Annotated in this window: 53 protein-coding genes, 1 tRNA gene and 1 pseudogene (1 of these 55 cut by a window edge); 17 read left to right on the top strand and 38 right to left on the bottom strand. The window is 65.4% G+C overall.

What is annotated here, in order from left to right; genetic code table 11:
• The 5 genes from V9L21_RS16550 to V9L21_RS16530 all read right to left on the bottom strand — a co-directional run.
• Positions 1-40, bottom strand: partial view of a DUF899 domain-containing protein gene (locus V9L21_RS16550; RefSeq protein ID WP_337313639.1) — the beginning only. 755 nt of this gene lie to the left of the window's left edge; the window shows 40 of its 795 coding nt (coding positions 1-40); the start codon lies at positions 38-40; its stop codon lies beyond the left edge, outside the window.
• Positions 41-132: 92 nt separating this feature from the next.
• Positions 133-1,209 carry an RNA methyltransferase gene (locus tag V9L21_RS16545; protein ID WP_337313637.1) on the bottom strand — a complete coding sequence of 359 codons (1,077 nt, stop codon included), beginning with the start codon at positions 1,207-1,209 and terminating at the stop codon, positions 133-135.
• A 42-nt stretch (positions 1,210-1,251) separates the two neighbouring features.
• On the bottom strand, positions 1,252-2,682 hold the full coding sequence (locus tag V9L21_RS16540; RefSeq protein ID WP_337313635.1) for an MFS transporter: 1,431 nt from the start codon (positions 2,680-2,682) through the stop codon (positions 1,252-1,254).
• A 3-nt stretch (positions 2,683-2,685) separates the two neighbouring features.
• Positions 2,686-3,654: a Bug family tripartite tricarboxylate transporter substrate binding protein gene (locus V9L21_RS16535; protein WP_337313633.1), complete on the bottom strand. Its 969-nt coding sequence runs from the start codon at positions 3,652-3,654 to the stop codon at positions 2,686-2,688.
• A gap of 51 nt (positions 3,655-3,705) precedes the next feature.
• Positions 3,706-5,115 (bottom strand): amidase, encoded by a 1,410-nt coding sequence (locus V9L21_RS16530; RefSeq protein WP_337313631.1) that lies wholly within the window; start codon positions 5,113-5,115, stop codon positions 3,706-3,708.
• 111 nt (positions 5,116-5,226) lie between these two features.
• Here V9L21_RS16530 and V9L21_RS16525 point away from each other — a divergent pair, with 111 nt between their 5' ends.
• The 4 genes from V9L21_RS16525 (at position 5,227) to V9L21_RS16510 (ending at position 8,650) form a co-directional block, all read left to right on the top strand.
• On the top strand, positions 5,227-6,126 hold the full coding sequence (locus V9L21_RS16525; protein ID WP_337313629.1) for a LysR family transcriptional regulator: 900 nt from the start codon (positions 5,227-5,229) through the stop codon (positions 6,124-6,126).
• A gap of 56 nt (positions 6,127-6,182) precedes the next feature.
• Complete coding sequence (locus V9L21_RS16520; protein WP_337313627.1) at positions 6,183-6,782, top strand: TetR/AcrR family transcriptional regulator; 600 nt, start codon at positions 6,183-6,185, stop codon at positions 6,780-6,782.
• A 125-nt stretch (positions 6,783-6,907) separates the two neighbouring features.
• Complete coding sequence (locus V9L21_RS16515; RefSeq protein WP_337313625.1) at positions 6,908-7,909, top strand: NADP-dependent oxidoreductase; 1,002 nt, start codon at positions 6,908-6,910, stop codon at positions 7,907-7,909.
• Positions 7,910-7,945: 36 nt separating this feature from the next.
• Positions 7,946-8,650 carry an SDR family oxidoreductase gene (locus V9L21_RS16510; RefSeq protein ID WP_337313623.1) on the top strand — a complete coding sequence of 235 codons (705 nt, stop codon included), beginning with the start codon at positions 7,946-7,948 and terminating at the stop codon, positions 8,648-8,650.
• A 12-nt stretch (positions 8,651-8,662) separates the two neighbouring features.
• Here V9L21_RS16510 and V9L21_RS16505 read toward each other — a convergent pair whose 3' ends face one another.
• On the bottom strand, positions 8,663-9,802 hold the full coding sequence (locus V9L21_RS16505; protein WP_337313621.1) for a hypothetical protein: 1,140 nt from the start codon (positions 9,800-9,802) through the stop codon (positions 8,663-8,665).
• 214 nt (positions 9,803-10,016) lie between these two features.
• Between V9L21_RS16505 and V9L21_RS16500 the strand changes: the two genes are divergently transcribed.
• Positions 10,017-10,292 carry a hypothetical protein gene (locus tag V9L21_RS16500; protein ID WP_337313619.1) on the top strand — a complete coding sequence of 92 codons (276 nt, stop codon included), beginning with the start codon at positions 10,017-10,019 and terminating at the stop codon, positions 10,290-10,292.
• 13 nt (positions 10,293-10,305) lie between these two features.
• Here V9L21_RS16500 and V9L21_RS16495 read toward each other — a convergent pair whose 3' ends face one another.
• The 15 genes from V9L21_RS16495 to V9L21_RS16425 form a co-directional block, all read right to left on the bottom strand.
• Positions 10,306-11,094: a Crp/Fnr family transcriptional regulator gene (locus V9L21_RS16495; protein WP_337313617.1), complete on the bottom strand. Its 789-nt coding sequence runs from the start codon at positions 11,092-11,094 to the stop codon at positions 10,306-10,308.
• Positions 11,095-11,221: 127 nt separating this feature from the next.
• Positions 11,222-11,644, bottom strand: a complete 423-nt coding sequence (locus tag V9L21_RS16490) for a universal stress protein (protein ID WP_337313615.1) — start codon at positions 11,642-11,644, stop codon at positions 11,222-11,224.
• A gap of 51 nt (positions 11,645-11,695) precedes the next feature.
• Entirely contained in the window at positions 11,696-12,280 is a 585-nt protein-coding gene (locus V9L21_RS16485) for a hemerythrin domain-containing protein (protein WP_337313613.1), read from the bottom strand.
• Between the two features lie 25 nt (positions 12,281-12,305).
• On the bottom strand, positions 12,306-13,490 hold the full coding sequence (locus V9L21_RS16480; RefSeq protein ID WP_337313610.1) for a DesA family fatty acid desaturase: 1,185 nt from the start codon (positions 13,488-13,490) through the stop codon (positions 12,306-12,308).
• 92 nt (positions 13,491-13,582) lie between these two features.
• Complete coding sequence (locus V9L21_RS16475) at positions 13,583-14,290, bottom strand: sulfite exporter TauE/SafE family protein (protein ID WP_337313608.1); 708 nt, start codon at positions 14,288-14,290, stop codon at positions 13,583-13,585.
• A 2-nt stretch (positions 14,291-14,292) separates the two neighbouring features.
• Complete coding sequence (gene hemN / locus V9L21_RS16470; RefSeq protein WP_337313606.1) at positions 14,293-15,705, bottom strand: oxygen-independent coproporphyrinogen III oxidase; 1,413 nt, start codon at positions 15,703-15,705, stop codon at positions 14,293-14,295.
• Positions 15,702-15,953 carry a hypothetical protein gene (locus V9L21_RS16465; RefSeq protein WP_337313604.1) on the bottom strand — a complete coding sequence of 84 codons (252 nt, stop codon included), beginning with the start codon at positions 15,951-15,953 and terminating at the stop codon, positions 15,702-15,704. Before V9L21_RS16465 ends, hemN begins: the two co-directional genes overlap by 4 nt.
• Complete coding sequence (locus tag V9L21_RS16460; RefSeq protein ID WP_337313603.1) at positions 15,950-16,237, bottom strand: FixH family protein; 288 nt, start codon at positions 16,235-16,237, stop codon at positions 15,950-15,952. The genes V9L21_RS16465 and V9L21_RS16460 overlap by 4 nt, the downstream gene beginning before the upstream one ends.
• A gap of 10 nt (positions 16,238-16,247) precedes the next feature.
• Positions 16,248-17,690, bottom strand: a complete 1,443-nt coding sequence (gene ccoG / locus V9L21_RS16455; RefSeq protein ID WP_337313601.1) for a cytochrome c oxidase accessory protein CcoG — start codon at positions 17,688-17,690, stop codon at positions 16,248-16,250.
• A 12-nt stretch (positions 17,691-17,702) separates the two neighbouring features.
• A complete protein-coding gene (gene ccoP, locus V9L21_RS16450; RefSeq protein ID WP_337313598.1) occupies positions 17,703-18,617 on the bottom strand; it encodes a cytochrome-c oxidase, cbb3-type subunit III in 915 nt (304 codons plus the stop codon).
• Positions 18,618-18,636: 19 nt separating this feature from the next.
• Positions 18,637-18,777 carry a cbb3-type cytochrome oxidase subunit 3 gene (locus tag V9L21_RS16445; RefSeq protein ID WP_337313596.1) on the bottom strand — a complete coding sequence of 47 codons (141 nt, stop codon included), beginning with the start codon at positions 18,775-18,777 and terminating at the stop codon, positions 18,637-18,639.
• A gap of 13 nt (positions 18,778-18,790) precedes the next feature.
• Positions 18,791-19,420 (bottom strand): cytochrome-c oxidase, cbb3-type subunit II, encoded by a 630-nt coding sequence (gene ccoO, locus V9L21_RS16440; protein ID WP_337313594.1) that lies wholly within the window; start codon positions 19,418-19,420, stop codon positions 18,791-18,793.
• Positions 19,421-19,430: 10 nt separating this feature from the next.
• Positions 19,431-20,870, bottom strand: coding sequence for a cytochrome-c oxidase, cbb3-type subunit I (gene ccoN, locus V9L21_RS16435; protein WP_337313593.1), 1,440 nt, complete (start codon positions 20,868-20,870; stop codon positions 19,431-19,433).
• Positions 20,871-20,935: 65 nt separating this feature from the next.
• Entirely contained in the window at positions 20,936-21,073 is a 138-nt protein-coding gene (gene ccoS, locus V9L21_RS16430; protein ID WP_258505513.1) for a cbb3-type cytochrome oxidase assembly protein CcoS, read from the bottom strand.
• Positions 21,073-23,406 (bottom strand): heavy metal translocating P-type ATPase, encoded by a 2,334-nt coding sequence (locus V9L21_RS16425; RefSeq protein ID WP_337313591.1) that lies wholly within the window; start codon positions 23,404-23,406, stop codon positions 21,073-21,075. Before V9L21_RS16425 ends, ccoS begins: the two co-directional genes overlap by 1 nt.
• Before the next feature lie 104 nt (positions 23,407-23,510).
• On the opposite strand from V9L21_RS16425, the gene V9L21_RS16420 reads away from it, so the two are divergent.
• Positions 23,511-23,954, top strand: a complete 444-nt coding sequence (locus V9L21_RS16420; protein WP_337313589.1) for a universal stress protein — start codon at positions 23,511-23,513, stop codon at positions 23,952-23,954.
• A gap of 25 nt (positions 23,955-23,979) precedes the next feature.
• Here the strand turns inward: V9L21_RS16420 and hmpA are convergent, their stop codons facing one another.
• Positions 23,980-25,164 carry an NO-inducible flavohemoprotein gene (hmpA, locus tag V9L21_RS16415; protein WP_337313587.1) on the bottom strand — a complete coding sequence of 395 codons (1,185 nt, stop codon included), beginning with the start codon at positions 25,162-25,164 and terminating at the stop codon, positions 23,980-23,982.
• Between the two features lie 137 nt (positions 25,165-25,301).
• Between hmpA and norR the strand changes: the two genes are divergently transcribed.
• Together norR and V9L21_RS16405 are read left to right on the top strand one after the other, a co-directional pair.
• Positions 25,302-26,888, top strand: a complete 1,587-nt coding sequence (norR, locus tag V9L21_RS16410; protein ID WP_337313585.1) for a nitric oxide reductase transcriptional regulator NorR — start codon at positions 25,302-25,304, stop codon at positions 26,886-26,888.
• A 114-nt stretch (positions 26,889-27,002) separates the two neighbouring features.
• Entirely contained in the window at positions 27,003-28,247 is a 1,245-nt protein-coding gene (locus tag V9L21_RS16405) for an MFS transporter (protein ID WP_337313583.1), read from the top strand.
• Positions 28,248-28,282: 35 nt separating this feature from the next.
• Here the strand turns inward: V9L21_RS16405 and V9L21_RS16400 are convergent, their stop codons facing one another.
• On the bottom strand, positions 28,283-31,303 hold the full coding sequence (locus tag V9L21_RS16400; protein WP_337313581.1) for a PAS domain-containing protein: 3,021 nt from the start codon (positions 31,301-31,303) through the stop codon (positions 28,283-28,285).
• Between the two features lie 237 nt (positions 31,304-31,540).
• Here V9L21_RS16400 and V9L21_RS16395 point away from each other — a divergent pair, with 237 nt between their 5' ends.
• Positions 31,541-32,020, top strand: a complete 480-nt coding sequence (locus tag V9L21_RS16395) for a VOC family protein (RefSeq protein WP_337313579.1) — start codon at positions 31,541-31,543, stop codon at positions 32,018-32,020.
• A 127-nt stretch (positions 32,021-32,147) separates the two neighbouring features.
• Here the strand turns inward: V9L21_RS16395 and V9L21_RS16390 are convergent, their stop codons facing one another.
• Positions 32,148-32,348: a hypothetical protein gene (locus V9L21_RS16390; RefSeq protein ID WP_337313576.1), complete on the bottom strand. Its 201-nt coding sequence runs from the start codon at positions 32,346-32,348 to the stop codon at positions 32,148-32,150.
• A gap of 202 nt (positions 32,349-32,550) precedes the next feature.
• Between V9L21_RS16390 and V9L21_RS16385 the strand changes: the two genes are divergently transcribed.
• Complete coding sequence (locus tag V9L21_RS16385) at positions 32,551-32,880, top strand: hypothetical protein (RefSeq protein WP_337313574.1); 330 nt, start codon at positions 32,551-32,553, stop codon at positions 32,878-32,880.
• Positions 32,881-32,933: 53 nt separating this feature from the next.
• On the opposite strand, the gene V9L21_RS16380 is transcribed toward V9L21_RS16385, so the two are convergent.
• From V9L21_RS16380 to V9L21_RS16320, 13 genes and pseudogenes are all read right to left on the bottom strand, one after another.
• Positions 32,934-34,730 (bottom strand): kelch repeat-containing protein, encoded by a 1,797-nt coding sequence (locus V9L21_RS16380; RefSeq protein WP_337313572.1) that lies wholly within the window; start codon positions 34,728-34,730, stop codon positions 32,934-32,936.
• Positions 34,731-35,252: 522 nt separating this feature from the next.
• Positions 35,253-35,495 (bottom strand): annotated as a pseudogene (locus V9L21_RS16375) (IS21 family transposase); the annotation flags it as partial.
• An 855-nt stretch (positions 35,496-36,350) separates the two neighbouring features.
• Positions 36,351-36,427 (bottom strand) — tRNA-Pro (locus V9L21_RS16370).
• Between the two features lie 26 nt (positions 36,428-36,453).
• Complete coding sequence (locus tag V9L21_RS16365) at positions 36,454-36,915, bottom strand: MerR family transcriptional regulator (RefSeq protein WP_337313570.1); 462 nt, start codon at positions 36,913-36,915, stop codon at positions 36,454-36,456.
• Between the two features lie 64 nt (positions 36,916-36,979).
• Entirely contained in the window at positions 36,980-37,351 is a 372-nt protein-coding gene (locus V9L21_RS16360; RefSeq protein WP_012747012.1) for an integration host factor subunit alpha, read from the bottom strand.
• Positions 37,352-37,356: 5 nt separating this feature from the next.
• Positions 37,357-39,819: a phenylalanine--tRNA ligase subunit beta gene (gene pheT, locus V9L21_RS16355; protein ID WP_337313568.1), complete on the bottom strand. Its 2,463-nt coding sequence runs from the start codon at positions 39,817-39,819 to the stop codon at positions 37,357-37,359.
• A gap of 45 nt (positions 39,820-39,864) precedes the next feature.
• Positions 39,865-40,941 (bottom strand): phenylalanine--tRNA ligase subunit alpha, encoded by a 1,077-nt coding sequence (pheS, locus tag V9L21_RS16350; protein WP_337313566.1) that lies wholly within the window; start codon positions 40,939-40,941, stop codon positions 39,865-39,867.
• 114 nt (positions 40,942-41,055) lie between these two features.
• The gene (gene rplT, locus V9L21_RS16345) at positions 41,056-41,415 is read right to left on the bottom strand and encodes a 50S ribosomal protein L20 (protein WP_012747009.1); all 360 of its coding nucleotides are present in this window, start codon (positions 41,413-41,415) and stop codon (positions 41,056-41,058) included.
• A gap of 24 nt (positions 41,416-41,439) precedes the next feature.
• Positions 41,440-41,643, bottom strand: a complete 204-nt coding sequence (rpmI, locus tag V9L21_RS16340) for a 50S ribosomal protein L35 (protein WP_007832497.1) — start codon at positions 41,641-41,643, stop codon at positions 41,440-41,442.
• Between the two features lie 166 nt (positions 41,644-41,809).
• On the bottom strand, positions 41,810-42,424 hold the full coding sequence (gene infC / locus V9L21_RS16335; protein ID WP_157616638.1) for a translation initiation factor IF-3: 615 nt from the start codon (positions 42,422-42,424) through the stop codon (positions 41,810-41,812).
• Between the two features lie 103 nt (positions 42,425-42,527).
• On the bottom strand, positions 42,528-44,435 hold the full coding sequence (thrS, locus tag V9L21_RS16330) for a threonine--tRNA ligase (protein WP_126748902.1): 1,908 nt from the start codon (positions 44,433-44,435) through the stop codon (positions 42,528-42,530).
• A 325-nt stretch (positions 44,436-44,760) separates the two neighbouring features.
• Entirely contained in the window at positions 44,761-46,080 is a 1,320-nt protein-coding gene (gene aceA / locus V9L21_RS16325) for an isocitrate lyase (protein ID WP_337295184.1), read from the bottom strand.
• Positions 46,081-46,324: 244 nt separating this feature from the next.
• Entirely contained in the window at positions 46,325-46,753 is a 429-nt protein-coding gene (locus V9L21_RS16320) for a gamma-glutamylcyclotransferase family protein (protein WP_337313564.1), read from the bottom strand.
• Positions 46,754-46,789: 36 nt separating this feature from the next.
• Here V9L21_RS16320 and V9L21_RS16315 point away from each other — a divergent pair, with 36 nt between their 5' ends.
• Positions 46,790-47,716, top strand: coding sequence for a DMT family transporter (locus V9L21_RS16315; RefSeq protein WP_337313562.1), 927 nt, complete (start codon positions 46,790-46,792; stop codon positions 47,714-47,716).
• A gap of 155 nt (positions 47,717-47,871) precedes the next feature.
• Positions 47,872-48,312: an SWIB/MDM2 domain-containing protein gene (locus tag V9L21_RS16310; protein ID WP_019653319.1), complete on the top strand. Its 441-nt coding sequence runs from the start codon at positions 47,872-47,874 to the stop codon at positions 48,310-48,312.
• 99 nt (positions 48,313-48,411) lie between these two features.
• Here the strand turns inward: V9L21_RS16310 and V9L21_RS16305 are convergent, their stop codons facing one another.
• A complete protein-coding gene (locus tag V9L21_RS16305; RefSeq protein ID WP_337313560.1) occupies positions 48,412-50,130 on the bottom strand; it encodes a thiamine pyrophosphate-binding protein in 1,719 nt (572 codons plus the stop codon).
• Between the two features lie 93 nt (positions 50,131-50,223).
• Here V9L21_RS16305 and V9L21_RS16300 point away from each other — a divergent pair, with 93 nt between their 5' ends.
• From V9L21_RS16300 to V9L21_RS16280, 5 genes are all read left to right on the top strand, one after another.
• Complete coding sequence (locus V9L21_RS16300; RefSeq protein ID WP_126748897.1) at positions 50,224-50,880, top strand: TetR/AcrR family transcriptional regulator; 657 nt, start codon at positions 50,224-50,226, stop codon at positions 50,878-50,880.
• A gap of 146 nt (positions 50,881-51,026) precedes the next feature.
• Complete coding sequence (locus V9L21_RS16295; protein WP_337313557.1) at positions 51,027-52,010, top strand: tripartite tricarboxylate transporter substrate binding protein; 984 nt, start codon at positions 51,027-51,029, stop codon at positions 52,008-52,010.
• A 51-nt stretch (positions 52,011-52,061) separates the two neighbouring features.
• Positions 52,062-53,225 carry a Gfo/Idh/MocA family protein gene (locus V9L21_RS16290; RefSeq protein ID WP_126748895.1) on the top strand — a complete coding sequence of 388 codons (1,164 nt, stop codon included), beginning with the start codon at positions 52,062-52,064 and terminating at the stop codon, positions 53,223-53,225.
• Positions 53,226-53,235: 10 nt separating this feature from the next.
• Entirely contained in the window at positions 53,236-54,423 is a 1,188-nt protein-coding gene (locus tag V9L21_RS16285; protein WP_337313554.1) for a dihydrodipicolinate synthase family protein, read from the top strand.
• A gap of 8 nt (positions 54,424-54,431) precedes the next feature.
• Positions 54,432-55,310 (top strand): sugar phosphate isomerase/epimerase family protein, encoded by an 879-nt coding sequence (locus V9L21_RS16280; protein WP_337313553.1) that lies wholly within the window; start codon positions 54,432-54,434, stop codon positions 55,308-55,310.
• The last annotated feature ends 107 nt before the right edge of the window (positions 55,311-55,417 follow it).

Here is a 55,417-nt window from a genome sequence, read left to right as displayed (position 1 = left end):
GGCGTGCGTCTTTGGGTCCGTTCTCGGTGGATGCAGTCATTGCTCGAATCTCCTGGGTTGGCGGACTCCCCTGCCCCGTGGCCGAAGCGCGATTTGTCCGCTGTTTGCTCACCGCTCGTCGGCGGCCAGGAGTCAGTTTGGCGCCGCAGGCCGAAGACCGGGAGTAACAAGATTGGCGGGATTGCGGTTCGCCCGCTCCAACCGCACCGGCACCTCTGAGACGCGTGCCCTCAGTTGGCCGCAGCCGCCGTCGATGTCTTGCCCGGCCGAGTTGCGCAGCTTGGTGAGGATGCCGCGCTGGTGCAGCGTGCGGGCCATCTCCTTGCAGCGCTCCCACGACGGGCGGCTGAACGCCACGCCGTCCACTGCGTTGAAGGGAATCATGTTCAGCACGCCGTACTTGCCGGACAGCAGCCTGACGATGCCTTCGATCTCGTCCGGCCCGTCGTTGACGCCTTCGAGCAGCGTCCACTGGTATTGAATGGGGTAGCCGGTGGCTCGTGCATAGCGCTCGCCCGCGTCGACCAGTTCTTCTGGCGTGATGCCCGGCGCGCGCGGCAGGAGCTTCTTGCGCAGTTCGGGCTTGGTGGTGTGCAGCGAAAGCGCCAGCGCGGGGCGCACGCGTTCTTGCGGCAGGCGCTCGAACACGCGCGCGTCGCCCACGGTGGAGAACACCAGGTTCTTGTGGCCGATGTTGCCCACCGTGCCGAGCAGCTCGATGGCTTCCAGCACGTTGTCCAGGTTGTGGGCCGGTTCGCCCATGCCCATGAACACCACCTTGCGCACGGGCCGTCGCATGCGCGCAAGGGCGACCTGGGCAATGATCTCGGCGCTTCCCACCTGGCGCAGCAAGCCGTCCCGGCCGGTCATGCAGAACTGGCACCCCACGGCGCAGCCGACCTGCGACGACACGCACAGGCCATCGCGAGGCAGCAGCACGCTCTCCACGGTCTGGCCGTCCGCCAGGGCAACGAGCAGCCGCTCGGACCCATCGGCGCCGGGATGCACGGTGTGGATGCGCGCCAGCCCCGCAAGCTCGGCTTCAATGGACGGCAGGGCTTCGAGCAGCGAAGACGGAAAGAAGCTCCCAGGCAGGCGCCTGCCGCTGTTGCGCGGCAGCGCGTGCGACCACAGCCGCAAGATGCGCTGCTCGTGGCTGGGGCCCGCGCCGGCTTCCCGCAGCCGTTGCTTGAGTTCGTGTATTCGCATTCACTGAGAGAGGATCGAGATGCGGCCAATTGTGCACGGAGGTCAATCCGGGTGCGGTGTGCGGCTGCATGCGATCAGCACCGCGCCCGCAAGGCAAAGCACCGCCAGCAGGAACAGCGCGCTGCCGGCACCCCGCGTAAAGGCGGCCACGTCTGCAGTCGAAAGCGTTGCGCCGCCGTTGCCAAGAATCGTGCGCTGCGAACCCGGGGAAAGACCCGCCAGCGCCATGCTCAGCGCGAGCGCGGTTCCCACCATGATGCCGGTGTTCTGCAAGGTCGATCGCACACCGTTTGCGATTCCGCGCCGCACCGGAGCCACGCTCTGGAGGATCGACGCATTGTTCGGCGTGACGAAGCTGCCGATACCCAGGCCGAGCGCCCACAGGCCGATGGACAACTGCATGCCCCCCATTTCTGGCCGCAGCAGCGCGCCCAGGAACGCCAATGCGCATCCGGCGAGCAGCATGGCGCCCACGCAAAGAGTTTCCGCCCGAAAGCGCCGCAGCAGAATGCCCGCCACCGGCGCGGCCATCAACATGCCCACGGCCACCGGTGCGATGCGCAGACCCGCCTCCGAGGCCGCCAGGCCTGCGCAAGCCTGCAGATACAGCGCCACCAGCAGCAAGGGCGCGGCTTGCGTCATCGAAAGAAGCAGGATGCCCGCGTAGGCCGTCCGCCGGCCCCGGTCGGTGAACAGCGACGGGTCGACCAGCGGGCTGGCCACGCGCATCTGCACGCCGCAGAAAAGCACGACGGCCACAGCGCCTGCGAGCATGAAGGCCCACACCGGCGTGCTCGTCCATCCGCGGGGTCCCGCCATCGAGAGCGCATAGATCACGCAGCCGATGCCGGCGAAGGAAAGCGCCGCGCCCGCGAGGTCGAAACGCTCCGCCTGAACCATCGGGCTTGCCGGCAGCACCTTGCAGGACCACGCCAGCACGCAAAGCCCCAGAGGCACGTTGAGCATGAAAAGAACGCGCCACCCCCACCACGACACCACGAAGCCCCCGGCCAATGGCCCCACGACCTGCGCCAGGGCCGCAACCATGGCAAGGACGCCAAGCGCCAGGCCCATCTTGCGGCGGCCGAACGCATCGCTCACCAATGCGCTGGCATTGGCCATGACGCCGGCCGCTCCCACGGCCTGTCCGATGCGGCTTGCCAGCATGAATCCGGCGGTAGGTGCCAGGGCGCATGCCGCGCAGGCGGCCACGAAAAGCGCGAGACCGGCAAGAAAGAGCCGGCGGCGCCCCCACAGGTCGGCCAGCCGCCCGAAGCTCAGGATGCAGACCGTGCTGACCAGCATGTAGGACAGCAGGATCCAGCTCGCCTGCGTGGGCGATGCATGAAGGCTGCGTGCCACGGCGGGCAACGCGACATTGAGCGCGCTGAGATTGAGAAAGCACAGCAGCGCGCCCGCACTGGCGGCGGCGAGCACCGGCCAGCCCGCCTTGTCCGCATCGTCGGCCGCCACCCCTCAGTCTTCGCTCTTGAACCCCGACGCCTTGACGATGGGACGCCAGTACACGCGGTCCTCGTCCATGATCCGCTTCGTTTCCGCGCCGGAAAGCCCCGTCGGCTCCAGGCCCATGCGATCGACCTGCGCGCGGACTTGCGGCTTGCGCATGGCGGCGACGAAGGCGGCCTCCAGCTTTGCAACCATCTCCTTGGGCGTGCCGGCCGGCACGAATGCGGCGTAGGAAGCGTTGGCGCGGTCGAACGCGTCGTAGCCCGCTTCCTTGATGGTCGGAACATCGGGCAGCCAGCTCACGCGCTTGGTTCCCGCTACGCCCAGTATCCGCAGCTTGCCCGCGCGGTGGAGCTCGAGCTGGCTGGCCAGCGCATCGGTGCCCACCGGCACGTGGGCGCCGACGATGTCGGTTGCAAGCGGCGCGCCGCCCCTGTAGGTCACCGGTGCGAGCGGCACGCCGATGGCCTTGGACAACTGCAGCACGCTGAAGTGCAGCCCGCCTCCGAGGTTCGTCAACCCCACGCTGCCGCCGGTCGGGTTCTTCTTGAGCCACGCAACGTATTCGGGAACGGTCTTGAACGGCTGGTTCGCGCCCGCGGAAATGACGCTGGGCACATACGCCAGGTGCGCAATGGGGATGAAGTCCTTCTCGGCGTCGTAGTTCAGCCGCGAATAGGTCATCGGAAAAAGCACGAACGGCGGCGTGCTGCCGAGCAGGATGGTGCGGCCATCGGGCCGCGAGGCCTTGACGGCTTCGATGGAAATCCGGCTCGACGCGCCGGGGCGGTTCTCCACCAGCACGGACTCACCCAAGGCCGTGCGCAAGTCCTCGGCCAGCGAGCGCGCCAGGTTGTCGAGCGCGCCGCCCGGCGGAAAGCCGATGACCAGCCGCACGGGCGTGTTGTCGGCATGCGCGCCGGCGCCGGTCAAGGCAATCGACGCACCGAGAAGAAGTGTCTTGAGTAACGAGGCCATGGTGGAGGTACCTGCAGGGTTGAAAGACGAACGGAGGGGCGGACGGAAGACTCAGAAGGCCAGCGTGGGCAGCGCGTTGGCGGGCCGGTGTGTCGCTTCGAAAGACGCCGCGGCTTGCAGCAACTGCAAGTCCTCGCGAAACCGGCCGACGAGCTGCATGCCGATGGGCAGGCCGTCGCGGCCCGCGCCGCACGGCAAGCTGATGGCGGGATGGCCCGTGAGGTTGAAAGGCATCGTCCAGGGAAACCAGTTCGGCCGCACCTCGGCATAGGCCTTGCCGTCGATCTCGATGGGGTCGAACAGGTCCTGGTCGATTGGCAGGGCCGTTCGCGAGAGGGTCGGCGTGAAGATGAAGTCGTTCGCCTCCAGCTGCGCCTGCACCTTGCGAAAGAGCGCGGTCCTGGCAAACATGGCCTGCTGGAACGCCACCCCGTCGACATGCTCCGCGAGCGCGAGCTGCCGCAGCAGCGACGGACTCAGCTCGCCGGCGTGGGCCTCGGCCAGCGGAGCGAAGCGGCCGCGCCAGCTGGTGTGGTTGATCACCCGCCACACCGGCTCCACGTCGTACCCCTCGCCCGGCATCTCCACGAGTTCGGCGCCCATCGAACGCAGTGTTGAAAGAGCCCCCTCGAATGCGGCCGCGACGTCGGCGGAGATCGGCCGCCCCTCGGGCGCCGCGCAGTAGAGAACCCGCTTGCCGCGAAGATCGCCGCCGGACTGCAGCGCATCGAAGTAAGGCTGCGCCGGTACGCCCAGCGACCATGGGTCGGAGCCATGGGGGCCCGTCATGGCCTGCAGCATGAGCGCGGTGTCGGCCACGTTGCGTGTGGTGGGCGTCACGTAGGTGTAGTTGCCGAATGCGTCCTGCACCTGGCTGTGGGGCACCACGCCCAGGCTCTGCTTCAGGCCCACCACGCCGTTGCAGGCCGCGGGAATGCGGGTCGAGCCGCCGCCGTCGGTGGCAATGGCCAGCGGCGCCACACCCGCCGCCATGGATGCGGCCGCGCCCCCGCTGGAGCCGCCGCTCGTGCGCGCGGCATCCCATGCATTGCGGGTGCTTCCGAAAAGAGGCGCATCGGTCAGGCACTTGGCGCCGAACTCCGACGTGGTCGTCTTGCCGATGAGAATGCCGCCCGCCTGGCGCATACGGGCGACAGCCAGCGCGTCCTGCGTGGGAACATGGTCGCGGTGCAGCAGGGAACCGTAGGTCGTCCTCACGCCCGCGGTGTCGACGATGTCCTTCACCGTGAACGGCAAGCCGTGGAGCAGGCCCGATGCCTCGCCCCGCATCAATGCGCTTTCCGCCTCCCTGGCTTGCGCCATCGCCTGCTCATGGCACAGCGTGATGAAGCAGTTCAGGTGCGGCTGCACCGCATCGGCGCGGCGCAACACCTCTTCGACGATCTCCACCGGCGAGAGCTTTCGCTGAGCGACAAGGGTGCGCAATGCCACGGCGGACATTTCGCAGATTTCGGACTTCGGAAGGTGCGGAAACTCTTTCATGCGCAAATGATTGACGCACCGCACATCCCGGTCCAATACTGTTTTCTGCAAAACACATACGATCGGCGTATGGCTGCACCAGACTTCAGAACGCTCCGCTACTTCGTGGCCGTTGCCGAGGAGCGCAGCGTCGGCAAGGCGGCGCGCCGGCTCAACATGGCCCAGCCGCCGCTGTCGGTTCACATCAAGAACCTGGAAGCGGCGGTGGGCACGCCCCTGTTTCGCAGGGCCGCGCGCGGCATGGAAATTACCGACGCCGGCAACGCCCTCTTCCAGCGGGCGAAGGAGGCGCTGCTCCTTGCCAACGAAGGCTTCGACGCGGCACGCGCCATCGGCTCGGGCAGCAGGGGCCGGCTCACGGTGGGGACCATGGTCGTGCTTTCCTACCTGGTGCTTCCCCGGCTCGAAAACATGCTGCGGGCAAAGCTGCCGGACGTGGAAATCCAGTACGTGGAGCTGAACGCGGTCAACAACGTCTCGGCCGTCACCGATTCGGAGGTGTCCGTGGCCATCTGCATTCCGCCCATTGCGCAGCCGGGAATCGCGGTCGAGCGCATCGGCACCCAGCCATTGATGCTGGCCGTGCGCGCCGACTCGCCCCTGGCCCGCATGTCCAGCATTCCACTGGAGCGGCTCTCGGCGCTGCCCCTTATCGGGCTGCCCCTGCCCCCGGGCGGCATCGACAAGTCCGTTGTCGCATCGATGCTCCGGCGGCACGACGTCAGCATGCCGATCGCGCAGCGCGTCGAAACCATGGTGTCGGCGCTGGCGCTCGTGCTGGCGGGCAAGGGAGTGGCAATCCTGCCTGCATGCGCCCGCATCGGCCGGCCTCCCGGCGTGGTGTTCAGGCCTTTGCGCAACGCCGATGCAAAGATGGACATCGCCGCCTGCTGGCGCAGCGATTGGCAGAGCCCGCTGATCGAGCCCTTCCTGGCGTGCGCGCGCGCGTCGCTGCGGCAAGCCGCCTAGCCGATCAATTCCGCGTTGCCGAAAAGGTCGGCGTACGCGTCTTCTTCAAAAAATGTATGATGCGCATCATGCGAAACGCAAAGCACGGAACTCGAACCTCGGCCAAGGAAGCCTCGCACGAGCGCATCGTGTCCGCTGCCGCGCGCGCCATTCGCCGCAGCGGCTACGGCGGAACCGGGGTCGCGGACATCATGAAGGAGGCCGGCCTGACGCACGGCGCCTTCTATGCCCATTTCGAATCGCGCGAAGCGATGCTGGCAGAAGCGGCGAGCCGGGCGTGTGCCGAGTCGGCCGCGGTGGCGGTCAACGTCGCGGCCAGCGCGCCGCCCGAGCAAGCGTTGGCGTTGATGCTTCGCACCTATCTTTCGCCCGAGCATGTGGCGCAGGTCGAACTCGGCTGCCCCCTTGCCGCGCTGGGTTCCGAAACGCCGCGCCAGGCGCCGGAGGTGCGCCGCGCCACCACGCGCCACGTCAAGGAAATGATCGATCTTGTCGCCCGCCAGTCGCCCGACTGGGGGCAGCCCGGCGCGCACGAACGGGCCCTTGTGACGGTCGCCACCATGGTGGGAACGCTGCTGCTGGCTCGCGCGGTCGACGAGCCGGCGCTGTCGGCCAGCCTGCGCGAGGCCGCATTGAAGCACCTCGGCGCTGCTTGAATCCGCCGCCCAACGATGCCTGTTTTTTCGCCTGAAAATATGATGAACATCATGCGAAATGAAGACAAATATTCCGGCATCGATGCCGTTCGCAAACCTGGGTCCGCCAGGAAACAAGGAAGACCATGAAAGCTTTTGTTCTTGACCGCTACGGCAAGAAGCGGCCGCTGCGAGCGGCGGAGATGCCCACGCCGGAGCTGCGCGACGACGAGGTCCTGGTCGAGGTTCATGCCGCCGGCGTGAACCTGCTCGACGCCAAGATCAGGGACGGCGAGTTCAAGCTCATCCTGCCCTACCGCCTGCCGCTGGTGCTTGGCCACGACGTGGCAGGAGTGGTCGTGAAGGCCGGCCCGCGCGTGCGGCAGTTCAAGCCGGGCGACGAGGTGTATGCGCGCCCCGATGATTTCCGCATCGGCACCTTTGCAGAGTTCGTCCCGGTCAAGGAGGCGTCGCTCGCGCTCAAGCCCAGGAACCTGACGATGGAGGAAGCAGCCTCCATTCCCCTGGTGGCGCTGACGGCTTGGCAGGCGCTGGTCGAGAAAGCCGGGCTCAAGAAGGGCCAGAAGGTTTTCATCCAGGCGGGCTCCGGCGGCGTGGGCACCTTTGCCATCCAACTGGCCAAGCACCTGGGCGCCACAGTCGCCACGACGACAAGCGCGTCCAATGCGGCACTGGTCAAGAGCCTGGGTGCGGACGTGGTCGTCGACTACCGCACGCAGGACTTCGAAGATGTCTTGAAGGACTACGACGTGGTGCTGAACAGCCAGGACGGCAAGACGCTTGAAAAGTCGCTCCACGTGCTCAAGCGCGGCGGAAAGCTCATCACCATCTCCGGACCGCCCGACCCCGAGTTCGGCAAGCAAAGCGGCGCACCCGGCTTCGTGAAACTGGTCATGCGGCTCCTGAGCGCGGGCATCCGGCGCAGGGCCAAGGGCCGCGGCGTCGGCTTCTCGTTTCTCTTCATGAGGGCGAACGGGAGCCAACTACGCGAAATCACCCGCCTGTACGAGGCCGGCACCATCCGCCCGGTGGTGGACCGCGTGTTCCCGTTCGAGTCCGCCAATGAAGCCCTGTCCTATGTCGTCGCAGGCCGCGCAAAGGGCAAGGTCGTCATCAAGGTCAAGTGAGCTTCGTTCGTCCCCTATCCCTCTCTGGAGATTCCCATGAAGATCGAAAATTCCGTTGCTCTCGTCACGGGTGCCAATCGCGGCATCGGCCTGGTGTTTGCACGCGAGCTGCTCGCCCGCGGCGCGCGCAAGGTGTATGCCGGCGCACGAAACCCCGTGGCTGTGACGCAATCGGGCGTTCAGGCACTGCGGCTTGACGTCGACAACCCGCAAGACGTGGCGGCCGCTGCCGCGCAAGCGTCTGACGTGACGCTGGTGATCAACAACGCCGGCATTGCCCAGGTGGGAGGCTTTCTCGCAGCCGACAGCGAAGAGGTTGCGCGGCGCATCTTCGAGACCAACTTCTTTGCGGTGCTGCGCATGAGCAAGGCCTTCGCGCCGATTCTCAAGGCCAACGGCGGCGGCGCGCTGCTCAATGTGCTGTCGGCTGCATCATGGGCGAACGGCGGCGAGCTGGCGGCCTATTCGGCCAGCAAGTCGGCGGCATGGTCGCTCACCAACGCATTGCGCAGCGAACTGTCGGCGCAGCAGACCCAGGTGCTGGCGCTGCACATGGCCTATGTCGATACCGACCTGACGCGCGGGTTCGACGTTCCCAAGACCAGCCCCGAAGACATCGTCAAGCGGGCGCTCGACGGGCTCGAAGCGGGCGAGGACGAAGTGCTGGCCGATGAAATCACCCAGCAGCTCAAGCGCGGCATGACGGCGCCGCGGCCCAGCTACCTTCCGCAGGCCACCTGAGCCGCGCCGGCCCTAAAGATCGAGCCGCAGCCCCGCGAGCTTGCAGTTCTCGATCTCGACGGCGAAGCGCATGTGTGCGCCCTCGATCAGGAGCTGCAGCTTGAGCCGAGCGGTGATCCTGTCGCAGCCCAGCTGCACGCCCTTCCACTCCGCAGCCGCATCGCGGGCCGAAAGCGAAGCCATCTCGACGGTCAGGCCCTGGCCGAGCGCATCGGAGCGCATACCGACTGCATTGCGCCCTTCGCCGCGGCCCTCCATGTGCGCCTGTGCACCCGGCACCGCGAGAACTCCATCGCCAAGCTGCACTTCGCCCGAAATCGCCGTGCGGCCGAGCAGCAGGCGCGCCTGCTCGGTCAGCCCCTGGCCGTGGCCGCCCATGCACTGGCGCAGCATGGCCTCGGCAAAAGCCTGCAAGTGCAGCTTGCCGCGCTCGGAAACCCACGGGCTCAGCAAGGCACCGCGGCGCTCGAACTCCACACCGGCAAGCGGCGCCGAAGCGAACTGGTACAGGTAGCTGCGGCCGTTCGGCGCATCGACGTAGAGCCCGAGCCGGCTCACGCCCATGCGCGAATCCGGGCCCACGTGCTCGACCGTCGCGTCGTTGAAGTCGATCTGCCCATGCCTGATGGGCACCGTGACATCGGCGTCGAACAACAGGTGCGCATCGGTGATCCGCCCGCGAATCGTGCCCTCCGCTTGCCCGAGCGGTCCGAGGCGCCACGCGTCGGCCGCTGCCTGGGGCGTGGTGGCAATCCCGGCAGCCGGTGCCGCGCCGCCCGCATCCTGCAGGGCATGCAACGCCGTCTGGATTTGCGGCGGCATGACGAAGGGCCCCTGCAGCCTCACTCCCGAGAGCTCGGCTTCGGCCGCCTGGACGGAGGAGAGGCTCAGCACGCCGGCATCGGCAGTGCGCACCTGGCCTGTGAGTGCATGCACGGCGATGCGGCCGATCTCGAGCACCAGCGGCCCTGACGCGAACTGAAGCGAGGTCGCTTCCAGCTCCTGGACAGTGACCTCGAGCACGCCTTCCTGGGTGGATTTCTTCCAGGCCAGGCCTTCGAGCGAGCAGCGGTTGCGAGCGGCCCCGCCAGAAGGCCCGAGCTCCAGCCCCAGAAGAAGATCGACAAGAGAAACCGCGAGTGGGACGGTCATCGGCCTTTTGTACCAGACATCGCGGCGGAACAATTCACAGCGATATATGCAGTAAGTCTTTCTACTACCACCAGACCGTAGCCATTTGGCGCATAGGTGGTAACCCGCGCAGGTGCTACAACCAATGGACCGCGAGGGGGGCGCGGTCGGGCACGTGGATTGCCCCCGAGGTGTTTCCCCCCGCAAGGGTCAACGCCTGCAATCGGAGAATCGAATGCCGCTTTCGTTCTTGAACAGGCTGCAGCATGTGCAGCTACCGGTTCGAGTCGCCAATCCGGAAGAGATCCGGCACGTCTCGGTGCTCCTGGCCACAGGCTTGATCGAGGCCGAGATCACGACACTCAAGCCGACTTCGCCCTATGTATCGTCGCGCATGGCCACCGTGATCCGCATCACGGAAGACGGCCATGCCGAGATAGCGAAGATGGGCAATGTGCCGGCGCCGATCAAGACCTTCATGCAGTTCAACCGGGGATTGCGGTTGATGTGAAAGACGGCGCCGGTCACTGCAGCATGGCGGGTGCCGGCGCAAGGCAGCGCTGCACAAAGGCGGACAAGGCGCCCACATCGGGAATCTGCACGTCGCGGCGGCCTTTTTCGACGAACTCGATCACCTTGTCGCGCGCCAGCCGCGACAGCGCGCGGCTCACGCTTTCGAGCGTCATGCCCAGGTAGTTGCCGATTTCGGCGCGCGTCATGCGCAGCGTGATCTGGTCGGTGCGCATGCCGCGCTCGGCCAGCGACTCCGCCCAGTAGCGCAGGAAGTCGGCCACGCGCGCATCGGCCGGCAGCGTGCAAACCGACATGAGCGAATCGCGGTCATGCGCGATCTCGCGGCTCATCGCGGTATGGAACACTTGCAGCAAGGCGGGCTCGGCAAGGGCGGCGGCCAGCAGCGACTCGTACGAAACCACCCAGACCTCGCCCGTGTCCATGGCGACCGCATCGCACGAGTAGCGCCCCCCGGCAATGCCGTCGAAGCCCAGCCAGTCGCCGCGGAACTTCAGGCCCACCACCTGTTCGCGGCCGTCGGCCGACAGGTTCACGATCTTGAAGAAGCCCGAGTTCAGGATGTAGAGGTTGCCGAAGCGCTCGCCGGCCTGGTAGACCACGTCGCCCGCATGCACCACGCGGTGCTGCGGGGCCAGGCGCTCCTTCAGCAGCTTTTGCGTCTCCATCAGTTTGTGGCTGGCCCGCTCGTGAACCGCCACGCCGGCCTTCGGCAATGCGCCTGCGGCAAGAAAGCCGCTCATTGCGGGTACGGCGGCCTGGGTCTGTGACGGGTTGAACATGTGAACGCTCCTGTTTGTTGTGTGCATCGCGGGTCGATGGATGGATGCTATGAAGCGCCCGGCAACACAGTGACAACAGCAGGAGTCGGTGGGTAACGCTCCGTGAATGGTTTGTGTCCGGCGTGTATCAGCGCACCAGCAGCACGGGCACCGTGCAGCGGGCCAGCACCTTCATGGCCACCGAACCCAGCACCAGGTTCGAAAGCGCTCCCTCCCCGCGCGACCCCATGACCAGGAGATCGAACTTGCCGTGCTCCGCAAAGGCGGCGATCTCGTCCGCCGGATGGCCGACCTTGTGTGCGAATGCCGCCTCGATGCCGCGCGCAGCCAGCGCGGCGCGCACCGGCTGCAGCACGACGCGGGCTTCGTCCTCGTAGTAGGTGTGCACGAGGTCGGGCCCTGCGAATGCCGCGGCCCGGTGCGGCACCGGAAGCACGGCGTTGAAGACGGTGAACGCATGGCCTGCGTTCGCCCATTCCTTGTGCGCGCCGATGTAGTCGAGCATGCGGGCGGTGTATTCGCTGCCGTCCACGGCGAGAAGAATTTTCATGATGTTCCTTGGTTGGTTTTTCTTGAAGAGGAGCAGATATCCGCCGCCGCACTACGCAGCAGGCCCCAGGCCGATGGGCGCGGGCACGATGTTCACGATGCGGGTGAAAAGAGCCTCGTATTCCCGCTCGGGCCGGTACCCGGTGAGCGGATCGCGGTTCCTGCCGAAGGCCTCGTCGAGCTCGCGCCAGTCGTCGGCCGTGAGCACCCGCTCGGCAAGCGGAAGAATCTCGCGCTCTTCCACCGACATGTGCTCCAGGTAGAACTCGACGTACTGCGCCATGGCCGTTTCGAACGCGGCCCGGCGCGACTCGCCCAGCATCTCGAACGCCAGCAGCGCATGCTCGACGTTGCGGACTTTTCGCTCGCCCCAGGCATGGTCGTTGTCGAGCCGGTCCATCAGCTCGCGCGATATCGGCGTTCTGGCGCGCAGCTTGGGAAACAGCAGCTCGCTCTCCTTGCGGTGGTGGCGCTTCTCGGGAAACTCGTCCACGTAGAACAGCATGGCCCGCAAGGCGGCGAAGTCGGGCCGGGTCCCCTTGCGGCGGTGCTGCTCCAGCAGCATGGTGATGGAGCGCAGCATCGCGGCAAGGGCCGCATGCTCCTGGCGAATGATGCGAATGGTCGCGTGTGTCATGAACGGCTCCTGTGAGGCACCCGGTTCAGGCGTAGGAACGAAGGCGCCTGGAGAACTCGGCCAGCGGCGCGATGCCGCTGGCTTCGGCCCGGTGGCACCAGTCCTGCAGCTGCTTGACGAGTTGCTCGCCCGTTGCAGCGGAACGGCTCCACAGCGCGGTCAGTTCCCTGCGCATCGAATACATCGTGGCCAGCGCATGCGATCCGCGCAAAGCCGTTGCAACCCGCGCGCGCCGCGACTCGTCCAGCATGCGTTCGTCCTTGGGCAGCCAGCGCTTCACCGCTTGCAGCGAGCGCGCCTCGCGCGGAGAAAGGCGGCGCAGCCTGCCGAACTCTTCGGCATAGGCCTGCTTCAGGGAGCGGCCATAGCTCGAAAGCACGTCGTAGTGGCAGCGGATGACTGCCTGCACGGTATCCAGGTCAATGGTTGGCTTGGGTGCGGCGAGCCGTGCTGTCGGTGCCACGTGCTTCACGGTGGCAAGGCCGACCGCCTGCAGCACGCGAATGTAGAGCCAGCCCACGTCGAACTCGTACCATTTATTCGACAGCTTCGCCGAGCTGGGGAAGGCATGGTGGTTGTTGTGCAGTTCTTCGCCGCCAATCAGGATGCCGATCGGCGAAATGTTGGTGCTCGAATCCGGCGCCTGCCAGTTGCGGTAGCCCCAGTAGTGGCCGATGCCGTTGACCACGCCTGCGGCCCAGAACGGAATCCAGGCGATCTGCGTGAGCAGGATCAACCCGCCGGGCACCACGCCGAAGAGCGCCATGTCCAGCACGCCCATCAGCACGATGCCAAGAATCTTGTGGCGCGAATACAGCTTGCGCTCGATCCAGTCGTCCGGCGTGCCGTGGCCGTAGCGCGAAATGGTCTGCGCCACGTTGCTCTCGCGAATGTAGAGAAACACGCCGCCCCACAGCACCCGCGAAAGCCCGAACACCTGGGGGCTGTGCGGGTCTTCGGGCGTGTCGCACTTTGCATGGTGCTTGCGGTGCACGGCGGCCCATTCCTTCGTCACCATGCCGGTGGTGAGCCACAGCCAGAAGCGAAAGAAATGGCTGGCCACCGGATGCAGCTCCAGCGCGCGATGGGCCTGGTGGCGGTGCAGGAAGATGGTGACCGAGGCAATGGTGACGTGCGTGAGCGCCAAGGCCACCAGCACGGCACCCCACCATGGAAGATCGAAAACTCCGGAGAACAAGACGGATTGCATTGGCACCTCTAGGACAGATGCGGCAATTCTGCGAACGGGTGGCGTGCGGGCCTTTGATACAGGTCAACAAAGGGGCCGGCCCTGCGCACCATTCAGCGGCACCAGATTTCGATCTGGCGGCCGAGATCGGACCAGAGCGCCTGCAGCGACACGGCCGCGAGCAGGACACCGGCAAGGCGCGCACCCCAGGCCTGGGAGCCGCCGCCGCTCCACCGCAGCCGCTGCCAGAGCCATGGCGCCAGCACCAGGGAAAGGCCGCTGCCCACGGCGAACAGCATCATCGCCACCCCGCCCTGCACGGGCCCGTTGGCCAGGCTGGCAAGCAGCAGTGCCGAATAGAGCAGTCCGCACGGCATGGCCACCCAGAGCGCGCCGGTCGCCAGAACGCCCCATGGCGTGCCTCCCGCGTGCGAACGAAGGCGGGCTTCGAGCGTGCGCCCGACGCGCCGTGCCCACGCCGGCTGCCGCCCCGCGACCGCCAGCGTCGCGCCCCAGGCGAAGACGAACACATGCAGCAGCATCCAGAGCGGCTTGAGCGCGGCAACTTGCGCGCCGGCGAGCGCCAGGCTGTTCACGCTGGCCGCGGCGACGGCGCCTGCCACGGCGTAGCTTGCGATGCGCCCGACGTGAAATGCCACCTGCGCAGCCGGTGCGGTGTCACCTGCGGCTGCGGGCGAGGCCGCAACCTGAACCGGCACGATGCGGATCACGGCGGCCGAGACCGCACCGCACATGGCCACGCAGTGCGGCCCGCCGGCCAGGCCCATCAGCAAAGCGGCACCGGCAAGCGCGGCCTGCATGTTCAGACCACGCGCGAAAAGCGGGTGCGGTTGTCGCGGCAATAGCGGTCGAACACCATGGCGATGGCGCGCACCACGAACCATCCCTGCGCCGTGACTTCGATGTCGTGGTCGGTCAGGCGCACCATGCCCTGCGCGGCCAGCGGCCCGAGCGCCGCGAACTCGGCGGCGAAGTGGTGCCGAAAATCGATGCGGTGTGCTTGGCCCATGGCATCGAAGCCGACGCGGCCCTTGCACATCAGCGCCATGATGACCGCGCGCCGCAACACGTCGTCGCGCGAGAGCGCAATGCCGCGGACCACAGGAAGGCGCCCCTGGTCGAGCAGGTCGTAGTAGGTGTCCACCGTCTTTGCGTTCTGGCTGTAGGTGGTGCCCACGCGGCCGATGGCGGAAACACCCAGCGCCACCAGGTCGCCCTCCGGCTGGGTGCTGTAGCCCTGGAAGTCGCGCTGCAGCCGCCCCTGCCGCTTGGCCACCGCCAGCGGATCGCCGGGCAGCGCGAAATGGTCCATGCCGATATAGGCATAACCTGCGGCGGTGAGCGTTGCAATGGCGCTGGAGAGCATGCGCACCCGCGTCTCGGCATCGGGCAGTTCTTCGGCCGCAATGCGCCGTTGCGGCTTGAAGCGCTCGGGCAGATGGGCGTAGGCATAGAGCGCAATCCGGTCGGGCCGGAGCTCGCAGACCTGGTCCATCGTGCGCGCAAAAGACGCATCGTTCTGGCGCGGCAGGCCGTAGATCAGGTCGACGTTGATCGACTCGAAGCCCAGCGCCCGCGCATCGGCCATGAGCCCGAACACCTGGTGCGCCGGCTGGATGCGGTGCACGGCCTTCTGCACATCGGGATCGAAGTCCTGCACGCCGAAGCTCAGCCGGTTGAAGCCCAGCGCCGCCAGGTTCGCGAGCCGGGCCGCGTCGACAGTGCGGGGGTCGATTTCGATGGACTGCTCGCCGCCGGCAGCCAGGTCGAACGATTCGCGCAGCATGGCAAGAAGGCCTGCCAACTGCGCATCGCTCAGGAAAGTGGGCGTGCCGCCGCCCAGGTGCAGCTGGCTCACGGTGGCGCGGCGGCCGAGCTGCGCGGCCTGCAGCCGCGTTTCGCGCTCCAGGTAGGCGAGGTACTGCACGGCCCTTTCGGGATGCCGCGTCACGACCTTGTTGCAGGCGCAGTAGTAGCAGAGCGATTCGCAGAACGGAATATGCACATAGAGCGAAAGCGGCGGCGCGGACGCACCGGCATCGCGCCGCGCGCGCAGCGCCGACGCATAGTCGTCCGCACCGAAGGCCTCCACGAAGCGGTCCGCGGTGGGGTAAGAGGTATAGCGCGGCCCCGCAACATCGAACTGCCGCAGCACGGTGGCCGGCAGGGGTACGGCGTCGGCCACGTCGGCGCAAGCGGTGGAAGGCAATGTCATTGCGCACGTCCTGGAAGGTCGCGGGAAGGCGGGTCGGCCAATAGCGCGGTGAATGCGCTGGAAGCTGCCGCCATGCCCCAGAAAAGAAAGAAAGCCACGGTGTAGACGCCCTGTCGCGACATCCGCAGCGCTTCGCCGCCCCAGTGCAGATCGGAAGGATCGACCAGCGCGAACACCAGGATCTCGATGGCGCAGGCCAGCAGGAACGAGGGCCACAGAATGCCGATCAGCTGGCGCGAGCCGCTCATGGCGCGGCCTCCCGGCGCGGCAAGGGCACGGCTTCGGCCGGGGTTGCCGCATGGTTCCTGCCGGCGAGCGCGGGCAGCAGCTTCTTGTCCGCCAGGGTCTTGTTGATCTCGACGCCGCGGCGGTAATAGTCCGCCGACACCAGCGGGTCGGGGCTGTCCCAGGCGTACCAGAAGGTCACGAAGCTCGCGACCACCACCAGCGCCGGCCCCGCAATCACCATCCACAGCAGCGGGTGCCGCCACCAACGGTCTTCCGCCACCGCTTCGTTGCTTGTTGCGTTCATATCGACTCCTTCAGCGCGGCACCAGGAACACCGCTTTTTCGGACACCTGGGCCCCGCCTGCGCCCTCTTCCCGGATGTCGAAGTACACCGCGTGCGACCCGGCCGATGCGGCGCCGTAGGGCACCTGGAGCCGCACGGCGACCCATCGCGATTGCGCCGGCCCGACCGTGACGCGCTCGTCGGGCGAGACGCGGAGCCCTTCGATGCCGTGCGCGGCAATGCGGTAGCCGCGCGGCTCTTCGGTGGCATTCATGATCTGCAGGCGGTAGACGTTCTCGAGCCGGCCGCCCTCCACGATGCGGGCGAGCGATGCACGGTCGCGCACCACGTCGACCTTGAGCGGCGTGCGCGTGACCAGGCTGGCAAGCAGCCCCGCCACCAGCAGCGCCAGCACCGCGGTGTAGACCAGCACGCGCGGACGCAGCACGCGGCGCATCAGCTGGCGGCGCGACCAGCCGGCCTCCATGCCGTTCTGCGTGTCGTAGCGGATGAGCCGTGGCGCATAGGCCATCTTCTTCATCACCGTGTCGCAGGCGTCCACGCACAGGCCGCAGCCGATGCACTCGTATTGCAGCCCCTCGCGGATGTCGATGCCCGTGGGGCACACCTGCACGCACAGCCCGCAGTCGATGCAGTCGCCCAGCGCCATGCTGCGCGGATCGGGGCCCTTGCGCCGCGGCGCGCGCGGTTCGCCGCGCTTCGGGTCGTAGGTGACGATGAGCGTGTCGCGGTCGAACATGGCACTCTGGAAGCGCGCGTACGGGCACATGTACTTGCACACCTGCTCGCGCATGAAGCCCGCGTTGCCGTACGTTGCAAAGCCGTAGAAGAACACCCAGAACACCTCCCACGAGCCCATGCGGGTCTGCAGGAAGGCCATGCCCAGCTCACGGATAGGTGTGAAGTAGCCCACGAAGGTGAAGCCGGTCCACAGCGCAATGCCGATCCACACCAGGTGCTTGAACCACTTCTTCACCAGCTTCTCGGCCGACAGCGGCTCGGCGTCGAGCCGCATCCGCGCGGTGCGGTTGCCCTCTATCTTGTGCTCCACCCACATGAAGATTTCGGTGTACACCGTCTGCGGACAGGCGTAGCCGCACCACAGCCGCCCGGCCACGGCGGTAAAGAGAAAAAGCGCCAGCGCGCTCACCACCAGCAGGCCCGAGAGGTAGATCAGGTCTTGCGGATACAGCACCCATCCGAAGACGTAGAAGCGCCGCGCGGCCAGGTCGAACAGCACGAGTTGCCGCTCGCCCCACTGCGTCCACGGCATGCCGTAGAACACCAGCTGCGTCAAAAAGACCATTGCCCAGCGCCAGCGCGCGAACATGCCGCGCACGCTGCGCGGATAGATCTTCTTCGTGGCCTCGTAGAGTCCCCCCGTTTCGGCGCCGGCCGGAACAATGGGAATGATCTTGCGCGAGGCAGGGCTCGCGGGTGCGGATGATTCCATGGTGCGCCGGCTTCAGGGCCCCGCGGCCGGGGCGTTGGAGAAGCCCCATACGTACGCTGCAAGCAGCTTGATCTGCGCCTCGGTCAGCCGGCCTTCCTGGGCGGGCATGGCGCTGTGCTTGCCGGCGTTGATGAGCTGCACGATGGCCGCCTCTCCATAGCCGTGGAGCCAGACCTTGTCGCTCAGGTTGGGTGCGCCCACCGCCTGGTTGCCGACGCCGCCGATGCCGTGGCAGGCGGCGCAAGCCGTGAACTTCGACTTGCCGAGGCCCGCGCGCACCGAGTCGTGCGGCTCGCCCGAAAGGCTCAGCACGTAGTTCGCGAGGTTCTTCACGTCGTCTTGCGAGCCGACCGCCGCGGCCATGGGAGGCATCACGCCGATGCGGCCCTTGGTGATGCTCTCGGCAATCTTCTCGGGCGTGCCGCCGTGCAGCCAGTCCTTGTCGGTCAGGTTGGGAAAGCCCTTGCTCCCTCGCGCATCGGAGCCGTGGCATTGCGAGCAGTTGTTCATGAACAGGCGCTCGCCGATGGCCATGGCCTTGGGGTTTCGGGCAGTGTCTTCCGCGGGCATGTTGTCGTAGGCGGCATACACGGGCTCCAACGCCTTGTTGGCCTTGGCCACTTCGGTGCCGTACTCGGACTCGGTGCTCCAGTTGGCCTGGCCGCTGAAGCTGCCCAGGCCCGGAAAGATCACCAGGTAGCCGGCCGAGAAGAAGATGGTCAGCACGAAGAGCCCGACCCACCACATGGGCAGCGGGTTGTTGGCTTCGCGAAGGTCTTCGTCCCACACGTGGCCCGTGGTGTTGTCGGCGTCCGACGGCACGCGCTTGCGCGCGGTGAGCCACAGCAGCAGCATGCATCCGAGAATGCTCAGCACGGTGCCGGCGGCAATGTAGTTGGACCAGAAGTTGTTGACGAAATCGCTCATCGGGGGCCCCTGTTCTTCTTCAGTCTTGCTCGAAGGGCAGCCGGGCGGCTTCCTCGAAGCGGGCCGTGTTGCGGCGGGCATAGGCCCAGGCCACGATGCCCACGAAGAGCGCAAAGCACAGAAGGGTCGCGGCAATGCGCAGGGTGGTGATGTCGGTCATGGTTCGGTGCTCCCTACTTGAGCGTGAGGCCCAGCGATTGCAGGTACGCCACGGTGGCGTCCAGCTCGGTCTTGCCGCGGACTTCTTCGCCGGCGCGGGAAATTTCTTCATCCGTGTACGGCACGCCGACCCGGCGCAGCGCGCGCATGCGGCGCGGAATGGCCTCGGCGTCCACCGCCGTCTTGCCGAGCCACGGGTACGCCGGCATGTTCGACTCGGGCACCAGGTCGCGCGGGTTGTTCAGGTGAATGCGCTGCCACTCGTCGCTGTACTTGCCGCCCACGCGATGCAGGTCGGGGCCGGTGCGCTTGCTGCCCCATTGAAAGGGGTGGTCGTAGACGAATTCGCCCGCCACCGAGTAGTGGCCGTAGCGCAGCGTCTCCGAGCGAAATGGGCGGATCATCTGCGAATGGCAGTTGTAGCAACCTTCGCGCAGGTACACGTCGCGCCCGGCCAGCTGCAGCGCAGTAGGCGGCTTCAGGCCCTGGATGGGCTCGGTGGTCGACTTCTGGAAGAACAGCGGCACGATCTCGACCAGCCCGCCGATGGCGACCACCACCAGGATGAGCACGATCATCAACAGGTTGTTGGTCTCCACCTTCTCGTGGGTGAAGCCGGTCTTGGTTTCGGTTTTCGGGTTCATGGCTGCTTTCTCAGGCGTGGGCAATGGCGGCGGCCGGAATCACGGCCCGCACCGAACGGCCGGAGATGACGGTCATCCACACGTTCCAGGCCATCACCAGCATTCCGCCCAGGTACAGGAGGCCGCCAATCAGCCGCACCAGGTAGAACGGAAAGGTGGCCTTCACGCTCTCCACAAAGGTGTAGGTGAGCGTGCCGTCCGGGTTGATGGCGCGCCACATCAGGCCCTGCATCACACCCGCGATCCACATGGCCGCGATGTAGAGCACGATGCCGATGGTGGCCACCCAGAAGTGGGCTTCGATGGCCTTCACGCTGTACATCTCGGTGCGGCCGTACATGCGCGGAATCAGGTAGTAGAGCGAGCCCATGGTGATGAATCCCACCCAGCCCAGCGCGCCGGCATGCACGTGGCCCACGGTCCAGTCGGTGTAGTGGCTCAGGGCGTTGACGGTCTTGATGGACATCATCGGACCCTCGAAGGTTGCCATGCCGTAGAACGACAGTGCCACGATCAGGAAGCGCAGGATCGGATCGGTGCGCAGCTTGTGCCAGGCGCCTGAGAGCGTCATCACGCCGTTGATCATTCCGCCCCAGCTGGGCGCCAGGAGGATGAGCGAGAACACCATGCCGAGCGACTGCGTCCAGTCGGGCAGCGCCGTGTAGTGCAGGTGGTGCGGGCCGGCCCACATGTAGGTGAAGATCAGCGCCCAGAAGTGGACGATGGAAAGCCGGTACGAATACACCGGGCGCGCGGCCTGCTTGGGGATGTAGTAGTACATCATCCCGAGGAAGCCCGCCGTGAGGAAGAAGCCCACCGCGTTGTGGCCGTACCACCACTGCACCATGGCGTCCTGCACGCCGGCATAGGCCGAGTAGCTCTTCATCCATCCCGCAGGAATTTCCGCGCTGTTGACGATGTGCAGCAGCGCCACGGCAATGATGAATGCGCCGAAGAACCAGTTGGCAACGTAGATGTGGCGCACCTTGCGCACGCCGATGGTGCCGAAGAACACCACCGCGTAGGCCACCCACACCACTGCGATGAGGATGTCGATGGGCCATTCGAGTTCGGCGTATTCCTTGCCCGTGGTGTAGCCCAGCGGCAGGCTGATGGCGGCCGCGACGATCACCGCCTGCCAGCCCCAGAACACGAAGGATGCGAGCCCCGGCGCGAACAGGCGGACCTGGCAGGTGCGCTGCACCACGTGGAAACTGGTGGCCATGAGCGCACAGCCGCCGAACGCGAAGATCACCGCGTTGGTGTGCAGCGGGCGCAGCCGCCCGTAGCCGAGCCATGGAATGCCGAGGTTGAGCTCGGGCCAGGTCAGCTGCGAGGCGATGATCACGCCGACGAGCATGCCGACCACGCCCCAGACCACGGACATGAGGGCGAACTGCCGCACGACGGTGTCGTCGTAGACCGCTGCGGGAGGATTGGGTTCTTGCATCGTGGTGCCTGTTGGTGGACTGCAGGCAGTGTCCCTTTGCAACCGGACACGGGGTTTGATGCAGATCAATCGCCGCGCAGGATCCGGTCGGCCTCGACGTCGACGTCTTCGAACTGGCCGCGCTCGATGGCCCACCACAGCCCCCCGAGAATGACGAGCACCAGCATGACCGACAGCGGAATGAGCAGGAAGAGGATGTCCATCAGCGCCCCGCTCCACCCACTGGTGCGTTGCCCGGGCCGGCGAGCCGCGCCGCGTTGAGCACCACCACCAGCGAACTGGCAGCCATGCCGATGCCCGCGAGCCATGCGGGCAGCCACCCCGCCACGGCCAGCGGCACGCACAGGGCGTTGTAGCCGGCAGCCCATGCAAGGTTCTGCCGCACCACGCGCAGCGTTCGGCGCGCCTGCGCAATGGTGCGTGGAATGGCCGCGAGCGCATCGCCGAGCACCACGAAGTCGGCCTGCGCGCGAGAGAGCGGCACTGCGTTTCCGAAGGCGAAGGATGCATTGGCGCGTGCCAGCGAGGGGCCGTCGTTGAGGCCGTCGCCCACCATCGCGACTTGCCGGCCCTCGGCCTGCAGCCGCCACAGGGCCTCCAGCTTGTCTTCGGGCTTGCAATCGCCCTGCGCAAACTCGATGCCGGCACGCGCCGCAATCTCGCGGGCGGCGCTGTCGCGGTCGCCGGAAAGCAGGCGCACCGTGATGCCCTCCGCCTGCAGCGCGGCCACGGCGGCGGCGGCGTCCGCACGCAGTTGCTCGGCAAGCACGAAGCTCGCGATCCATCCCTGCTCGTCGCAGAGGTGAACCTGCGGCGCATCGACCTGCAGCGGCGCCACGCCGCAGTAGCTTGCGGAGCCGAGCCGCACGCGACGAGCGGCACCATCGTCGCCTGCGCGCCGGCACAGCAGGCCTTCGAGGCCGAGGCCCGCGAGTTCGGCCGGCCGGGTCACGTTCCAGGCAGGCGCAGTGCGGAACTGCGCATTCCATGCGTTCACGAGCGCACGTGCCCCCGGATGAAGGGAGTGCATGCCAAGCGCGGCGCCTATCTCCAACGCATCGCCGGGGCGCAGGCCCTGGCGGCAATACACGCGTTCGAGGCGCGGCGTGTCGCCGGTCAAGGTGCCTGTCTTGTCGAAGACCACCGTATCCACGCCGGCCAGTGCTTCCAGCGCCTGCAGGTTGGCCGTGAGCACGCCGCCGCGGGCCAGTGCACCTGCGCTGGTGAGCATGGCAGCCGGCGTGGCAAGGGACAGCGCGCACGGGCAGGTCACGATGAGCACGGCCACTGCCACCATCAGGGCCTTGCCGGTGTCCGCATGCCACCAGAACGCAGCGGCGCCCGCGGCCGACAACAGCACCAGAACAAGAAACGGACGCGCGATGCGGTCGGCCAGCTGGGCCAGCCGCGGCTTGCTCGATGCGGCGCTTTCCATCAAACGCACGATCTGCGCGAAGCGGGTGCCCTCGCCCACCGATTCGATGCGCACCTGCACCGCGGCCGAGAGGTTGTGGCTGCCCGCGAGCACGCGCTCGCCGCACGCACGCGGCACCGGGCGCGACTCGCCGGTGAGCAGCGCCTCGCCGGTGCTGGTGTTGCCGTCGATCAGCACGCCGTCCGCGGGAAAGGCCTCGCCCGGCAGCACGCGCACCACGTCGCCCACGGCCAGGCGCCCGACGGCCACGCGCCGCCAGCCGCCGCCCGCTTCGAGCCGCTCGATGCTGTCGGGCAGCCGGTTCATCACCGCATCGAGCGAGCCGGCCGTGCGGTCCCGCAGCCGTGCCTCGAGCCACCGGCCGGTGAGCAGGAAGAACACGAACATGGTGAGCGAGTCGAAATACACCTCGCCGCCCAGCACGCCCGCGGTGTCGAAGGTGGCCGCGCTGCTGACGGCAAAGGTGATGGCAATGCCGAAGGCGACCGGCACGTCCATGCCGATGCGCGCATGGCGAAGGTCCCGCCATGCGCTGCGGAAGAACGGCCCGCACGAGAAGAACAGCACCGGAAGCGTCAGCACCCAGGAGGCCCAGCGAAGCAGCTGCGCGGCATCCGCCGTCATTTCTCCCGGTTGCGCGATGTAGGCCGGGTAGGCATACATCATTACCTGCATCATGCAAAAGCCCGAGACGAGCCAGCGCCAGAGCGCGAGCCGCAGGTCCTTTGCGCGACGTTCGCGCGCGGAGCTGTTCGAGGCCGGCAGCAGCGGGTATCCGGCGGCGGCCGCCGCCTCGAACCAGCGCGAAGGCCGCGTGGCCGCAGCCGACCACACCACGCGCGCACGATGGTTTGCGGCATTCACCTGCGCTTCGAGCACGCCCGGCACCTGCAGCAACGCGGCTTCGACCGTGAACGCGCAAGCGGCGCAGTGCATGCCCTCCACCGCAATCTGCGACTCCCACCGGCCCGTGCCCGCATCGCCTTCCAGCAAGCGGCCGAACGCCGGCCATTCGGCGGAATCGTCCAGTACCCGCCATGCCTCGTTGGAGGCCGGCACGGGCGATGAAGGTGGAGAGAACGGGGCGAGCGCAGCTTGCATCGGGCAAGGCTAAGGGCGGCCGCCATGGCGCCGGTTGATCTGCATCAACACCTGGCGCCGCCGCCTGCCTAAGCTCGCGGCACAGACTCCCGGAGACCCTCATCATGTTCAAACGCATCCTCGTCGCCACGGACGGTTCGGCGCTTTCGAAGAAGGCCGTGACGAGCGCCATTGCACTCGCCGCAACGCACGACGCCGATCTGGTGGCGCTCAATGTGGTTCCGCGCTATCCGAAAGGCTACTTCGACGGGGCGATGTCGTTCTCCCCCGAGGACATTGCGCTCATCGAGAAGCAATGGGCCGAGAAGGCCCAGGCCATGCTCGATACCGTGAAGTCGCGCGCCGAGCAGAGCGGCGTGCGAATCAGGACGGCGACGGCCAACTCCGATCTCGTCGCGGAGTCGATCGTCGCCGCCGCGAAAAAGCACAAGAGCGACCTGATCGTGATGGCTTCGCACGGCCGCAAGGGCATCAAGCGCCTGCTGCTGGGCAGCGAAACGCAGCACGTGCTCGCGCAATCGATGCTGCCCGTGCTCGTGCTGCGGTAGGCGCTTAACGCGCCTCGCTCGTTTTTTACGCCTCCAGCGCTTCGAGCGGCCCGAAGAACTCGTAGCGCAGCTGCTGCCTCGGTACGCCCAGGTCGAGGCTGTTGGCATACACCGCCTTCATGAAAGGCTTGGGGCCAAGAAAGTACAGGTCGACATCCCGATCGGCCGGCAGTTGCTGCGCGAGCAACTCGCGCGTGACGAAGCCGGTGGCGTGCGGCCGGTCGGATTCACGCGGCGTGTCGTACACATAGAGCGGCTTCACGTTGGCATGCTGCGCCGCGAGCGCATCGACGCGCTCGCGGAATGCATGGGCGCCGCCATGCCGTGCCGCGTGAATGAAATGCACCGACCGCCCGGTGTGCGCCACCGACTCGAGCATGCTCATCGCCGGCGTGATGCCGACGCCGCCCGTTACCAGCACCAGCGGACGCGACTGCTCGCCCGCGGGCTGCAGCACGAAGTCGCCGCAGGGCGCCTGCGCCTTCAGGACCGTTCCGACGGCCGCGTTCTCGTGCAGCCAGTTCGATGCCTTGCCGCCTTCTTCCTGCTTGACGCTGATGCGGTACCAGGGCTTGCCCGGCGCATCGGACAGCGAATAGTTGCGCCTGAGCGGCTCGCCGTCGATGTTCAGCACCAGCGTGAGGTATTGGCCGGGCGAGAACGCGAGCAGCGGGCCGCCGTCGACGGGCTCCAGGTAGAAGGAGGTGATGACTTCGCTCTCCTTCTCGCGCCGCGCAACGCGAAACTCGCGCTCGCCGCGCCACCCGCCGGTCTGGGCGGCGTTGTTGCGGTAGACCTCTTCTTCGGCGGCAATCAGGATGGCCGCGAGCGACTCGTAGGCCTCGCCCCACGCGGCAATGATCTCGTCGGTGGCGGCGTCGCCGAGCACGTCCTTGATGGCCTGCAGGAGGCAGCCGCCGACAACCGGGTAGTGTTCCGGCAGCACGCCCAGCGCCGCGTGCTTCTGGATGATGCGCGGCAGAGCGCCGGCAATTTCGTCGAGCCGGTCGATGTGCATGGCATAGGCCAGCACGGCGCCCGCGAGCGCGCGCGCCTGGCTGCCGGCGGCCTGGTGCGCCTCGTTGAAGAACGCCTTCACCTCCGGATGGCCTTCGAACATGATCCGGTAGAAGTGGCTGGTAATGGCCTCGCCGTGCGCCTGGAGCGCGGGGACGGTGGCCTTGACGATGGCGATGGTTTGCGGGTTCATCTGTGGCTCGACGATGGCAGTTGAGAGGCTTCTTCTCTCTCACGATCCGTGCCAGTCGCGCACGCTGCGCAAATGCCCGCCGCCATTGGGGATTTTCGATGCGTGGTCAAATCCGCCACAACATTCACGTTGTATTTATGACCACATACAGTGTCGATTCGACCACGGCTGAGGCCGGCGCCGCCGCCGAAGGCCAGCGCTACCGTTCGCTTCTTGCCGCGGCGCGCGGCCTGGTGCGGTGCGATGCCGCCGCGCTACTGCGGCTCGAGGGTGACGTGCTGCGGCCGCTTGCGGTGGACGGCCTGAGCGACGAGACCCTGGGGCGGCAATTTCCGGTGGCGTCGCACCCCCGTTTTGCGCGCCTGCTCGAGAGCGGGCAAGGCCTGCGCTTTGCGCACGACTGCGGCCTGCCGGACCCTTATGACGGACTCGTGGCGGGCCAGCCGGGCATCTTGCCGGTGCACGACTGCATGGGCGCGCCGCTGCGCCTGCGCGGCGACACCTGGGGCCTGTTGACGCTGGATGCGCTGGAGCCCGGCGCGTTCGACTCGGTGAGCCCGGCACAGCTCGACGCGCTCATTGCGCTGGTGGAAACCGGCATCGAATCCGCCCAGACGATCCAGGAGATGGAAGCGCGCGCCATGCGCGAGCAAGCCGTGGCGCAGGCCCTGCGGTCAGGGCGCGGCACCACGCGCGAACTGCTCGGGAGCAGCGCTGCCATGAAGCAGCTGTGCAGCGAGATCGATACGGTCGCGGTGTCGGACCTCACCGTGCTGGTGCTCGGCGAGACGGGCGTGGGCAAGGACCTGGTGGCGCAGCGCCTTCATGCGCGCTCGCGGCGGCGCGACCAGCCGCTGGTGCAGGTGAACTGTGCGGCGTTGCCCGAGACGCTGGCCGACAGCGAACTCTTCGGCCACAAGCGCGGCGCGTTCACCGGGGCGGTGCAGGACAGGAACGGCAAGTTCGAGATTGCCGACGGCGGCACGCTCTTTCTCGATGAAGTGGGCGAGCTGCCGCTGACGGTGCAAGCCAAGCTGTTGCGCGTGCTGCAAAGCGGCGAGGTGCAGCGGCCCGGCAGCGACCGGACGCTGAAGGTCGATGTTCGCGTGATTGCGGCCACCAACCGCGACCTGCCCGCCGCCATTGCACAGGGCCGCTTCCGCGCCGACCTGTACCACCGCCTCTCGGTGTATCCGCTGGTGGTGCCGCCGCTGCGCGAGCGCGGACGCGACGTGGTGGCGCTGGCCGGCGGCTTTCTCGAAGAAAACCAGCATCGGCTGGGCGCGCGCAACCTTCGGCTTTCACCGGCTTCGAAGGCCGCCCTTCTCGAACACGGTTGGCCGGGCAACGTGCGCGAGCTCGAGCACGTCATCAGCCGCGCATCGCTCCGGGCCTTCACGGAACAGGGCCGCGGCGCACGCTGGACGGCGATCGAGCCGCACCACCTAGCGCTGGATGCCTCGGCTGCCGGCAGCCATGCGGCGGGGTCCGCACAGACGCCGCTTGCCCAGGCACCGGCGGACGGCGGCCACGCCAGCTTTGCTCTTGCAGCCGGCGGCACGCTGCGCGAAGCAACGGCCGCTTTCCAGCGGGCATGGCTTGCCGACGCGCTGGCGCGGCACAACGGACATGTGGCCAACGCCGCGCGCGAGGCCGGCATCGACCGCAGCAACTTCCATCGGATGCTGCGCAAGCTCGGCATGCGGCCCGCGTCCGCCGACTAGTACCGCGCCGTCACCGCTGCATTGCGCCGGCGCCAGGAGCGTGCGCAAAAAAAGAAATGCCGGTATAGTCAACCAATTGGTTCACTGTATTCAGATTTCTTTCGGAGCAAGACGATGAACATCCGTGCCTCCGCGCGCCCGGCCGACGCGCTCGATTCGAACTGGTCCATTGTTGCCGCCGGCGCGCTGATGACTTGCGTGGCCATTGGCGTGCTGTTCTCGCTGGCGGTCTTCCTGGAGCCGATGAGCGCGGCCACCGGCTGGTCGCGGGCAGGCATTTCAAGCGCCATGACACTGGCCTTCCTCAGCATGGGCGTGGCCGGGTTCGGCTGGGGCGCGCTGAGCGACCGCTACGGCCCGTGCGTGGTGGTGCTGGCAGGCACGGTGCTGCTGGGGCTTTCGACGGTTCTGGCGAGCCGCGCGTCGACCTTGATCGAGTTCCAGCTTTTCTACGGCGTGATGATGGGCATTGCCGCCGGCAGCTTCTTCGCGCCGGTGATTGCAACCACCGCATCGTGGTTCGACAGGCATCGCAGCCTGGCGGTGTCGCTGGTTTCGGCCGGCATGGGCGTTGCGCCGATGACCATCTCTCCGCTGGCCGCATGGCTGGTGACGCACTACGACTGGCGCATGGCCCAGCTGATCATCGGCATCGGCGCATGGGTCGTGCTGCTGCCTGCGGTCTGGCTTATTCGTGCGGCCCCCGCCGCTGCTTCCGCCTCCCCTGCCGGAGGCGCGGCACCAGCGCCGGAGATGAAGGTTGGGCAGGCGCTTCGCTCGCGCGCATTCCTGGTGCTCGGGATCACGTTCTTTGCCTGCTGCGCGGCGCATTCGGGGCCGATCTTCCACACGGTCAGCTATGCAATCGGTTGCGGGCTTCCGACGTTCGCGGCCGTCACCATCTACAGCATGGAAGGCGCGGCCGGGCTGGGCGGGCGCCTGCTCTTCGGCGTGCTGGCAGACCGGCTGGGGGCCAAGCGGGTGCTCGTCGCCGGACTGTTGATCCAGGCCTTTGCCGCCGCCAGCTACCTGCTGGTCAACCAGCTTGGCGGCTTCTATGCCGTGGCCATCGTTTTCGGCCTCGCCTATGGTGGCGTGATGCCGCTCTATGCGGTGCTGGCGCGAGATTACTTCGGCGCCCGGATTCTGGGCACCGTGCTGGGCGCGGCGTCGATGCTGTCCAGCCTGGGCATGGCGCTGGGCCCGGTGCTGGGAGGCTGGCTGTTCGACCGCTACGGCAGCTACGCCTGGATGTACATCGGCTCGATGGCCGTGGGACTTGGCGCGGTGCTCATCGCACTTACGTTCCCCCGAACGGACCACGCCGGCAGGCAGCCCCGGCTACAGCCGGCGGGCTAAGGGCAAGCCACGACCCGTCAGCGCTCGACATGGAACTACACGCTGTTTTCGACCGGCAGAGGCGCCGCCTGAACGTTGTTGCGGCCCGACCTCTTGGCCTGGTAGAGCATCTCGTCCGCGCGCCTGACCAGCGTGGCGGCAGTTGCGCTGCCGCCCTGGTAGAACGCGAGGCCGATGCTGGCGGTGATGCAGATCGTCAGCTGCTGCTCCAGGGCGAACGGCGCCTGCATGGCCACCACGAGCTTGGCGGCAGTGGAAAGCGCAATGTCCGCATTCGGCAGGCCTTCCATGATCACCGTGAACTCGTCGCCGCCCAGGCGCGCGCGAACGTCGCTGGAACGCAGGCCCTGCGACAGCCTGCTGGAGAAACCCTTCAGCAGCTCGTCGCCCGCCTGGTGGCCGAACTGGTCGTTGATCTGCTTGAAGCCGTCGATGTCCAGGTACATCAGCGCCGTCAGGGCACCGGCGCTGCGGCTGCGGTCCATGGCCTCGGCCAGGCGCGCTTCGAAGCCCGCGCGATTGGCAAGGCCCGTGAGCGGATCGATCTGCGCCAGATTGACCAGGCGCTTCTCCTCGAGCTTCTGGCGCGTGATGTCGGTGATGACGGCATGGAAGCCGACGATGGTGTCGGCGTTGGCCGCCGGCTGCGGAATGTACTGGGCCTCGTAGCAGTTGTAGCTGTCGCTCTGCGTGTCTTCGCTCTGGAAGGTGACGACCTCCCCCGCCAGCGCGGCGCGAATGTGCGGCTTGACCGATTCGTAGGCTGGCCCGCCCAGGAGCTCTTGCACGGTGTGCCCCTGGATCTGGTCCCGCGAGAGCCCGAATTCGCGTTCATAGGCCAGGTTGTTGAACCGGTAGCGCTCGTCCGCGTCGATGTAGGCGACGCGCATCGGCAGCGCGTCGGCCACCGTGCGCAGGCGGGCCTCGCTTTCCTGGAGGGCTTCTTCCGCCTCGTGGTGCGCGGTGATGTCGCTGTCCAGGGTGTAGAGGCCCATCACCCGGCCTTGTTCGTTGCGCTCCGGGACCAGCGTGGCCTGGATGTCGCGGCGCCCGCCGGGGCCCTCGACCCTCCGCTCGTAGGTAACCTGGCGCCCGGCCAGTGCAGCGCGCAGATGCGGCTCCATCTGCGCCCAGGCCTCGTCGCCGTAGAACTCTCGCATGCTCCGGCCGATCAGTTGCTCGGGCTCGACACCGAACCAGTCCTGGTAGGCCTTGTTGACGAAGCGGAAGCGCAGATCCCAGTCGAGATAGGAGATCAGCGCAGGCAGGTGGTCGGTCACCATGCGCAGGCGGTGTTCGCTCTCGCGCAGTGCCTGTTCGGCCGCCTTGGCCGCCGAGATGTCGCGCATCAGCCCCGAGAAGTACTCCACCTTGCCGTGCTTGTCGCGGTGCGCAATCACCATGTGGCTGACCGGAAACTCCTGGCGCTGGTCGTCCCACACCATCGACTCGCCCACCCAGATGCCTTTGCCGACGGCAACAGGCACCACTTCCGACCTGAACCTTTCGATCGTCTGGGGTGGATTGAAGTCGTTCACGCTCAGCTGCTCGATCGGCGCATCCAGGCGCAGGCCGGTGCGGCGGCGCGCGGCCGGGTTCATGTAGATGAGCCGCCCCGCCGCGTCCATCTGCACGATGTAGTCGGTCGTCATGTCGAAGACGGCGGTGAGCGTGCGAAGAGCCCGCTCGGCCCGCGTGCGCTCGGTGATGTCCGTCACCGTTCCGACGTGGCCGAGCACGCGGCCTTCGACAATCACGGGGCGGCTCCTCAATGCCACGAGCACCCGTGTTCCGTCCTTGCGATGGAGCCGCCGCGTGGCGGTGAACGGCTCGGGTGCGTTGACGAGGCGAATCCATTCCTTGAGAACCTTCTCCCGGATGTCTTCGCGCACCAGCGAGAGCCAGCCCCGCGCGGCGTCTTTCCGCTCCAGGCCGTGGATCGCCAGGTACTCGTCGTTCACGTAGGTTGCACGGCCTTCGGTGTCGGAGCGGAACAATCCCACGGGCGATGCATCGGTGACCGCGGCCACCTCGAGCCGCTGCTCGCGCAGCTCGGCCATGAGTGCGTCGAACTCGCGGGCCAGCTCGCCGCGCTCGTCGGTGGCGACGACATCGAGCTTGAGCTTGCTGTCCGGCGATTGCCGCAAGGTACGGATCGCATTGGTGAGCGCATCGAGCGGCCGCATCGCCCAGGACGTACCCATCCACACGAGAAATGCGCAGCCCAGGCCCAGCCACAGCAATTGCAGCAGCAGGCTTCGTTTCGCCTGCTCCAGCGGCGCGTAGGCAATGTCGGCCGGCACGATCAGGCGCAGGTCCCAGTCGGCGCTGCGCACGATGGCGCGCGTTGCCAGGTCGTTCCGGGTGTCGTCGGCGGATACAACCGCCATTGCGCTCGCAGGTTTGAGCAGCAGGGTCGAATCGTGGTGCATGACGACGCGCGGCGATGCTTCGCGCGTGACGATCACGTAGTAGCCGCCGCGGCCGATGGTGGCTCGGCTCATGTCGCCGAGCACGTTGGCGCGCTGCAGGTTCAGCGCCGCGCCCAGCACGCCGATGAGCCGGCCGTCGGGTGCGTCGACGGGAACGGCCATGACCACGGCAGGCTGTTTGCTGTCCTTGGTGAGCAGGGGGGCCGAGATGGCGGGCTGCCTCAGGTCGCGCGCCTGCCGGAAGTAATCGCGATCGGCAATGTTCGGAGGCTGGTCCGCCGGCGGGTTGATGGCGACGATGGCGCCGTCCAGGCTGGCCAGCGCGGCGTTGTCGAACAGCGCCAGCAAGTCCCGGTCTTTCAGGAAGCGCTGCCGCGCTTCAGCGTCGCCGAAGCCGCGCGCGCCGAGCTCCCGGGCCGCGCGCTCCAGGGCGGCGAGGTGAACGCCCAGCTTGTAGTCGAGATCGGCGGCGGCGCTATCGGTCAGGGCCTGCTGCTGGTCGCGCATCAGGTTGAGATATTCGCCGGACAGGTTGCGGTATTGCCACCACTCCGTTGCGCCCACAAGGGCGAGCACCAGCGAGGTGACCAGCAGTGCCGTCTTGGTTCTCAGCTTGAGCCGCACGTGGTTTCCTTCGCGAGGACGGTTGTTCCGGGCCGCATTTTTCGATGATAGCAACGGCCTTTTCCTGGCCCTGCCAGCAACCATCCGGCGGACATTGCCCGGGGCGACCGCCATTCGCTCCGCCGGCAATAGCGCCGATGGCAGCCGGACCTGTATTTGCGTATGGTCCGGTGCTTACCGCCGATGCGACGAAGACCGTCGCCGCATCGATCTTTCCCCCAACCCAGGAGAACCAAGATGGTCAGCAAGAACACGATTTGTCTCTGGTATGACGGCACCGCGCTGGACGCCGCCAAGTTCTACGCCGAAACCTTTCCGGACAGTTCGGTGGGCACAGTCCTTCGGGCTCCCGGTGACAACCCCTCGGGCAAGCAAGGCGATATCCTGACGGTCGAATTCACCGTGATGGGCATTCCTTGCCTCGGACTGAACGGCGGACCGGCGTTCAAGCACAACGAGGCCTTTTCATTTCAAGTGGCGACCGACGACCAGGCCGAGACCGACCGGCTGTGGAATGCGATCGTCGGAAACGGCGGGCAGGAAAGCGCGTGCGGATGGTGCAAGGACAAGTGGGGACTGTCGTGGCAGATCACGCCCCGCGCCTTGATTGCCGCTATTGCCGACCCCGACCCCGCGGCAGCCAAGCGCGCGTTCGACGCGATGATGGAAATGAAAAAGATCGACGTCGCCGCAATCGAGGCGGCCCGGCGCGGCTGACGCGCCACCCGGCCCCGGGGCGAAAAATGAAAAACGGGTTGGAGCGTGCGGCCCAACCCGTTGATTTATCTATCTGGCACTTGCGGGCGGCGTGAAGCCGAGCGCTGCGTTGCGGGAGCAGTTTCCGTCATTGTTGACGGAACTCACGCTGAAGGTCAGCCGAAACTCCGGCCTGTTCTTGCGCCGTTCCTCCCACCACGAAATCTTCCGCGACGCCGTCTGAACGAAAGATGCGCAACGCCATGCAGTTCAGAGAACCGAACTCCGCTTCATGCAGGAGCTCCCGCAACATCGCTACAGCCGCATCTTTGCCTAGCAAGTGATTCATCAATTGGCCTCGAGTGTGACGATTCTCACAGCAGGATCGTACTGGCATTGGCGTCAGATGTGATGCATTTTGTATCAAGTGACGACAAATTTATAGCTTTGGTGGTATTTGCAACAGGCTGAAGTCCCTGCCTCAGTTGAGCTAAAATGTAGTTCCTTTGTTCTACTTTTACTGATCACTGGTTGCCCGATCTGCGCCAAAAGTGACAACAGACCAGCGCCGGTTCACACGCATCAGGGCCGCGAACGGCGGCATCAACATGAACCCAGAAGATCAATGGATCGCTTCCGACGCCGCAGCGCGCATCGGCGAATCCGAAGTATTTGACGCGCGGATCAACGCGATCGTTTCGATGCTGCGCGCGATGTACATGGCACACCCTGCCCCGGAAAGGGTCAGGCATCACTTCGATCAACTGATGGCTCAGCTGCTTTCGAGCCCGTATGCGAGCGATGACCCGGATCGGCAGCTGGTTCTTCAAGAGACTGCCGCGAGCCTGACGCGGCGCCCGCGGCCGGCAGAAGTGGGCTGAGGGCGCGTCTTTTCCCACATGTACGGCGCTCGCCAGGGCAAGCGCGACGGCCATCATGGGGTGTAGCGTTCGGAGGAGTCGAGGCTGTCGCTGTTGAACCCGCCCACTTCCAGCACGCTGCCGTCGTTCAGCAAGACGGCCGAGGCTGCGCTGCGTCCGGTGGACATGGGGGCGGCCGTGGTCCACACATTCGCATCGGGGTTGTAGATCTCGGCCGTCGTCAGTCGAACACCGCCGCCGCCGGTGCCCCCGGCGAGCAAGACGCGCCCGTCTGCGAGGGTGGTCATGGTGGGCAGCGAGCGCGTCGTGCTGAAGGTGCTCGTGGTCCAGCTCGACGTGGCGGGATGAAAGCGCAAGGCGGTATTGCTGCCGTCCGTCATGGCGAGCACGCTGCCGTCGTCGAGCAGCACGGAGGTGTAGACGTTGCCACTCGGAACGGTTCCGGGCAGCACCGTGGTACCGCCGCTGTCGTTGACGGGAAACAGTTCGGCAGTGTTCACGAACCCGGTTCTGCTGACCCCGCCGATCAGCAGCACGGCGTTGCCGCCAGGCAGCAGCTGCGCAGCGTGCTGGCCACGCGGCCCAGCCAGCTGAGTGGCCATGGCGGCCCAGGTGCCGGTTGCGGGGTCGTACATTTCGGCCATCTGCGAGAAGGTGAGGCTGCCGCTTCTGTCATAGCCGCCGATGACGAGGACTTTGCCGCTCGGGAGCAGCGTGGCGGTTTGCCGGGTGCGGGCCTCGGCCATGCTGGCAGTCGCGGTCCAGGTGTTTGCCACCGGATCGTAGATTTCGGCGCTCGCAAGGGTCGCAATGCCATTCGTATCGCCTCCGGCGACCAGCACCCGGCCATCCGGCAGCACCGTTGCCGACGGATCGGAGCGCGCGGACAACATCGGTGCAACCGGCGACCAGCTTTCGGTTGCAGGGTCGTAGATGACCACTGAGTTGGTGACGCTGCTGCTCGCGAAGCCGCCGATGACCAGCACCTTGCCGCTCGGCAGCCGCACCATTGCGAAATAGTGCCGGGCGAGCGGAACCGCATTCAATGTTGTCCAGTTTCCGCGTCCGGTGACGATGATCCGGATCTGCGTTTGCGCCGAGCCCACGCTGTTGCTGGCGGTAACGGTGTACGTGGCTTGCCGCTGCAGTGCGGTCGGCGTGCCGGTGATCGCGCCGGTCAGCGTGTTCAGGCTCAGCCCGGCCGGCAGCGCCGGCGAAACCGAGAATGCGGAGGCCACGCCGCCGGTGACTTGCGGCGTGTTGGGAACGATGGGTTCGCTCGTCACATACAGCGCATCGGGCGTGGCATAGCTCACGCTGGCGGGCGCCACCAGTGCCGGGTTGACGGCGAGCCGCAGCGTGACCGCGGCCGAACCGGCCGCGTTGCTGCCGGTGACGATGTAGTCGGCCTCGGCGGCCGGCGCGGTGGGTGTTCCGCTGATGACGCCCGATTGCCCATCGAATAGCAATCCGGCGGGGAGCGCCGGCGCGACGGTGTAGCCGGTGATCGGACCGCCGCTGCTGCTGGGTGCGTTCGGAGCAATGGTCTCGCCCACGGTATAGACCGCAGCTACGACGCGGTAGATCAGCCCGGCAGGCGCAGCCGGCGTGCTCCGCACTTCGATCTCCACGCGGGCCGTTGTGTTGCCGCCGGCGTTCTCGGCGGTAACCACATACACGGCGGCCGGTGAGACCGCGGTGGGCGTTCCACTGATGACGCCCGTGGCGGTGTCGAGGACCAGGCCGGCAGGCAACGGCGGCGCAACCGAATAGCGTTCGACCGTGCCACCGCTTGCGCTGGGCCGGTTCGGCACGACCGGCTGGCCGACTTCATAGACTGCGGAAGTCATCGCATAGCTCAAGCCGGCAGGCGGCTGCGGGCCCGCGGGAATGGTGCCAACAAAGCCTATGCCTCCCCCCGAGCCGCCGCCGCAACCGGACAGCAGCGCAATGACGCCCAGCAACAGGGCAAGGAGACAGGAGATGAGGGATCGCGGGCGGGCAGACGGCACGCGCGCGGCTGGAAGGACAAATGAAGATGTCATATGGCCGTGAGTCCGAGAGCAAGGTGGGTGACCTGGAGCGCTTCGGACTACCGTTTGAACACGGCAATGCCGCAGGACCGCTCCGTGCGGAGGCCATCTCCCAATTCCCGCGTGCGAACGCATGAAGGTTCGCTGCAGGTTGGCCTTTTTTTACGAATTTAACATTTCGCAAGCTTGTGTGCTGCGCATTTTGCTGCCTGGCTTGAACACCTTCTCTCGCCTGTAGAAACATTAATTACATCGAATTGCAGCGACGTGTAGCTGCACGAAGTTGTTGTGCGCAATGGAGCGAAATGCGCGTGTGATTGCACTTGCATGGTGGATCTATCGCAGATTGCGCCGCTGTTTCCGCGATTTGGTTGCGTCAATCGCGTGGTCGCGAGCTTGCGTGGGCCGAGCTTGCTCGCGCTCGCCCGCTTGGCGTAGTCTGGCGCTTCTTCGCTCGCTGCAGGCACTTCTTCACGGTGTTGCGAGACAGACCTGTACGCCCGGCAATCTCGCGGATGGACACCTGCTCGCGCAAGGTCCAGCGTCCGATGGCACGACACTCAATGTCGCCACGTCTATCACTCCTAGGATTCTCTGCCTTAAAAATGAGCAGGGTAGAGTTTTACGTGGGTCAGTCTTAGACGGAAATTAGTGCGTTAACCCCGCCTTTATCGAAGCGGTCCGGCCGCAACTACAAACCAGGTCCAAAGCCCGCCGCTAAGGTGGGCACCTAAAGAAGTCGCCTCCCGCGTCCCGCCAAGCCCGCTTTACGCGGGCTTTTTTTGGCCTTCGCACGCCTTAACCCAAGCCACGCTTGACTTCAACGCCACCTCACCGAAGAGACGAACACGGATAACTGGTAGACGTAGAGATTGGAACCAAATTCCCTGGTGGCAAATCTGCCGGGTCCCAGAACATTAGCGTCCCTGTGTGTTTGCTCAGATGCGCCCTGTACTTCGGTGGCCAGTCCCACAGATATCCGATTCGCTCTTCTGCGTACGAAGCAGTGAAGTTGTTCCCGGCGTCGGTGAACACGACAGTTTTAGAACCTTCGTCGATGGTGATTTTTGTCATTCCGGCACAATCAAAACGAAGCAGCGCAGCTTGGGCGCTACAACTCGCCGCCCAAGCCAGTAGGACAACCGCTGCAATGTGTCTCGTCTTCATCAAACCTCCCGAAAGAAGTGCGTCGAGAACCTAATCCTGACATAGCCCCATCGACAAGCAAGTTTTTGGATCTGCATAGGGCCGTCATCGACTGCGGTTTACCTCGTTGCGGTTGCCCAACAGCAGGGTTCGGCTCAATGTCAGCAGCCCCTTCTCATCCCAAATCACCCAAGCGCGTAGCAAGTGGTATCAGAACTGATTCCAGAATAGAAAAAGGGCCTGGTTCGTTGGAACCAGGCCCTTCTAAGTCCTTGTTAGACAAGGCAATTCTGGTCGGTGTGAAAGGATTCGAACCTTCGACCCCTTGCACCCCATGCAAGTGCGCTACCAGGCTGCGCCACACACCGAAGCTCTCGATTATAGCCGGCTGAAATCACCGTCCGACGGTCAGCAGCTCACGAATTTCAAAGAGTTCGCGCCGCAGGTGCAGCAATTGCGACGGATCGATCGTGCGAGCGGCACTTTCGGATTCGGGATCGTCCTCGTGAACAGCCGCATCGAACTCTTCCTGATCGATTTCGACGGCCTCCATGCCCTCGAGCGGCACCACGCCTGCCTTGCGGCGATCGCGCTCGCCCTGCACCAGTTCTTGCAGCTTGTTGCGCGCACCGCTGATGGTGAAGCCCTGGTCGTAGAGCAGATCGCGGATGCGGCGGATCATGAGCACCTCATGGTGCTGGTAGTACCGCCGGTTGCCGCGCCGCTTCATGGGGCGCAGTTGCGTGAACTCCTGCTCCCAGTAGCGCAGCACATGCGGCTTGACGCCGCAGAGTTCGCCGACCTCACCGATGGTGAAGTAGCGTTTGACGGGAATGGGCGGGAGCGTTTTCTCCATTGAAATCAAGACCGTGCGCGGGAAACCTTAGAGATTACTCTACGCACCCGCGCAGCACCAAGCACTATTCGGCGCCCAGGCTCCACTCGACTTCGGAAGTGCCGCTCTGCTCGATGCTTCCGTGAATCTGTTCCTTCAGCTTGGCGCTTGCGTGGAAGGTGGCCACGCGGCGCTCGCCGATCGGAATGGCTTCGCCGGTGCGCGGGTTGCGGCCCGGCCGAGGTGCCTTCACACGGATCTGGAAGTTGCCGAAGCCGGAGATCTTCACGTCCGTGCCTTCGATCAGGCTGTTGGCGATGAGGTCGAAAAACGCCTCGACCATGTCCTTGGATTCGCGCTTGTTCAGGCCGATCTGCTCGAACAGCAGGTCGGCCAGGTGCGCCTTCGTGAGTGCGGGCGTTTCGAGGGCTTCGAGCGTGAATTCCGCAGCGTTCATTCTCATCAACCCCTCAGGCGTGCGCCGAGCTTGGCGCTCAATTGTTCGACGATGGCGCGCACGGCCGGCTCCACCTGCTCGTCCGTCAGCGTGGCGCTGTCGTCCTGGAAGCTCAGGCGCACCGCCATGCTCTTCTCCCCTTGCGCCAGTCCGCCCGCCGATGCCGCCACCGCACCGTCGCGCGCGGGTTGCGGGCGATAGATGTCGAACAGCGTAGCGTCCCGCAGCAGCCCCTGGGCTGCTGCAGCCGAATGAATGGTCTGCATGAGCGCATTGTGCGTGACGGCCTCGGCCACCACCACGGCGATGTCGCGCTCGACGGCCTGGTGCTTGGGCACAGGCTTTGCCACAGGCACGGGTCGCGCGGCAACGGCATCGAGGTCGAGCTCGAAAACCACCGGCGCCAGCGCAAAGTCCCACTTCTGGCGCCAGCGCGGATGCAGTTCGCCGACAAAACCGATGGCCTTGCCGTCGATCAGCACGCGCGCCGAGCGGCCGGGGTGCAAGGCGGGATGCTCGGCCGCCTCGAAGCTCGGCACCAGCGGCGCGAGCAATGCCTCGACGTCGCCCTTGGCATCGTAGAAGTCGACCCGGTGCGGCTTGCCGTCCCAGCGTGCTTCTTCGGCATCGCCCCAGGCAAGGCCGGCCACCCGCATCGGCTGGTGTACGCCGCGCACGGTGCTGTCGGTGGTGGCCACGCTGTCGTCGCGCATGAACACGCGGCCCAGCTCGAACACGCGCACGCGCGGCGCCTTTCGGTCGAGGTTGAACTTGAGCACCTGCAGCAGCGAGCCGATCAAGGACGAGCGCATCACGCTCATCTGGCTGGCGATGGGGTTCAGCAGCTTCACCGGATTGGCGTTGCCTGCCAGGTCTTGCTCCCAGTGCGCCTCGACAAAGCTGAAGTTGATGGTTTCCTGGTAACCGAGCGCCGCCAGGCTGCGGCGCACCGCGAAGCGGCTGCGCCGGGCTTCGGGCCGCACGCGTGCCGTAATGGGCGCCAATGGTGCGGTGGTCGGCAGGTTGTTGAACCCGATCAGGCGCGCAACCTCTTCGATCAGGTCTTCTTCGATCAGCAGGTCGAAGCGGTGCGGCGGCGGGGTGACGGTCAATGTGCCCTCACCCTCGCTGAGCGCAAACCCCAGGCGGCGCAGCGCGTCGGCGCATTGCGCCTGCGAGAGCGGCATGCCGATGACGCGCGAGGCGCGCGCCACGCGCAGTGTGACCGGCATGGCTTCGGGCACGTTCAGGATCTTGTCGTCCATGGCGCCGGCCTGGCCGCCGCAGATCTCGATGATGAGCTGCGTGATGCGCTCGATGATCTCGACCGTGCGGCTCGGGTCGACGCCGCGCTCGTAGCGGTGCCCCGCGTCGGTCGAAAAATTGAAGCGGCGCGAGCGGCCCTGAACGGCTTCGGGCCACCAGAAGGCGGCTTCGACGTAGATGTTGCGAGTGTCGTCGGACACCGAGGTCGCGTCGCCGCCCATGATGCCGGCGAGTGACTCGACGGCCTCGTTATCGGCAATCACGCCAACCTTGTCGTCGACGCTGATCGTGTTGCCGTTCAGCAGCTTGAGCTGTTCGCCCGCCTTGCCCCAGCGCACCGTGAGGCCGCCGTGGATCTTGTCGAGATCGAAGATGTGGCTGGGCTGGCCGTACTCGAACATGACGTAGTTCGAGATGTCGACCAGCGGCGTCACGCTGCGCTGGCCGCAGCGTGCAAGGCGCTCGACCATCCATGCCGGCGTGGCCACCTTGGTGTTCACGCCGCGCACGATGCGGCCCGAAAAACGGCCGCAGAGTTCAGGCGCTTCCACCTTCACCGGCAGCACGTCGGCAAACGATGCGGCCACCGACGGGATGGCGGGCGTCTTGAGCGGCGCGCCGGTGAGCGCTGCGAGTTCGCGCGCAACACCGTAGACGCTCAGGCCGTGGGCAAGGTTGGGCGTGAGCTTGAGGGTGAGCAGCGCGTCGTCCAGCTTGAGCACGTCGCGCACATCGGCGCCAATGGGTGCGTCGACAGCGAGCTCGAGCAGGCCGCCGTGGTCTTCGCTGAGCTTCAGCTCGCGCGCCGAGCACAGCATGCCCTGGCTTTCGACACCGCGCAGCTTGCCAAGCTTGATGAGAAAGGGCTTGCCGTCTTCACCGGGCGGCAGTTCGGCGCCGACCAGCGCGCAGGGCACCTTGATGCCGACGCGTGCATTGGGCGCGCCGCACACGATGTTGAGCAAGGCGCCCTGCCCCGTGGCGTCCACCTGGCCTACATCGACTTGGCAGATGCGCAGGCGATCGGCATTGGGGTGCTGCACGGCTTCCTTGATTTCGCCGACCACGATGCGGCTGAAGGGCGGCGCGACGGGGCGGCGCTCTTCGACCTCGAAGCCGCCCATGGTGAGCGTTTCGGCCAATTCGGCGCTGCCGAGGGGCGGATTGCAGAACTCGCGCAGCCAGGATTCCGGGAATTGCATCTCTTCGATCTCGTATTCGGTTTTTCTAGTATTGAGCTGGGGAAGTCACTGGAACTGCGAGAGAAAACGCAAGTCGCCGTCGAAGAACAGCCGCAAATCATTCACGCCGTAGCGCAGCATCGTGAGCCGGTCGGGCCCCATGCCAAAGGCAAAGCCGATGTAGCGCTCGGGGTCGAGCCCCATGTTGCGCACCACGTTCGGATGCACCTGGCCCGAACCCGCGACTTCGAGCCAGCGGCCGGCCAGCGGGCCACTCGCAAACTGGATGTCGATTTCGGCGCTGGGCTCGGTAAACGGAAAGAAGCTCGGACGAAAGCGCAGCACGAGGTCGTCGCTCTCGAAGAAAGTACGGCAGAAGTCCGTGAAGATGACCTTCAGGTCCTTGAAGCTCACGTTCTCGCCGAGCCACAGGCCTTCGCACTGGTGGAACATGGGCGAGTGCGTGGCATCGCTGTCGACACGGTAGGTGCGGCCCGGCGCAATCACGCGGATCTCGGGCGCCTTCACGGCACCGGTGGTGTCTGCGGCTGCAGCCGCAAACTCGGCGGCGTACTTCTTGATGTGCTGATGCGCATAGCGCACCTGCATCGGGCTGGTGTGCGGACGCAGGTTGTACGGAATGCCGTCGTCGCCGTTCAGGTCGACATAGAAGGTGTCCTGCATCGAACGCGCCGGATGGTTCGGCGGGTTGTTGAGCGAGGTGAAGCTGTGCCAGTCGCTCTCGATCTCCGGGCCATCGGCCACGTCGAAGCCCATGCTCGAGAAGATCTCCTCGATTCGCTCCAGGGTGCGGCTCACCGGATGCAAGCCGCCGGGAATGCGGCGGCGGCCGGGCAGGCTCACATCAAGCGCTTCTGCGCGCAGTTGCTGCGAAAGCTCTTCGTCGGCCAGTTGCTGGCGCCGTTCGGTCAGTGCGGACTCGATGGCCTGCTTGGCCACGTTGATTGCGGCGCCGCGCGACTTCTTCTCGTCGACGCTCAGCGCGGCCATGCCCTTCATCAGCTCGGTGATGCGGCCCGACTTGCCGAGGAACTGCGCCTTGGCGTTCTCGAGCTCGGCGGGCGTTTTCGCTTCGGCGAAGGCAGTGCCTGCGGTGGCTACCAGGGAGTCCAACTCGTTCATAGCAACAAAAAATAGGCGGGGAAATAAAAAAAGAGCTGGAGCCTTTTCAAGCGCCAGCCCTTGTGTCGTGGGCGCAGGAGGCTGCCACGAAGACAGCCGCCCTGCTGTACAGGATCAAGCAGCCAGCTTGGCCTTGACCTGCTCCACGATGCCGGCAAAAGCGGCCTTGTCGTGCACTGCGATGTCCGCAAGCATCTTGCGGTCGATCTCGATTCCAGCCTTGCGGATGCCGTTTGCAAACTGGCTGTAGGTCAGGCCCAGTTCACGCGAGGCGGCGTTGATACGCGCGATCCACAGTTGACGGAAAACGCGCTTCTTGGTGCGGCGGTCACGGTAGGCATATTGCCCAGCCTTCATTACCGCCTGTTTGGCGATGCGGAAGACATTACCGCGGCGACCACGGAAACCCTTGGCGAGTGCGAGAACTTTCTTGTGGCGGGCGCGAGCCGTTACACCACGTTTGACGCGAGGCATGTGTGTACTCCTTGTTCGTCTGAGTTAAATGCCACGGCCTGGCAGCATGGCGGCGACGGAAACCATGTTGGTTTCATGCACTGCCACTGCACCACGGAGGTGACGCTTGTTCTTGGTGGTCTTCTTGGTCAAGATGTGACGTTTGAAGGCTTGACCGCGCTTGACGGTGCCACCGGGACGAACGCGGAAACGTTTTTTCGCGCTGCTCTTGGTCTTCATTTTGGGCATATGAATGCTCCTTTAGTTTGTGCTCGTGAGGCGCCGCGGATACTCCACGGACTTGTTGGCCCCGAGACACTTCTTTATTTCGCCCCTGCCGGCACTTCTTTCGAAGCGCCCTCAAAGGCGAAATTCTTTAAAACCCTGCTATCTCTCTGTCACTCAGCCGGCCTTTTCAGGCTGCTGCGGGCGCCGACGTTTCCGACGACGCCGGCTTGGCGGTACCGCCGCCCGGCTTCTTGCGGCCCGGAGCGATCATCATGATCATCTGCCGGCCTTCGAGCTTCGGGAACTGCTCGACGACGATCAGGTCGCCGAGTTCATCGCGAATGCGCTGCAGCAAGGCCAAACCGAGCTCCTGGTGCGTGATCTCGCGGCCGCGAAAGCGCAGCGTGATCTTGCATTTGTCGCCCTCTTCAAGAAAGCGCTTGATGTTGCGCATCTTGATGTTGTAGTCACCATCGTCGGTACCGGGCCGGAACTTGATTTCCTTGACCTCGATGACCTTCTGCTTCGACTTTGCCTCGGCCGCCTTCTTCTGCTCGTGGTACTTGAACTTGCCGTACTCGATCAGACGACAGACAGGCGGGTTGGCCGCGGCAACGACCTCGACCAGATCCACGTCAGCCTCACCGGCGAGGCGCAAGGCCTCGGAGAGACTCATAACACCCAATGGCTCGTTTTCCGGGCCTACAAGGCGGACTTCCGGGGCCATGATTTCCCGGTTCAGGCGGTGTTGGCGTTCCTCGCGGTGGCGGCGGTCGCGAAATGCAGTAGCGATGGTCAGAATCCTTCAAAAGTTGCTACAAAATCTGTAGCGGACGCCGGTCAGTTCTCGCGAACAAGCGGCATGATGGGTCAGGAAACACATGTGAGGGTGCTTCCGGGACAAATCAACGCTTGTCAGCAATATCCTGAACGAGCCGTAGTACGAACGATTCGAGGGACATTGCACCGAGGTCTTGATTGCCCCGGGCGCGCACTGCGACGGCACCGGCTTCCTTCTCCTTGTCGCCCACGACGAGGATATAGGGAAGCTTTTGCAACGAATGCTTGCGTATTTTATACGTAATCTTCTCGTTGTGCAGATCCAGCTGCACCCTAAGCCCTTGATTCTGCAGCGTTTTCGCCACTGAAGCGGCGTAATCGGCCTGCCCTTCGCTGATATTGAGCACCGCCACCTGCACCGGAGCGAGCCACGCAGGCAGCGCGCCGGCATGGTGTTCGATCAGCATGCCGATGAAGCGCTCCAGGCTGCCCACGATGGCGCGGTGCAGCATCACGGGGTGGGCGCGGCCACTCGATTCCGTCACGTATTCGCCGCCCAGGCGCTCGGCCGTATTGAAGTCGACCTGCATCGTGCCGCACTGCCACTGGCGGCCCAACGCATCCTTCAGCGTGTATTCGATCTTCGGGCCGTAAAAGGCGCCGTCGCCGGGCGAGATGATGAAGTCGACGCCCGAACGGCGCAGCGCCTCCATGACCGCATGCTCGGCCTTGTCCCACAGCTCGTCGGAGCCCACGCGGTTGTCAGGCCGCGTGGCCACCTTGTAGAGAATGTCCGTGAAGCCGAAGTCGGCATACACCTTCTGCAGTTGCTCCGTGTACGCAATGCACTCGTCGAGGATCTGGTCTTCCGTGCAGAAGATGTGGCCGTCGTCCTGCGTGAAGCCGCGCACGCGCATGATGCCGTGCAGCGCGCCGCTGGGTTCGTTGCGGTGGCACTGGCCGAACTCGCCGTAACGCAGCGGCAGGTCGCGGTAGCTGCGCAGGTCGCTCTTGAAGATGAGCACGTGGCCAGGGCAGTTCATCGGCTTGAGCGCGTATTCGCGCTTTTCCGATTCCGTCGTGAACATGTTGTCGCGGTAGTTCTGCCAGTGGCCCGTCTTCTCCCACAGGCTCTTGTCCAGAATCTGCGGGCCCTTCACTTCCCAGTAGCCCGTGTCGCGGTAAATGCCGCGCATGTACTGCTCCACCGCCTGCCACACGGCCCAGCCCTTGGGGTGCCAGAACACCACGCCCGGCGCCACTTCGTCGATGTGGAACAGGTCGAGTTCCTTACCCAGCTTGCGGTGGTCGCGCTTCTCGGCCTCTTCGATGCGCTGGATGTACTGGTCGAGCTGCTTCTTGTCGGCCCAGGCCGTGCCGTAGATGCGCTGCAGCTGCTCGTTCTTGGCGTCGCCGCGCCAGTAGGCGCCGGCCAGCTTCGTGAGCTTGAAGACCTTCAGGAAGCGCGTGTTCGGCACGTGCGGGCCGCGGCACATGTCGACGTATTCCTGGTGGTAGTACAGGCCCATGGCCTGCTCGTCGGGCATGTCTTCGACCAGGCGCAGCTTGTAGTCTTCGCCGCGCGACTTGAAGACCTCGATGACTTCGGCGCGCGGCGTCATCTTCTTGACCACGTCGTAATCCTGCGCGATCAGTTCGCGCATGCGCGCCTCGATGGCCGCCATGTCTTCGGGCGTGAACGGGCGCTCGTACGAAATGTCGTAATAAAAGCCCTCTTCGATCACCGGGCCGATGACCATCTTGGCCGTTGGATACAGCTGCTTCACCGCATGGCCGACCAGGTGGGCCGTCGAGTGGCGAATGATCTCCAGGCCCTCATCGTCCTTGGGCGTGATGATCTGCAGCTTGGCGTCGCGGTCGATGACGTCGCTGGCATCGACCAGCTTGCCGTCGACCTTGCCGGCCACTGTCATCTTGGCGAGCCCCGGTCCGATGGACTGGGCAACTTCGGCCACCGAAACCGGGCCGGGAAACTCGCGGCGCGAGTTGTCGGGAAGCGTGATCTGGATCATGGAAAAACCTCGGACGGAAAAACAAAAAAGCGCGGTGATTGCCGCGCTTTGCCTGGTGTGAGAGCTGGAAGAAACCAGCGTGCGCGGTCTACCGGCCTTTTCCTTCGAAGAAGAAAAAGCCGCTGAATCCTTGCGGAGTAGTTCGCGGTGTCATAACCAGGGTGCCTTTCTCGCTCTTGTTGGGTGCAGAGACCGCGATTCTATCCGCTGCCGGTTCAGGCCGCCGGCATCGGGCTTTGCAAGCCCGGACGAAAAAGCCCGGCACAAGGCCGGGCTCCGAGGTGACCGCGAACCGCCTGCGCAGGCGATTCGAGGAACAGCCGAATCAGTGGAACTGCTCTTCTTCGGTCGAGCCGGTCAGCGCCGTGACGCTGGACTTGCCGCCCTGGATGACCGTGGTCACCTCGTCGAAGTAGCCCGTGCCCACTTCCTGCTGGTGCGACACGAAGGTGTAGCCACGGTCGCGTGCCGCGAACTCGGGCTCTTGCACCTTCTCGACATAGGCCGACATGCCGCGCTGCACGTAGTCTTGCGCCAGGTCGAACATGTTGAACCACATCGAGTGGATGCCGGCCAGCGTGATGAACTGGTACTTGTAGCCCATGGCGCCCAGCTCCTTCTGGAACTTGGCAATGGTCGCGTCGTCGAGGTTCTTCTTCCAGTTGAACGACGGCGAGCAGTTGTAGGCCAGCATCTTGCCGGGGTGCACCTTGTGCACGGCCTCGGCGAACTTGCGGGCGAACTCGAGGTCGGGCGTACCGGTTTCGCACCACACCAGGTCGGCGTAGTACGCGTAGGCAACGGCGCGGCTGATGGCCTGGTCCATGCCCTTCTTCGTCTTGTAGAAGCCTTCGGCAGTGCGCTCGCCGGTCAGGAAGGGCTTGTCGTTCTCGTCGTAGTCGCTGGTGATGAGGTCGGCCGCCTCAGCATCGGTGCGGGCGATCACGAGCGTCGGCGTGCCGCAAACGTCAGCCGCCATGCGGGCAGCGATGAGCTTCTGCACGGCCTCGGTGGTGGGCACGAGCACCTTGCCGCCCATGTGGCCGCACTTCTTGACCGATGCGAGCTGGTCTTCGAAGTGCACGCCGCCGGCGCCGGCCTTGATCATGGCCTTCATCAGTTCGAAGCCGTTCAGCACGCCGCCAAAGCCTGCTTCGGCATCGGCAACGATGGGGGCGAAATAATCGACATAGCCCTTGTCGCCCGGGTTCACGTTCTTCGACCACTGGATTTCGTCCGCGCGGCGGAAGGTGTTGTTGATGCGCTCGACCACGTTGGGCACCGAATCCACCGGATACAGCGATTGGTCGGGGTACATCGACGAATAGCTGTTGGCATCTGCCGCAACCTGCCAGCCCGACAGGTAGATGGCCTTCACGCCGGCCTTCACCTGCTGCATGGCCTGGCCGCCCGTGAGCGCACCAAGGCAGTTGACGTAGGGTTCGTTGTTCACCAGTTCCCAGAGCTTCTCGGCACCGCGGCGGGCCAGCGTGTGCTCGATGGGGAACGAGCCGCGAAGGCGCACGACGTCGGCCGCGCTGTAGCCGCGCTTGATGCCCTTCCAGCGGGGATTGGTGGCCCAGTCTTTCTCGAGGGCGGCAATTTGCTGTTCGCGGCTCAGTTGTTCGGTGAGGGTCTGGGGCATGGTCACTCCGTGAGGTTGATTGAAGGTTGGGCGCTGCGGCCGTGGAGTTACTTTAAGCGCAAGCAACACTCTTATGTCTTATAGAAGACATATTTTTAGACCAACAAAATCAACTGCTTACGGCAGTATTTCTCCATGCAAAATTATTTTTCTCATATCGAGAAAAAATATTGCAATGCAGCAGCCAGCCATTTCGCAATGTGCAATCGCCGCCTCAGCTATGAAAAACGATGGCGGCAAGCGCTTATTTGGCGACGGCGTGCGCAATCCAGTCCCCGCTGCCAATCACAGCCCGCCCGCTGATTCGCGCCGGATGAATTTCGTAGACGAGGCATTCGAACTGCCGCGTTCCGGCATTCACCGTCACACGTCGCTTGATGTATTCGCCGGAGTCGTCGTCTGCAACTTCCTCGAGCACGTCGAGCGCCGCCTCCACCTCGGGTTCGATGCGGTAGATCTCGCCCAGCACGCGTCCTTTTCCGTTCAGCACCAGGCCGGGATAGGCACCCAAGTCGTACAAGGTGCCTGCGATTGCAGCGTCGGCCACATGGATCGGTTCAGGCCGAAAGCGCGCGATGTCGTTGCGCCCGCCGCGTCGCAGCGTGCCGTAGACGAAGACATGTCCTGGTGTGCGCACGGCCGGTGCACCATCGAACTTCAGCGATTGCGGCATCATTGAATCCATCGTTCCAACAAGCATTGCAGTCTATTGAACACCGCCGCTCCCGCCTCCAGCCGTCTTGTGGCCTATGGCTGCCTGGCCTTGAGCATGTCGCTCGTCGGCGGCTACGTCGCCCTTTCCAAACCGCTGGTGGCGGCCTTTCCGGTGCTGCTGCTCGCATGGCTGCGCTTCGGCATCGCCGCGCTGGCCATGCCGCATTGGCTTCGGCGCGCGCCGGACGAACCTCCCATGAGTGCGCGCACGCGCGGCCTCGTTTTCCTGGAGTCGTTCCTCGGCAATTTCCTGTTCTCGATCTTCATGCTGTTCGGCGTGAGCCTCACCAGCACGGTGTCCGCGGGCGTGATCATGGCGTCCATTCCCGCGGCCGTGGCGGTGGCAAGCTGGCTCTTCCTGCGCGAACGCATCACGGTGCGCATCGGCCTTGCCATCGGTTGCGCCGCACTCGGCATTGGCTTGCTGGCCCTCACGCCGGCGCATGCACCGGCAACTACAGACGGCGTGGCGCCCTCATCGATGCCCTGGCTCGGCAACCTGCTCGTGTTCTGCGCGGTGCTTTGCGAGACGGCCTACGCGGTAATCGGCAAGTCGCTCACCGGCCACCTGGGACCCAAGCGGATCTCGTCGCTCATCAACCTTTGGGGCTTCGTGCTGTCGATGCCCTTCGGCATCTGGTTCGCACTGCAGTTCGACTTCTCCGCCGTGCGCTTCGGCACCTGGGCCTTGCTCGTGGTCTACGCACTCGCAGCCAGCATCTGGACGGTGTGGCTCTGGATGACGGGCCTGCGCCATGTGCCCGCTGCGCAAGCCGGTGTTTTCGCGGTGATGCTGCCCGTGAGTGCGGCCCTTGTCGGCGTGCTGGTGCTCGGCGAAAGCCTCTCCGCAGCACAGCTCTTTGCATTCGCACTTGCACTCGTTGGCGTGGTGCTGGCGACCTGGCCTGAACGCCGGAGGTGAAAACCTCGGGTTCTCCCCTCTGAAAAAACAACAACTCCCAATGAAAAAAGCTCTTTTTCCCTTGGAAACGCGTTTTTTCTCCTTTAGCATCCGCAATGCCACTGGAGACGCAAGTTTTTCATTGGTGACTGTTCAACCAAAAAAGGAAATCAACCATGGCAACTGCAAAGAAGGCTCCGGCCAAGAAAGCTCCGGCAAAGAAGGCCGCTCCCGCCAAGAAGGCTGCGGCTCCTGCGAAGAAGGCCGCACCGGCCAAGAAGGCAGCCCCCGCCAAGAAGGCTGCTCCTGCGAAGAAGGCTGCACCGGCGAAGAAGGCTCCTGCAAAGAAGGCCGCTCCCGCCAAGAAGCGCACGCCCAACGCCGCGTTCATGAAGGCCCTGACCCCCAGCCCGGCACTCGCCGCTGTGGTCGGTTCGACGCCTCTGCCGCGCACCGCAGTCGTGAGCAAGCTGTGGGACTACATCAAGAAGAACAACCTTCAAGACAAGGCCAACAAGCGCAACATCAACGCCGACGCCAAGCTGAAGGAAATCTTCGGCAAGCCGCAAGTGTCGATGTTCGAACTGGCCGCGCTGATCGGCAAGCACGTCAAGTAAGCGCTCGGGTACTGCGCGTCCATCGCGCTCCCGAATCAAAAAGCCGGCACATGCCGGCTTTTTTTTGGCCGCGAACGGAGATCGGTTCGCGTTGCTAGTTCAGCCCCGCGCCTGCGCCGCACGCGTGATCGACGCCAGCGTGCCGCGTGTCGTGATCACCTCCGGGTCGAGCGGAATCTCGATCAGCGTGCCCGTATCTGCCGCCAGTGCGCGCAGCAGCGCCGCTTCGAACTGTGCGGTTTCCGTCACGCGTTCGGCGGCATATCCATAGGCCCGCGCCAGGCCGCAGAAGTCGGGGTTGCGGAGGGCAGTGCCGCTCGTGCGCTCCGGATATTCGCGCTCCTGGTGCATGCGGATGGTGCCGAACATGCCGTTGTTCAGCAGCACGATGATGCTCTTGCCGCCATGCTGCGAAGCCGTCGCGAGCTCTTGCCCGGTCATCAGAAAATCGCCGTCGCCCGCAATCGTGAAGGCCACCCGGCCGGTCGCAAGGTTGGCCGCAATGCCCGCCGGCACGCCATAGCCCATGGCACCGCTGGTGGGCGCCAGCTGCGTCTTGCTGCCCTTGGCAAGCCCGTGATAACGGAAATAGCGGTGCACCCAGCTCGCAAAGTTGCCGGCCCCGTTGGTAATGGCCGCATCCGGCGGCAGGTGCTTCTGCAGCAGCGCGACCACCTCTGCCATGTCGACCGGGCCGCGGGGCGTTTCAGCCGGCATGCCCGCGAGCGCCTGCGGCTCCAGGTTCGCTTCATAGTCCGCATGCGCCTGCGCCGCCCACTCCTCCCACGGCAAGGTATTGGGCGCACTTAGCACCTCGAGGCTGCGCGCCGCGGCGCTCATCCCGGCGTTGATGGCCAGGTCGGCTTGGTAGACACGGTTGAGTTCTTCCGCGCTCGCGTGGATGTGCACCAGCTTCTGCCTGGCCTTCGGCGCTTCGAGCAGGGTGTAGCCGCCAGTCGTCATTTCGCCGAGCCGCGGGCCGATGGCGATGATCAGGTCGCTGTCTTTCACGCGCTGCGCGAGCTTGGGATTGATCGCAATGCCGACGTCGCCCGCGTAGAGCGGGTGGTGGTTGTCGAAAGTGTCCTGAAAGCGGAAGGCATTGGCAACTGGCAGCCGCCAGTTCTCGGCAAAGCGCTGCAGCGCCTGCGCGGCCTGCGTAGTCCAGCCGCCGCCGCCCGCAATCACCAGCGGCCGTTGCGACTGGAGCAGCAGCTCACGCAAGGTGCGCAGCGAGCCGGGGTCGCTCCAGGGCTGAACGGCGTCCACGCGCGGCAGCGGGCGCGACGCGGTCTGCGTGCGCAGCATGTCTTCGGGCAGCACCAGCACCACCGGTCCGGGCCGTCCGTTCATCGCGGTTGAAAACGCGCGCGCCACGTATTCGGGGATGCGGCTCGCGTCGTCGATGCGCTCCACGCGCTTGGCAAAGCCCTTGGTGCTCGGTCCGAAGAAGCTGCCGTAGTCCACTTCCTGGAAAGCTTCGCGGTCGCGGAAGTCGCTGCCGACGTCGCCGACGAACAGCACCATCGGCGTGGAATCCTGGAAAGCGTTGTGCACGCCGATCGATGCGTTGGTGGCACCCGGCCCGCGGGTGACGAAGCACACGCCCGGCCGCCCCGTGAGCTTGCCATGCGCTTCGGCCATGAATGCGGCGCCGCCCTCCTGGCGGTTGACGATGAAACGGGCGCGTTCACGGTAGGCATGAAAGCCGTCGAGCACGGCAAGAAAGCTTTCGCCCGGAACGCCGAACGCGATCTCCATGCCCTGCTCGATCAGGCATTCGACGATCAGGTGGCCGGCGGGTTGTGATGTACTCATGAGAAGTCGAACCTCAGCTGCAAATGTCTTCGGAATTATGTGCGCCCGCTCCCAACGCTTTGCGTTAATTCACCAAATGGTTAAATTCGTGCGATGAAAGCCGCGAAAGATTCCCCACCCGAAGCCATCGAGCCGCGCTCCCGCGATGCCGATCGCTCGCAACTGGCCATTCTTGCGTCGGCACGCGACGAGTTTGCGCAGCGGGGCCTGGCCGGCGCGCGCATGGACAGCATCGCCGCGCGCGCGGGGCTGAACAAGCGCCTCATCTACTACTACTTCGGCAGCAAGGACGACCTGTTCCTGGCGGTGCTCGAGCGCACCTACGCAGACATCCGCGAGGCCGAGCAGCAGCTGCACCTGGACGAGATCGATCCGGTCGAGGCCATCCGCCAACTGGTTTCCTTCACCTGGCACTACTATCTGGAGCACCCCGAGTTCATCACGCTGCTGAACAGCGAGAACCTTCACTGCGCCGCGCACCTCAAGCGCTCCGAGCGCATCCAGGAGATGAACTCGCCACTGGTGCAGCTGCTCGACACGGTGCTCGAGCGCGGCAAGCGCGACAAGCTGTTCCGCGCCGGCGTCGACCCGGTGCAGCTCTACATCTCGATCGCCTCGCTCTGCTACTTCTACCTGTCGAACAACCACACGCTCTCAGCCGTCTTCGGCCGTGACCTGCGCGCGCCCAAGGCCATGGCGCAGCGCCTCTCGCACATGACCGACCTCGTGCTGGGCTACGTGCTGCACTGAGCCTTTCGGGCGCCCTTTCTCCATCTTCGGGTATTTACCAATCAGCGGCGGTTGCGCCGCGGCGCCAGCCTTCCTAGAATTATCTAATTCACTTATTGGTGAATTAATCGATCAAGACAAGGCGGCCCGACCGCACGGAGACAACCATGAAGCAACTTGCACGCACCACTGCACTCGCCACGCTCACCTGCCTCGCCGCCTTGATGCCCGGTTTGGCATCGGCGCAGAACGGGTATCCCAACAAGCCGATTCGCGTCGTCGTGCCGTTCGCGGCCGGCAGCACCACGGACATCATTGCGCGGGCCATTGCCGACAAGATGGGCCAGAGCATGGGCCAGACGCTGGTGGTGGACAACCGGGGCGGCGCCAGCGGCACCATCGGCCAGCAGGCCGTGGCCACGGCCGCGCCGGACGGCTACACGATCATGATTCACTCGTCGTCGCACACGGTGAGCCCCTCCACCTTCGCAAAGCTCCCGTTCGACACGGTGAACGACTTTGCCGCCGTCACGCCCATCTCGTCGCTGCCCAATGCACTGGTGATCTCGCCTGCGAAGAACATCAAGACGCTGCAGGAGCTGGTCGCCGCGGCCAAGGCCAAGCCGGGCACCATCAACTTCGCATCGGCAGGCCAGGGCAGCGCCACCCACCTCAACGCCGAGAAGTTCAAGATGGCCGCAAAGATCGACGCCACCAACATTCCGTTCAAGGGCTCGGCAGAGGCCGTGACCGAAGTGCTGTCGGGCCGGGTCGACTACTACTTCTCGCCCATCGCGCCGGTCATCGGCCAGATCAAGGATGGCCAGCTGCTGGCGCTGGCGGTCGGCTCGCCCAAGCGCGCGGCCGCCCTGCCCGATGTGCCGACCACGGCTGAAGCCGGTGTGCCGGGCTCCGAGTTCAACTTCTGGATCGGCATGATGGCGCCGGCCAAGACGCCGCGCGACATCGTCAACCGGCTGCACGACGAAGTGGCGAAGGCGCTTGCTTCGCCAGAAGTCAAGGAACGCTTCCTGAAGCTGGGCGCCGATGCATGGACGCTCAAGCCCGAGCAGTTCGACGCCTACATCAAGGACGAAATCAAGACCAACGCGGCGTTGGTCAAGGCTGCCGGCCTGACGCCCGCGCAGTAATCCGCCCTCTTCTTCTATCTCTTTCTCTCCAACTCTTTTTCGGCTGAAGACATGGCTACACAACGACTCGGAATCATCATGCACGGCGTCACTGGACGCATGGGCATGAACCAGCATCTGATCCGCTCGATCTGCGCGATCCGCGCGCAAGGCGGCGTCACGCTGTCCAATGGCGACAAGGTCATGCCCGACCCGATCCTCATCGGCCGCAACGCCGAGAAGATGGAAGCGCTTGCCAAGACGCACAACATCGCGCGCTGGGGCACCGACCTGGACGCGGCGCTGGCCAACAAGGAAGACACCATCTTCTTCGACGCCGGCACCACGCAGATGCGCCCCACGCTGCTGGCCAAGGCCATCCGCGCCGGCAAGCACGTGTATTGCGAGAAGCCGATTGCCACCAACCTGAACGAAGCCGTCGAAATCGCGCGCCTGGCCGAAGGCTCGGGCCTGAAGCACGGCGCGGTGCAGGACAAGCTCTTTCTGCCAGGCCTGCGCAAGCTCGACATGCTGCGCCGCGCGGGCTTCTTCGGCCGCATGCTCAGCGTGCGCCTGGAGTTCGGCTACTGGGTGTTCGAAGGCGACCTGCAACCCATTCAGCGCCCGAGCTGGAACTACCGCAAGGAAGACGGCGGCGGCATGATCCTGGACATGATGTGCCACTGGCGCTATGTGCTGGACAACCTGTTCGGCGAGGTCAAGTCTGTGTCTTGCCTGGGTGCCACGCACATTCCCAAGCGCTGGGACGAAGCCGGCAAGCCCTATGAAGCCACCGCCGACGACGCGGCCTATGCCACCTGCGAACTCACCGGCCACAACGGCGAGCCGGTCATCGCGCAGATCAACATGAGCTGGGTCACGCGCGTGCGCCGCGACGACCTCGTGACCTTCCACGTCGACGGTACCGACGGCTCGGCCGTTGCGGGCCTCTCGAGCTGCCGCGCCCAGTCGCGCGTGGCCACGCCGCGCCCGGTGTGGAACCCCGACGAGAAGCAGATGATGAATTTCTTCGACCAGTGGCAGGAGATTCCGGATTCGCAGGTGTACGACAACGGCTTCAAGATCCAGTGGGAGCACTTCATCCGCCACGTGGTCGAGAACGAGCCCTACAAGTGGACGCTGCCCGAAGGCGCCAAGGGCGTGCAGCTGGTCGAGGCCGCGCTCGAGTCGTGGAAGGAACGCCGCTGGATCGACGTGCCCGCGCTGAAGGTCTGAGGCAGGCAGCATGGCACTTTCGCTGACCCTCCCCACCGCGAGCGGCTCGCTCGCGCCGTACGCCCTGCGTGGCACCGCGCCGGTCAAGCCCGAAGCGGACGTCAAGTTCAACCGCATCGCCTATTCGGCCGCGCACGTGGTGGCCGATCCGCTGGCCGCGGTAGACCCGTGGCTGCAGGCTGCAGTCGACTGGGACACCACCATCGCCTACCGCCGCCACCTGTTCTCTCTGGGCCTGGGCGTGGCCGAAGCCATGGACACTGCGCAGCGCGGCATGGGCCTGGACTGGCCGACCTCGCTCGAGCTGATCCGCCGTTCGCTCGATGCGGCGAAGGACGTGCCCGGCGCGCTGGTGGCCTCCGGCTGCGGCACCGACCACCTGAACATCGACGACGTGAAGAGCGTCGACGACGTGATCCGCGGCTACGAAGACCAGATGGCAGCCATCGAGGCGCTTGGTGGCAAGCTGATCGTAATGGCCAGCCGCGCCCTCGCCCGCGTGGCCAAGAGCCCGGCCGACTACGAGCGCGTGTACGACCGCATCCTGAGCCAGGCAAAGCAACCGGTGGTGCTGCATTGGCTGGGAGACATGTTCGACCCTGCGCTGGCGGGCTACTGGGGCAACAAGGACACCGATGCGGCCATGGACACGGCGCTCGCCGTGATTGCTGCGCATCCGCACAAGGTGGACGGCATCAAGATTTCGCTGCTCGACAAGGACAAGGAAATTGCGATGCGCCGCCGCCTGCCGGCAGGTGTTCGCATGTACACCGGCGACGACTTCAACTACGCCGAGCTGATTGCCGGTGACGGCTTCGGCAGCGAGCCGACGCACGGCAAGAGCGACGCACTGCTGGGCATCTTCGACGCCATCGCGCCCGCCGCGAGTGCGGCGCTGGGCGCACTGGCCCAAGGCAACACCGAGAAGTTCCACGCGATTCTCGGCCCCACGGTGCCGCTGTCGCGCCACATCTTTGCGGCGCCCACGCGCTTCTACAAGACCGGCGTGGTGTTCATGGCCTGGCTCAACGGCCACCAGAAGCACTTCACCATGGTCGGCGGCCAGCAGAGCACGCGCTCGCTGCAGCATTTTGCCGAGCTATTCCGCCTCGCCGATGCGGCCAACCTGCTGGAGCAGCCGGAGCTGGCCGTGCGGCGCATGAAGACGCTGCTCGCACTGCACGGCGTGGAAGGCTGAGCGAGCTCATGCGCGATTTCTCGCAGAACCACGACTGGCTGTCGATCAACACCGCGACCATCCGCAAGCAGTCGGGCATCGAGGTGCCGCTGGACCGCATCATCGACCAGTGCGCCAAACGCGGCATCCGCGCGATCAGCCCCTGGCGCGACCAGGTCGCTGCCGTCGGGCTCGACAAGATCGCGAAGCAGCTGAAGGCTCATGGCATTGGCCTCTCGGGCTACTGCCGCGGCGGCTTCTTCCCCGCGCCCGATGCGCCGGGTCTGAAGGCCGCGCTCGACGACAACCGCCGCGCCATCGACGAGGCAAAGACGCTCGAAGCGCCCTGTCTCGTGCTAGTGGTCGGCGCACTACCCGGTGCTCTCGACGGCAAGGCGGCCTACAAGGACATCACCCGCGCACGCAACGAAGTGCGCGACGGCATCGCCGCCTCGCTGGATTACGCCCGCGAAGTCGGCATGCCGCTTGCCATCGAGCCCTTGCACCCCATGCAAGCGGCCGACCGCGCCTGCATCAACACGCTCGAACATGCGCTCGACATTTGCGACGAGCTCGATGCAGACAAGAGCGGCATGCTCGGCGTGGCGCTGGACATCTATCACGTATGGTGGGACCCGAAGCTGCAGCAGCAGATCGCCCGCGCCGGCCGCGAGCGCTTGCTGGCGTACCACGTCTGCGACTGGCTGACGCCGACACGCGACTTGCTGTCTGACCGCGGAATGATGGGTGACGGCGTCGTGGAACTCAAGAAGATCCGCGGCTGGGTCGAAGAGGCGGGCTTTGCGGGGTTCAGCGAAGTCGAGATCTTTTCGAACCTCGACTGGTCGCAGCGGAGCGGTGACGAGACGCTCGATGTGTGTATCGCGCGGCATAAACAGGCTGTTTGAATTTTTTGTCTGTGGGCGCATTCGGGGTCGTGTTCAGGGCTTGTGCAAAGGCCACCGGGTACTCCCCTCCGCGAATGTCCCCCGGGGCTGCGCCCCTCCTCCTTTAT

Source organism: Variovorax sp. CCNWLW235 (genome assembly GCF_037204085.1).
Classification (GTDB): domain Bacteria; phylum Pseudomonadota; class Gammaproteobacteria; order Burkholderiales; family Burkholderiaceae_C; genus Variovorax.
Note: the sequence above shows the minus strand (reverse complement) of the source record. Positions and strands in the feature narration are given on the sequence as shown.

What these genes read in the sequence shown, in the direction of transcription:
- V9L21_RS16545 (WP_337313637.1), bottom strand. Translation starts at nt 1,209, where the DNA reads ATGCGAATACACGAACTCAAGCAACGGCTGCGGGAAGCCGGCGCGGGC.
- V9L21_RS16535 (WP_337313633.1), bottom strand. Translation starts at nt 3,654, where the DNA reads ATGGCCTCGTTACTCAAGACACTTCTTCTCGGTGCGTCGATTGCCTTG.
- V9L21_RS16530 (WP_337313631.1), bottom strand. Translation starts at nt 5,115, where the DNA reads ATGTCCGCCGTGGCATTGCGCACCCTTGTCGCTCAGCGAAAGCTCTCG.
- V9L21_RS16525 (WP_337313629.1), top strand. Translation starts at nt 5,227, where the DNA reads ATGGCTGCACCAGACTTCAGAACGCTCCGCTACTTCGTGGCCGTTGCC.
- V9L21_RS16520 (WP_337313627.1), top strand. Translation starts at nt 6,183, where the DNA reads ATGATGCGCATCATGCGAAACGCAAAGCACGGAACTCGAACCTCGGCC.
- V9L21_RS16515 (WP_337313625.1), top strand. Translation starts at nt 6,908, where the DNA reads ATGAAAGCTTTTGTTCTTGACCGCTACGGCAAGAAGCGGCCGCTGCGA.
- V9L21_RS16510 (WP_337313623.1), top strand. Translation starts at nt 7,946, where the DNA reads ATGAAGATCGAAAATTCCGTTGCTCTCGTCACGGGTGCCAATCGCGGC.
- V9L21_RS16505 (WP_337313621.1), bottom strand. Translation starts at nt 9,802, where the DNA reads ATGACCGTCCCACTCGCGGTTTCTCTTGTCGATCTTCTTCTGGGGCTG.
- V9L21_RS16500 (WP_337313619.1), top strand. Translation starts at nt 10,017, where the DNA reads ATGCCGCTTTCGTTCTTGAACAGGCTGCAGCATGTGCAGCTACCGGTT.
- V9L21_RS16495 (WP_337313617.1), bottom strand. Translation starts at nt 11,094, where the DNA reads ATGTTCAACCCGTCACAGACCCAGGCCGCCGTACCCGCAATGAGCGGC.
- V9L21_RS16490 (WP_337313615.1), bottom strand. Translation starts at nt 11,644, where the DNA reads ATGAAAATTCTTCTCGCCGTGGACGGCAGCGAATACACCGCCCGCATG.
- V9L21_RS16485 (WP_337313613.1), bottom strand. Translation starts at nt 12,280, where the DNA reads ATGACACACGCGACCATTCGCATCATTCGCCAGGAGCATGCGGCCCTT.
- V9L21_RS16480 (WP_337313610.1), bottom strand. Translation starts at nt 13,490, where the DNA reads ATGCAATCCGTCTTGTTCTCCGGAGTTTTCGATCTTCCATGGTGGGGT.
- V9L21_RS16475 (WP_337313608.1), bottom strand. Translation starts at nt 14,290, where the DNA reads ATGCAGGCCGCGCTTGCCGGTGCCGCTTTGCTGATGGGCCTGGCCGGC.
- hemN (WP_337313606.1), bottom strand. Translation starts at nt 15,705, where the DNA reads ATGACATTGCCTTCCACCGCTTGCGCCGACGTGGCCGACGCCGTACCC.
- V9L21_RS16465 (WP_337313604.1), bottom strand. Translation starts at nt 15,953, where the DNA reads ATGAGCGGCTCGCGCCAGCTGATCGGCATTCTGTGGCCCTCGTTCCTG.
- V9L21_RS16460 (WP_337313603.1), bottom strand. Translation starts at nt 16,237, where the DNA reads ATGAACGCAACAAGCAACGAAGCGGTGGCGGAAGACCGTTGGTGGCGG.
- ccoG (WP_337313601.1), bottom strand. Translation starts at nt 17,690, where the DNA reads ATGGAATCATCCGCACCCGCGAGCCCTGCCTCGCGCAAGATCATTCCC.
- ccoP (WP_337313598.1), bottom strand. Translation starts at nt 18,617, where the DNA reads ATGAGCGATTTCGTCAACAACTTCTGGTCCAACTACATTGCCGCCGGC.
- V9L21_RS16445 (WP_337313596.1), bottom strand. Translation starts at nt 18,777, where the DNA reads ATGACCGACATCACCACCCTGCGCATTGCCGCGACCCTTCTGTGCTTT.
- ccoO (WP_337313594.1), bottom strand. Translation starts at nt 19,420, where the DNA reads ATGAACCCGAAAACCGAAACCAAGACCGGCTTCACCCACGAGAAGGTG.
- ccoN (WP_337313593.1), bottom strand. Translation starts at nt 20,870, where the DNA reads ATGCAAGAACCCAATCCTCCCGCAGCGGTCTACGACGACACCGTCGTG.
- ccoS (WP_258505513.1), bottom strand. Translation starts at nt 21,073, where the DNA reads ATGGACATCCTCTTCCTGCTCATTCCGCTGTCGGTCATGCTGGTGCTC.
- V9L21_RS16425 (WP_337313591.1), bottom strand. Translation starts at nt 23,406, where the DNA reads ATGCAAGCTGCGCTCGCCCCGTTCTCTCCACCTTCATCGCCCGTGCCG.
- V9L21_RS16420 (WP_337313589.1), top strand. Translation starts at nt 23,511, where the DNA reads ATGTTCAAACGCATCCTCGTCGCCACGGACGGTTCGGCGCTTTCGAAG.
- hmpA (WP_337313587.1), bottom strand. Translation starts at nt 25,164, where the DNA reads ATGAACCCGCAAACCATCGCCATCGTCAAGGCCACCGTCCCCGCGCTC.
- norR (WP_337313585.1), top strand. Translation starts at nt 25,302, where the DNA reads ATGACCACATACAGTGTCGATTCGACCACGGCTGAGGCCGGCGCCGCC.
- V9L21_RS16405 (WP_337313583.1), top strand. Translation starts at nt 27,003, where the DNA reads ATGAACATCCGTGCCTCCGCGCGCCCGGCCGACGCGCTCGATTCGAAC.
- V9L21_RS16395 (WP_337313579.1), top strand. Translation starts at nt 31,541, where the DNA reads ATGGTCAGCAAGAACACGATTTGTCTCTGGTATGACGGCACCGCGCTG.
- V9L21_RS16390 (WP_337313576.1), bottom strand. Translation starts at nt 32,348, where the DNA reads ATGAATCACTTGCTAGGCAAAGATGCGGCTGTAGCGATGTTGCGGGAG.
- V9L21_RS16380 (WP_337313572.1), bottom strand. Translation starts at nt 34,730, where the DNA reads ATGACTTCCGCAGTCTATGAAGTCGGCCAGCCGGTCGTGCCGAACCGG.
- V9L21_RS16365 (WP_337313570.1), bottom strand. Translation starts at nt 36,915, where the DNA reads ATGGAGAAAACGCTCCCGCCCATTCCCGTCAAACGCTACTTCACCATC.
- V9L21_RS16360 (WP_012747012.1), bottom strand. Translation starts at nt 37,351, where the DNA reads ATGAACGCTGCGGAATTCACGCTCGAAGCCCTCGAAACGCCCGCACTC.
- pheT (WP_337313568.1), bottom strand. Translation starts at nt 39,819, where the DNA reads ATGCAATTCCCGGAATCCTGGCTGCGCGAGTTCTGCAATCCGCCCCTC.
- pheS (WP_337313566.1), bottom strand. Translation starts at nt 40,941, where the DNA reads ATGAACGAGTTGGACTCCCTGGTAGCCACCGCAGGCACTGCCTTCGCC.
- rplT (WP_012747009.1), bottom strand. Translation starts at nt 41,415, where the DNA reads ATGCCTCGCGTCAAACGTGGTGTAACGGCTCGCGCCCGCCACAAGAAA.
- rpmI (WP_007832497.1), bottom strand. Translation starts at nt 41,643, where the DNA reads ATGCCCAAAATGAAGACCAAGAGCAGCGCGAAAAAACGTTTCCGCGTT.
- thrS (WP_126748902.1), bottom strand. Translation starts at nt 44,435, where the DNA reads ATGATCCAGATCACGCTTCCCGACAACTCGCGCCGCGAGTTTCCCGGC.
- aceA (WP_337295184.1), bottom strand. Translation starts at nt 46,080, where the DNA reads ATGCCCCAGACCCTCACCGAACAACTGAGCCGCGAACAGCAAATTGCC.
- V9L21_RS16320 (WP_337313564.1), bottom strand. Translation starts at nt 46,753, where the DNA reads ATGCCGCAATCGCTGAAGTTCGATGGTGCACCGGCCGTGCGCACACCA.
- V9L21_RS16310 (WP_019653319.1), top strand. Translation starts at nt 47,872, where the DNA reads ATGGCAACTGCAAAGAAGGCTCCGGCCAAGAAAGCTCCGGCAAAGAAG.
- V9L21_RS16305 (WP_337313560.1), bottom strand. Translation starts at nt 50,130, where the DNA reads ATGAGTACATCACAACCCGCCGGCCACCTGATCGTCGAATGCCTGATC.
- V9L21_RS16300 (WP_126748897.1), top strand. Translation starts at nt 50,224, where the DNA reads ATGAAAGCCGCGAAAGATTCCCCACCCGAAGCCATCGAGCCGCGCTCC.
- V9L21_RS16295 (WP_337313557.1), top strand. Translation starts at nt 51,027, where the DNA reads ATGAAGCAACTTGCACGCACCACTGCACTCGCCACGCTCACCTGCCTC.
- V9L21_RS16290 (WP_126748895.1), top strand. Translation starts at nt 52,062, where the DNA reads ATGGCTACACAACGACTCGGAATCATCATGCACGGCGTCACTGGACGC.
- V9L21_RS16285 (WP_337313554.1), top strand. Translation starts at nt 53,236, where the DNA reads ATGGCACTTTCGCTGACCCTCCCCACCGCGAGCGGCTCGCTCGCGCCG.
- V9L21_RS16280 (WP_337313553.1), top strand. Translation starts at nt 54,432, where the DNA reads ATGCGCGATTTCTCGCAGAACCACGACTGGCTGTCGATCAACACCGCG.